This window comes from Streptomyces kanamyceticus (assembly GCF_008704495.1).
Taxonomy (GTDB): Bacteria; Actinomycetota; Actinomycetes; order Streptomycetales; family Streptomycetaceae; genus Streptomyces; species Streptomyces kanamyceticus.
This window is the reverse complement of the sequence record NZ_CP023699.1, coordinates 4,860,388-4,916,391: the sequence shown is the minus strand read 5'-3', so window position 1 is coordinate 4,916,391 and position 56,004 is coordinate 4,860,388. Positions and strand designations below refer to the sequence as shown.

General features: G+C 70.8%; 52 protein-coding genes and 1 pseudogene (2 of these 53 cut by a window edge). 25 read left to right on the top strand and 28 right to left on the bottom strand.

The genetic code is table 11. The features are described from left to right. Window positions 1-942 carry the 3' portion of a serine hydrolase domain-containing protein gene (locus tag CP970_RS20755; protein ID WP_055551181.1) on the top strand. 444 nt of this gene lie to the left of the window's left edge, so 942 of the gene's 1,386 nt are visible here — the last part of the coding sequence; its start codon lies beyond the left edge, outside the window; its stop codon occupies window positions 940-942. 63 nt (window positions 943-1,005) lie between these two features. Here CP970_RS20755 and CP970_RS20750 read toward each other — a convergent pair whose 3' ends face one another. Next, the gene (locus tag CP970_RS20750) at window positions 1,006-1,881 is read right to left on the bottom strand and encodes an NAD(P)-dependent oxidoreductase (RefSeq protein ID WP_055551183.1); all 876 of its coding nucleotides are present in this window, start codon (window positions 1,879-1,881) and stop codon (window positions 1,006-1,008) included. A gap of 107 nt (window positions 1,882-1,988) precedes the next feature. Here CP970_RS20750 and CP970_RS20745 point away from each other — a divergent pair, with 107 nt between their 5' ends. Next, window positions 1,989-2,573 carry a TetR/AcrR family transcriptional regulator gene (locus CP970_RS20745; protein WP_055551186.1) on the top strand — a complete coding sequence of 195 codons (585 nt, stop codon included), beginning with the start codon at window positions 1,989-1,991 and terminating at the stop codon, window positions 2,571-2,573. 132 nt (window positions 2,574-2,705) lie between these two features. On the opposite strand, the gene CP970_RS20740 is transcribed toward CP970_RS20745, so the two are convergent. From CP970_RS20740 to CP970_RS20730, 3 genes and pseudogenes are all read right to left on the bottom strand, one after another. Then, complete coding sequence (locus tag CP970_RS20740; protein WP_055551188.1) at window positions 2,706-3,146, bottom strand: ester cyclase; 441 nt, start codon at window positions 3,144-3,146, stop codon at window positions 2,706-2,708. Window positions 3,147-3,222: 76 nt separating this feature from the next. Continuing rightward, window positions 3,223-3,411, bottom strand: a complete 189-nt coding sequence (locus tag CP970_RS20735; protein ID WP_055551190.1) for a DUF397 domain-containing protein — start codon at window positions 3,409-3,411, stop codon at window positions 3,223-3,225. Between the two features lie 10 nt (window positions 3,412-3,421). Continuing rightward, a pseudogene (locus CP970_RS20730) lies at window positions 3,422-3,619 on the bottom strand (transcriptional regulator); the annotation flags it as partial. On the opposite strand from CP970_RS20730, the gene CP970_RS20725 reads away from it, so the two are divergent. Beyond that, window positions 3,589-3,936 carry an ATP-binding protein gene (locus tag CP970_RS20725; protein WP_055551192.1) on the top strand — a complete coding sequence of 116 codons (348 nt, stop codon included), beginning with the start codon at window positions 3,589-3,591 and terminating at the stop codon, window positions 3,934-3,936. The pseudogene CP970_RS20730 and the gene CP970_RS20725 overlap by 31 nt on opposite strands. A 33-nt stretch (window positions 3,937-3,969) precedes the next feature. Continuing rightward, the gene (locus CP970_RS20720) at window positions 3,970-4,860 is read left to right on the top strand and encodes a hypothetical protein (protein ID WP_055551194.1); all 891 of its coding nucleotides are present in this window, start codon (window positions 3,970-3,972) and stop codon (window positions 4,858-4,860) included. A 93-nt stretch (window positions 4,861-4,953) separates the two neighbouring features. On the opposite strand, the gene metG is transcribed toward CP970_RS20720, so the two are convergent. Together metG and CP970_RS20710 are read right to left on the bottom strand one after the other, a co-directional pair. Beyond that, on the bottom strand, window positions 4,954-6,573 hold the full coding sequence (gene metG / locus CP970_RS20715) for a methionine--tRNA ligase (protein WP_055551196.1): 1,620 nt from the start codon (window positions 6,571-6,573) through the stop codon (window positions 4,954-4,956). A gap of 95 nt (window positions 6,574-6,668) precedes the next feature. Beyond that, window positions 6,669-8,072, bottom strand: a complete 1,404-nt coding sequence (locus CP970_RS20710; protein ID WP_317987162.1) for a VWA domain-containing protein — start codon at window positions 8,070-8,072, stop codon at window positions 6,669-6,671. Window positions 8,073-8,560: 488 nt separating this feature from the next. Here CP970_RS20710 and CP970_RS20705 point away from each other — a divergent pair, with 488 nt between their 5' ends. Continuing rightward, entirely contained in the window at window positions 8,561-10,651 is a 2,091-nt protein-coding gene (locus CP970_RS20705) for a PhoX family protein (protein ID WP_055544328.1), read from the top strand. Between the two features lie 76 nt (window positions 10,652-10,727). Here the strand turns inward: CP970_RS20705 and CP970_RS20700 are convergent, their stop codons facing one another. After that, on the bottom strand, window positions 10,728-11,642 hold the full coding sequence (locus CP970_RS20700) for a hypothetical protein (RefSeq protein WP_055544327.1): 915 nt from the start codon (window positions 11,640-11,642) through the stop codon (window positions 10,728-10,730). 180 nt (window positions 11,643-11,822) lie between these two features. After that, window positions 11,823-12,818, bottom strand: coding sequence for a LysR family transcriptional regulator (locus CP970_RS20695; RefSeq protein WP_079043209.1), 996 nt, complete (start codon window positions 12,816-12,818; stop codon window positions 11,823-11,825). Between the two features lie 222 nt (window positions 12,819-13,040). Between CP970_RS20695 and snpA the strand changes: the two genes are divergently transcribed. Then, a complete protein-coding gene (gene snpA / locus CP970_RS20690; protein ID WP_055544326.1) occupies window positions 13,041-13,709 on the top strand; it encodes a snapalysin in 669 nt (222 codons plus the stop codon). A gap of 84 nt (window positions 13,710-13,793) precedes the next feature. Here the strand turns inward: snpA and CP970_RS20685 are convergent, their stop codons facing one another. The 3 genes from CP970_RS20685 to CP970_RS20675 are packed head-to-tail and all read right to left on the bottom strand — an operon-like array spanning window position 13,794 to window position 17,938. Continuing rightward, entirely contained in the window at window positions 13,794-15,794 is a 2,001-nt protein-coding gene (locus CP970_RS20685) for an FUSC family protein (protein ID WP_150493677.1), read from the bottom strand. Window positions 15,795-15,838: 44 nt separating this feature from the next. Beyond that, the gene (locus tag CP970_RS20680) at window positions 15,839-16,927 is read right to left on the bottom strand and encodes an endonuclease/exonuclease/phosphatase family protein (RefSeq protein ID WP_063806117.1); all 1,089 of its coding nucleotides are present in this window, start codon (window positions 16,925-16,927) and stop codon (window positions 15,839-15,841) included. A gap of 45 nt (window positions 16,928-16,972) precedes the next feature. Further along, window positions 16,973-17,938, bottom strand: a complete 966-nt coding sequence (locus CP970_RS20675) for a Trp biosynthesis-associated membrane protein (RefSeq protein ID WP_107098961.1) — start codon at window positions 17,936-17,938, stop codon at window positions 16,973-16,975. A 128-nt stretch (window positions 17,939-18,066) separates the two neighbouring features. On the opposite strand from CP970_RS20675, the gene CP970_RS20670 reads away from it, so the two are divergent. Beyond that, on the top strand, window positions 18,067-18,498 hold the full coding sequence (locus CP970_RS20670; RefSeq protein ID WP_055548847.1) for an SH3 domain-containing protein: 432 nt from the start codon (window positions 18,067-18,069) through the stop codon (window positions 18,496-18,498). Between the two features lie 14 nt (window positions 18,499-18,512). Beyond that, window positions 18,513-18,908: a hypothetical protein gene (locus CP970_RS20665; RefSeq protein WP_055548845.1), complete on the top strand. Its 396-nt coding sequence runs from the start codon at window positions 18,513-18,515 to the stop codon at window positions 18,906-18,908. A gap of 227 nt (window positions 18,909-19,135) precedes the next feature. Here CP970_RS20665 and CP970_RS20660 read toward each other — a convergent pair whose 3' ends face one another. Beyond that, window positions 19,136-20,590 (bottom strand): MFS transporter, encoded by a 1,455-nt coding sequence (locus CP970_RS20660; protein ID WP_055548843.1) that lies wholly within the window; start codon window positions 20,588-20,590, stop codon window positions 19,136-19,138. Then, window positions 20,590-21,888: an SGNH/GDSL hydrolase family protein gene (locus CP970_RS20655; protein WP_055548841.1), complete on the bottom strand. Its 1,299-nt coding sequence runs from the start codon at window positions 21,886-21,888 to the stop codon at window positions 20,590-20,592. The genes CP970_RS20660 and CP970_RS20655 overlap by 1 nt, the downstream gene beginning before the upstream one ends. 155 nt (window positions 21,889-22,043) lie before the next feature. On the opposite strand from CP970_RS20655, the gene CP970_RS20650 reads away from it, so the two are divergent. Together CP970_RS20650 and CP970_RS20645 are read left to right on the top strand one after the other, a co-directional pair. Next, entirely contained in the window at window positions 22,044-22,952 is a 909-nt protein-coding gene (locus CP970_RS20650; RefSeq protein ID WP_169801238.1) for a LysR family transcriptional regulator, read from the top strand. Window positions 22,953-23,156: 204 nt separating this feature from the next. Continuing rightward, entirely contained in the window at window positions 23,157-23,786 is a 630-nt protein-coding gene (locus CP970_RS20645) for a MarC family protein (RefSeq protein WP_055548839.1), read from the top strand. Here the strand turns inward: CP970_RS20645 and CP970_RS20640 are convergent. Next, a complete protein-coding gene (locus CP970_RS20640; protein ID WP_055548837.1) occupies window positions 23,780-24,214 on the bottom strand; it encodes a DUF7144 family membrane protein in 435 nt (144 codons plus the stop codon). The genes CP970_RS20645 and CP970_RS20640 overlap by 7 nt on opposite strands. Before the next feature lie 144 nt (window positions 24,215-24,358). On the opposite strand from CP970_RS20640, the gene CP970_RS20635 reads away from it, so the two are divergent. Continuing rightward, window positions 24,359-25,207 carry a helix-turn-helix domain-containing protein gene (locus tag CP970_RS20635; RefSeq protein WP_055548835.1) on the top strand — a complete coding sequence of 283 codons (849 nt, stop codon included), beginning with the start codon at window positions 24,359-24,361 and terminating at the stop codon, window positions 25,205-25,207. Beyond that, window positions 25,167-25,469 carry a DUF397 domain-containing protein gene (locus tag CP970_RS20630; RefSeq protein WP_079043608.1) on the top strand — a complete coding sequence of 101 codons (303 nt, stop codon included), beginning with the start codon at window positions 25,167-25,169 and terminating at the stop codon, window positions 25,467-25,469. Before CP970_RS20635 ends, CP970_RS20630 begins: the two co-directional genes overlap by 41 nt. On the opposite strand, the gene CP970_RS20625 is transcribed toward CP970_RS20630, so the two are convergent. The 5 genes from CP970_RS20625 to CP970_RS20605 all read right to left on the bottom strand — a co-directional run bounded on the left by CP970_RS20625 (window position 25,438) and on the right by CP970_RS20605 (window position 32,396). Continuing rightward, complete coding sequence (locus CP970_RS20625; protein WP_055548831.1) at window positions 25,438-26,385, bottom strand: SGNH/GDSL hydrolase family protein; 948 nt, start codon at window positions 26,383-26,385, stop codon at window positions 25,438-25,440. The genes CP970_RS20630 and CP970_RS20625 overlap by 32 nt on opposite strands. Window positions 26,386-26,493: 108 nt before the next feature. After that, complete coding sequence (locus CP970_RS20620; RefSeq protein WP_055548829.1) at window positions 26,494-27,681, bottom strand: hypothetical protein; 1,188 nt, start codon at window positions 27,679-27,681, stop codon at window positions 26,494-26,496. A 154-nt stretch (window positions 27,682-27,835) separates the two neighbouring features. After that, window positions 27,836-28,309 carry an FxLYD domain-containing protein gene (locus CP970_RS20615; protein ID WP_191094936.1) on the bottom strand — a complete coding sequence of 158 codons (474 nt, stop codon included), beginning with the start codon at window positions 28,307-28,309 and terminating at the stop codon, window positions 27,836-27,838. A 302-nt stretch (window positions 28,310-28,611) separates the two neighbouring features. Then, window positions 28,612-28,977 carry a PH domain-containing protein gene (locus CP970_RS20610; protein WP_150493675.1) on the bottom strand — a complete coding sequence of 122 codons (366 nt, stop codon included), beginning with the start codon at window positions 28,975-28,977 and terminating at the stop codon, window positions 28,612-28,614. Window positions 28,978-29,123: 146 nt separating this feature from the next. Next, window positions 29,124-32,396: a BTAD domain-containing putative transcriptional regulator gene (locus CP970_RS20605; RefSeq protein WP_191094935.1), complete on the bottom strand. Its 3,273-nt coding sequence runs from the start codon at window positions 32,394-32,396 to the stop codon at window positions 29,124-29,126. Window positions 32,397-32,557: 161 nt separating this feature from the next. Here CP970_RS20605 and CP970_RS20600 point away from each other — a divergent pair, with 161 nt between their 5' ends. From CP970_RS20600 to CP970_RS20590, 3 genes are all read left to right on the top strand, one after another. Then, entirely contained in the window at window positions 32,558-33,049 is a 492-nt protein-coding gene (locus CP970_RS20600; protein ID WP_055555445.1) for an SDR family NAD(P)-dependent oxidoreductase, read from the top strand. Window positions 33,050-33,054: 5 nt separating this feature from the next. After that, the gene (locus CP970_RS20595; RefSeq protein ID WP_150493673.1) at window positions 33,055-34,290 is read left to right on the top strand and encodes an MFS transporter; all 1,236 of its coding nucleotides are present in this window, start codon (window positions 33,055-33,057) and stop codon (window positions 34,288-34,290) included. Window positions 34,291-34,359: 69 nt separating this feature from the next. Then, window positions 34,360-34,581 (top strand): hypothetical protein, encoded by a 222-nt coding sequence (locus tag CP970_RS20590; RefSeq protein ID WP_055555116.1) that lies wholly within the window; start codon window positions 34,360-34,362, stop codon window positions 34,579-34,581. Between the two features lie 27 nt (window positions 34,582-34,608). On the opposite strand, the gene CP970_RS20585 is transcribed toward CP970_RS20590, so the two are convergent. Continuing rightward, on the bottom strand, window positions 34,609-35,391 hold the full coding sequence (locus CP970_RS20585) for an NAD(P)H-dependent oxidoreductase (RefSeq protein WP_055555114.1): 783 nt from the start codon (window positions 35,389-35,391) through the stop codon (window positions 34,609-34,611). A 97-nt stretch (window positions 35,392-35,488) separates the two neighbouring features. Between CP970_RS20585 and CP970_RS20580 the strand changes: the two genes are divergently transcribed. The 3 genes from CP970_RS20580 (at window position 35,489) to CP970_RS20570 (ending at window position 38,291) form a co-directional block, all read left to right on the top strand. Beyond that, window positions 35,489-36,373 carry a helix-turn-helix domain-containing protein gene (locus tag CP970_RS20580; RefSeq protein ID WP_079043976.1) on the top strand — a complete coding sequence of 295 codons (885 nt, stop codon included), beginning with the start codon at window positions 35,489-35,491 and terminating at the stop codon, window positions 36,371-36,373. 110 nt (window positions 36,374-36,483) lie between these two features. After that, on the top strand, window positions 36,484-37,716 hold the full coding sequence (locus tag CP970_RS20575; protein WP_224058567.1) for a hypothetical protein: 1,233 nt from the start codon (window positions 36,484-36,486) through the stop codon (window positions 37,714-37,716). Continuing rightward, window positions 37,713-38,291, top strand: a complete 579-nt coding sequence (locus CP970_RS20570) for a hypothetical protein (RefSeq protein WP_150493671.1) — start codon at window positions 37,713-37,715, stop codon at window positions 38,289-38,291. Before CP970_RS20575 ends, CP970_RS20570 begins: the two co-directional genes overlap by 4 nt. Here CP970_RS20570 and CP970_RS20565 read toward each other — a convergent pair. Continuing rightward, complete coding sequence (locus CP970_RS20565) at window positions 38,242-39,336, bottom strand: tetratricopeptide repeat protein (RefSeq protein WP_191094934.1); 1,095 nt, start codon at window positions 39,334-39,336, stop codon at window positions 38,242-38,244. The genes CP970_RS20570 and CP970_RS20565 overlap by 50 nt on opposite strands. A 679-nt stretch (window positions 39,337-40,015) precedes the next feature. Next, complete coding sequence (locus CP970_RS20560; RefSeq protein ID WP_150493669.1) at window positions 40,016-41,497, bottom strand: ATP-binding protein; 1,482 nt, start codon at window positions 41,495-41,497, stop codon at window positions 40,016-40,018. A gap of 256 nt (window positions 41,498-41,753) precedes the next feature. On the opposite strand from CP970_RS20560, the gene CP970_RS45030 reads away from it, so the two are divergent. The 3 genes from CP970_RS45030 to CP970_RS44260 all read left to right on the top strand — a co-directional run bounded on the left by CP970_RS45030 (window position 41,754) and on the right by CP970_RS44260 (window position 45,266). Further along, window positions 41,754-42,680: an AfsR/SARP family transcriptional regulator gene (locus CP970_RS45030; RefSeq protein WP_224058565.1), complete on the top strand. Its 927-nt coding sequence runs from the start codon at window positions 41,754-41,756 to the stop codon at window positions 42,678-42,680. Next, entirely contained in the window at window positions 42,599-44,932 is a 2,334-nt protein-coding gene (locus CP970_RS20555; protein ID WP_317987194.1) for an ATP-binding protein, read from the top strand. Before CP970_RS45030 ends, CP970_RS20555 begins: the two co-directional genes overlap by 82 nt. A gap of 160 nt (window positions 44,933-45,092) precedes the next feature. Continuing rightward, the gene (locus CP970_RS44260) at window positions 45,093-45,266 is read left to right on the top strand and encodes a hypothetical protein (RefSeq protein ID WP_157877807.1); all 174 of its coding nucleotides are present in this window, start codon (window positions 45,093-45,095) and stop codon (window positions 45,264-45,266) included. Between the two features lie 71 nt (window positions 45,267-45,337). Here CP970_RS44260 and CP970_RS20550 read toward each other — a convergent pair whose 3' ends face one another. The 6 genes from CP970_RS20550 to CP970_RS20525 all read right to left on the bottom strand — a co-directional run bounded on the left by CP970_RS20550 (window position 45,338) and on the right by CP970_RS20525 (window position 51,873). Next, window positions 45,338-46,075 (bottom strand): GAF and ANTAR domain-containing protein, encoded by a 738-nt coding sequence (locus CP970_RS20550; protein ID WP_055557127.1) that lies wholly within the window; start codon window positions 46,073-46,075, stop codon window positions 45,338-45,340. Between the two features lie 13 nt (window positions 46,076-46,088). Further along, complete coding sequence (locus CP970_RS20545) at window positions 46,089-46,952, bottom strand: GAF and ANTAR domain-containing protein (protein ID WP_055557125.1); 864 nt, start codon at window positions 46,950-46,952, stop codon at window positions 46,089-46,091. A 22-nt stretch (window positions 46,953-46,974) separates the two neighbouring features. Then, window positions 46,975-48,840 carry a CheR family methyltransferase gene (locus CP970_RS20540; RefSeq protein ID WP_055557123.1) on the bottom strand — a complete coding sequence of 622 codons (1,866 nt, stop codon included), beginning with the start codon at window positions 48,838-48,840 and terminating at the stop codon, window positions 46,975-46,977. Then, window positions 48,841-49,440, bottom strand: coding sequence for a chemotaxis protein CheB (locus CP970_RS20535; protein ID WP_055557121.1), 600 nt, complete (start codon window positions 49,438-49,440; stop codon window positions 48,841-48,843). 148 nt (window positions 49,441-49,588) lie between these two features. Further along, window positions 49,589-50,992, bottom strand: a complete 1,404-nt coding sequence (phoA, locus tag CP970_RS20530; RefSeq protein ID WP_150493667.1) for an alkaline phosphatase — start codon at window positions 50,990-50,992, stop codon at window positions 49,589-49,591. 167 nt (window positions 50,993-51,159) lie between these two features. Beyond that, window positions 51,160-51,873, bottom strand: coding sequence for a TetR/AcrR family transcriptional regulator (locus CP970_RS20525; RefSeq protein WP_224058563.1), 714 nt, complete (start codon window positions 51,871-51,873; stop codon window positions 51,160-51,162). Window positions 51,874-52,012: 139 nt separating this feature from the next. Here CP970_RS20525 and CP970_RS20520 point away from each other — a divergent pair, with 139 nt between their 5' ends. The 4 genes from CP970_RS20520 to CP970_RS20505 all read left to right on the top strand — a co-directional run. Then, window positions 52,013-52,624 (top strand): NAD(P)-dependent oxidoreductase, encoded by a 612-nt coding sequence (locus CP970_RS20520; protein WP_055546067.1) that lies wholly within the window; start codon window positions 52,013-52,015, stop codon window positions 52,622-52,624. A gap of 63 nt (window positions 52,625-52,687) precedes the next feature. Then, window positions 52,688-53,440: an SDR family NAD(P)-dependent oxidoreductase gene (locus tag CP970_RS20515; RefSeq protein WP_055546065.1), complete on the top strand. Its 753-nt coding sequence runs from the start codon at window positions 52,688-52,690 to the stop codon at window positions 53,438-53,440. Window positions 53,441-53,663: 223 nt separating this feature from the next. Further along, a complete protein-coding gene (locus CP970_RS20510; RefSeq protein ID WP_055546063.1) occupies window positions 53,664-54,347 on the top strand; it encodes a DUF4232 domain-containing protein in 684 nt (227 codons plus the stop codon). A 1,246-nt stretch (window positions 54,348-55,593) separates the two neighbouring features. Beyond that, a protein-coding gene (locus CP970_RS20505) for a Fic family protein (protein WP_055546061.1) crosses the window boundary here: on the top strand, window positions 55,594-56,004 show its 5' end (the start). It continues 690 nt past the right edge of the window; the window shows 411 of its 1,101 coding nt (coding positions 1-411); it begins with the start codon at window positions 55,594-55,596; its stop codon lies off the right edge, out of view.

The window sequence follows — 56,004 nt, the reverse complement described above, 5'->3', positions numbered from 1 at the left end:
CCCGGCACCGCGATCTCCTACAGCAGCCTCGGCTACAACGTCCTCGGCCGGATCATCGAGGTGCTGACGGGGACGACCTGGGACCAGGCCCTGAAGGAGCGCCTCTTCGAGCCGCTCGGCCTGGAGCGCTCCATGACGCTGCCCGAGGAGGCCCTCTCGTACCGCGTCGCGATGAGCCACCTCGGCGATCCTGGCCAGTACCCGGAACCGGCCCCCGCCTGGGACCTGATGCCGCGCTCCGCGGGCCCTTACGGCCGGGTCATCGTCTCCGCCGGTGACGTGGCGCGGCTGGCCAGGATGCACCTCGACGGCGGTACGGCGGCCGACGGCACCCGGATCCTGTCGGCGGACGCCGTCGAGGAGATGCGGCGCCGCGTGGTCGACGTGCCCGACAAGTGGACGGTCAGCTCGGACGGTTGGGGCCTCGGCTGGACCCTCTACGACTGGGACGGCGTCACGGGCTACGGCCACGACGGCGCGGCGATCGGTCAGTACGGCTATCTGCGCGTGGTCCCCCACGCGGGCGTGGCCGTCGTACTGCTCACCAACGGTGGTGGGGCGCGCGAGCTGTACGGAGCGCTCTTCCGCGAGCTGCTCGGCACGTTCGCCGACGTGCGGATGCCGGACGCCTTCGAGCCGCCCGCGCAGCCGCCCGTCGTGGACTTCTCGCGCCACGTCGGCCGTTACGAGCGCGCGGGCGTCGTCATCACCGTCTCCGAGCCGGACGGCGCGCCCCACCTCGTCTACGAGTTCGTGGACGGCATGAAGGACTTCTCGCCCGCGCTCGACGTGGACCTCCACCCCGTGACCGAGTCCGTGTACGCGGGGACCGGCGCGGGTCCATCCTTCAGCGAGGGTTACATGCCGGTGGTCTTCGCGACCCTGAGCGACGGCACGGAGTGCTGCTACGTCGGGATGCGGGTCGCGCCGAAGGTGGCGTGAGCGCTCCGGTGAGCGCTCCGGTGGTCGGCGCGGGCGGCTCTATCTGCTCTATCTACCTGGCTCTCAGCCCTTCTTGAGCAGTTCCACCGCCCAGGAGAAGCTGTCCGCGCCGTGTCCCGCCTCGACCACGCGCCGGAAGACGTCGTGCACCGCCGCGGGGAACGCGGTGTCCACGCCCGCGTCCGACGCCGTGTGGACGACGTGCTCCATGCTGGCCAGGCCCATCGAGGCGCGGTCGACGTCGCCCGCGTGGTTGTCCGCGTCGATCCGGGCCGCGTAGAAGTCGATGAAGTGGCCCATGCCGGTGAAGTTCTCGGTGACGTACGGAGCGATCTCCCCGGCCGAGATGCCGTGTGCGCCCGCCACGGCGACGGCCTGCCAGTAGGCGACCATCGCGGGCCAGAAGATGAACATGTTGAGCTGGTACATCAGCGCCGCGAGGCCCTGGTCGGGGCCACGGTAGTCGGACTTGCCGGTGATGACCTCAAGGGTGGCGCGGTACGTGTCGTACGTCTCGCGCGGCCCGCTGTAGAACGTCGACGTGTCCGGCGTGCCGATCAGCGGCGGCGGGCACAGGACCCCGCCGGTGAGGTGGGTGCCGCCGAGTTCGGTCACCCAGCGGGCGCCCGCCCGCGCCTTCTCCGGGGTGTCCGAGCTGAGGTTGACCAGGGTGCGGCCCGCGACGGCGTCCTTGGCGGGTTCGAGGATCGCGTACATCGCGTCGAAGTCGGTCAGGCTCAGGATCACCAACTCATTGGCGGACAGGGCCTGTTCGACGGTGGGGGCGAGGGTGGCGCCGCGCGCCACGAGGGCGTCGGCGCGGGACGGGGTGCGGTTCCAGAGGGTGACGTCGTAGCCCCGGTCGAGGTAGGCGGCGGCCATGGCCTGGCCCATGGGGCCGAGGCCGATGAGGGTGAGGGACTGCGAGGTACGAGGCATGAGTAGCTCCAAGTGGCTTCTAGAACGATCGCTCTATCTAGTGCGTGGTGAGAACGTAGCACGTCGCTAGAACGAACGCTCTAACTAATTCCGGGTAGGCTGGCCCCATGGCCGAGAAGAGCGCTCCCAGCACCCGCGACCGGATCGTCGCCGTCTCCGCACGCCTCATCCAGCGGCAGGGGTACGTGGGCACGGGCATCAAGCAGATCGCCAAGGAGGCGCAGGCCACGCTCGGCTCCGTCTACCACTTCTTCCCCGGCGGGAAGGAGGCCGTCGCGGTCGCCGCGATCACGTACAGCGCGGAGGAGTTCGCGGTGATGCTGCGCGAGGGGCTCGCCGGGGAGGGGGATCCCGCTGCCGCCATCGAGCGCTGCGCGGGTGAACTCGCCGTCGGGCTGCGGGAGTCGGGCTGGACGGACGGCTGCCCCGTCACGGCCGCCGCCCTGGAGACGCTGGGGACGGATTCGGAGATCCAGCGGGTCTGCGCGGAGGCGCTGCGCGGCTGGGAGGGGATCGTCGAGGAGCGTCTCCTCGGTTCCGGTTTCGCACCCGAGGACGCGCGGGAGGTGGCGACGACTGTCATCAGCGCGCTGGAGGGCGCGGAGGTGACGGCTCAGGTCGCGAGGAGCGAGGAGCCGTTGCGGGCGGCGGGGCGGCAGATGGCGCGGTTGGTGCGGTCGTACGAGGGGTGAGCCTGGGCCTGACCTTCAGCGGGCGGTCAGGCCCGGCTGCGTGCTTGCGTCGTCGTACGCGTTACGTCCCGGCCAGGACTGCTGGGACCGGTGTCTCCCGCATGACCTTGCGACCGGGGCTGCGCCCGTGCGTCATGGCGAAGGGAAGGCGCCGAGCTGGCGTAGTTGGGTGAGGACGTCGACGATGCCGCGGACCTCGGCGACCCGTCCTTCGTCGGTGAAGCGCATGATGAACATCTCGCTGTACGTCACGGTCTTTCCGGTGGGCTGAAGGCCCTGGTACTCGCCCAGGTGGGTCCCGGTCACCGTGTTCCTGGAGACGACCCTGTCGCCTTCCGCGATGGTCTCCTCGATGGTGACGTTGATGTCGGGATACGCGCGCAGCAGCGTCCGCCACACCTGCTTCATGGCCTCCGGTCCCGTCAGACCGTTCGGCACCGGCGCGTGGAAGAGCACGTCCGGGGTGAAGAACTCGTCGATGGCCTTCGAGATGGCGTCCAGGTCACGGCTGTTCGCTGCGGAGTGGAAGTGGTGGAGCAGCGCGGTGTTGCGTGATGCGTCCGTTGCCGACATGGGGCTCTCCTCGGGTGTCTGTGCCGGATGCCGTCGTAGCAGTACGACGGCACAGGGCCCGAGGACGTGACATGGCTCAGCGCCCGCGTGCTTTGAGGGTGCGGAGGAGGCTGGCCAAGGTCGCGGGGCTGGTGAGCAGTTCGGTGGTGGGGGTGTCGCTCTCGCGTATGTGGATCTGCGGGCCGGTGGCGGCCAGTTCCACGCAGGTGTTGCCGTCACCGCCGTCGGAAAAGGTGGACTTCTGCCAGTGCAGAGCCGGGGTCATGGGGTGCGCCTCACAGTTCCTTCGACAAACGATGGATGAAGTCCCGCGACGCCGTGGGATCGAGCGACGCCTTCTCCACCTTACGGAACAATGTTCGAAGCTGATTCAGCTGCGGTTCGGCATCGATGAACGCGGTGCCAGTGGGGGCATCCCGTAGTCCGGTGTCCAGTTGGGGTACTGGACCGCCGGTGTACATCATCGAGGCTCCGCCTCATGCTCACCCTCCACTGCCTGCCCCAACTCTCCGACGTCGCCGAGCTTTTGGCGACAGAGCTGGTGACCAACGCCGTACGCCACACCAAGGGCCCCGCCGCCCTCCGCGTCCGCTACGCCGACGGAGTCCTCCGCATCGGGGCATGGGACGCCGACCCCACGCCACCGGCCCCGCCTCCACGCGTCGCCGCCGTCGGCGCCGAGCAGGGCCGGGGCCTCGACCTCGTACGGGCCTGCGCGGACGGCTGGGGCTGGTATCCCGTGGCCACCGACTCCGGGAAGTACGTCTGGTGCGAACTCGGCGCCGCGTAGCTCGTTGATCACGCCGAACAGAAAGGAGAACTGATGGTCAGCTCGTCACATGAGGCGATGCACCGGATCTTCCAGAAGGACACGGCTCTGCTGATCCGCTCCCTCCAACGTCTGCTCCACGTTCCGTTTCCGGAGCCCAGAGACATCATGGCTCTCGACGTGGACCTCACGGAGATCGAACCGATCGAGCGCCGCTGCGACACCCTGTTACGGGTGGACACCGATGAAGGCAACTATCTCTTCGTCATCGAGTCCCAGGGCAAGAAGGACGAGGCGAAGCGCGGCAGTTGGGCCTACTACCTCTCGTATCTCCACGAGAAGTACCGCTGCGAGCCGGTGCTGATCGTCGTGACGCAGAGCGCGGCGACGGCCCGCTGGGCCGCGAAGCCCATCCAGTTCGGCTTGCCGGGCTGGCCTTCGCTCACCGTGCGCCCGCTGGTTCTGGGGCCCGACAACGTGCCGGTGATCGTGGACCGGCACGAGGCCGAGAGGGATGTCCCCCTTGCGGTGTTCTCGGCGATTACGCATGGAAGGGGACCTGGTTCCGCCGCCATACTGGGGGCACTGGCCACGGCCCTGGAGACGATCGACACCAACAGCGCGGCGGTGTTCGCGCAGCTCACCCGGTCCGGTCTGGTGGACCTCCGGGCAAGGGAGATCTGGGAGGAACTGATGATGTCGACCAAGTACTTCTTCGACCACCCGTTCGCGGTGAAGGAGCGGGAAGAGGGCCGGGAAGAGGGGCGGGCTGCGGATCGGGTCGAGGCGATCCTGGAGATCCTTGAGGCGCGGGAGCTTTCCGTGCCGCCGTTGGTTCGCGAGCGGGTGAGTGCCTGCACCGATATGGAGCAGCTCAAGGCGTGGACCCTGCGGGCCGTGCGCGTGACCGACGCGGCCGATCTGTTCGACGGTGACGAGGCCTGACGTACGCCCGTCTGCTGATGCGCGAAAGTCCCGGTGCCACCCCCGTGATTCAGGGGGCAGCACCGGGACTTTCCAGCAATCCGTCTCGTACCGCTACGCGGCCGGCTTCTCCTCCAGGCGGGGGAACAGCACCGCGCCCTTCGTCACCGTCGCACCCACGGGGAGCTGGCCCCACGTCGCGGCGTTCTGGACCGGCTGGGCGGACAGGGCGCCGAGGGATGCCTCCGCGCCGAGGGAGTCCCAGAGCTTCTGGGACGTTTCCGGCATGACGGGGTTGAGGAGCACCGCCACCGCGCGGAGCGACTCCGCCGCCGTGTAGAGGATCGTCGCCAGGCGGGCCTTGCCCTCCGGTGAGTCGTCCTTGGCCACCTTCCACGGCTCCTGCTCCGTGATGTAGCCGTTGACCTGCTTCACGAAGGAGAAGATCGACAGGATGCCGGACTGGAAGTCCAGGTCCTCGCCGATCGCTCGGTCGGCGTCCGTGACGGCCTTCGTCAGGCCGTCGTGGATCGCCTTCTCCGCGTCGCCAGACGCCGTAGCCTCGGGCAGGGCGCCGTTGAAGTACTTGCCCACCATCGCCGCTACGCGCGACGCGAGGTTGCCGTAGTCGTTGGCCAGCTCGCTCGTGTAGCGGGCGGAGAAGTCCTCCCACGAGAACGAGCCGTCGCTGCCGAACGCGATCGCGCGCAGGAAGTACCAGCGGTACGCGTCCACGCCGAAGTGGTAAGTGAGGTCCTGCGGCTTGATGCCCGTCAGGTTCGACTTCGACATCTTCTCGCCGCCGACCATCAGCCAGCCGTTCGCGGCGACGCGACCCGGCACCGGCAGGCCCTGCGCGAGCAGCATCGCGGGCCAGATCACCGCGTGGAAGCGGAGGATGTCCTTGCCGACGAGGTGGACGTTCGCGGGGAAGGTCGAGGCGAACTTCTCCTCGTTCGCGCCGTAGCCGACGGCCGTCGCGTAGTTCAGGAGGGCGTCGACCCAGACGTAGATGACGTGCTTGTCGTCCCAGGGGACCGGGACGCCCCAGTCGAAGGTCGAGCGGGAGATCGAGAGGTCCTGGAGGCCCTGCTTGACGAAGTTCACGACCTCGTTGCGCGCCGACTCGGGCTGGATGAAGCCCGGGTTCGCCTCGTACAGGGCGAGGAGCTTGTCGCCGTACTCACTGAGCTTGAAGAAGTAGTTCTCCTCCTTGAGGAGCTCCACCGGCTTCTTGTGGATCGGGCACAGCTTCGTGCCGTCCTCGGCCTCGATGAGGTCGCCGGGGAGCTTGTACTCCTCGCAGCCCACGCAGTACGGGCCCTCGTAGCCGCCCTTGTAGATCTCGCCCTTGTCGTAGAGATCCTGGACGAACTCCTGCACGCGGTCGGTGTGACGCTTCTCCGTCGTACGGATGAAGTCGTCGTTCGCGATGTTCAGGTGCTCCCAGAGGGGCTTCCAGGCCTCGGTGACGAGCTTGTCGCACCACTCCTGGGGGGTGACGTCGTTCGCCTCGGCCGTGCGCATGATCTTCTGACCGTGCTCGTCCGTGCCGGTGAGGTACCACACCTTCTCGCCGCGCTGACGGTGCCAGCGCGTGAGCACGTCCCCTGCAACGGTCGTGTAGGCGTGGCCCAGGTGAGGAGCGTCGTTTACGTAGTAGATGGGGGTCGAGACGTAGAACGCCTTCGCGTTCTCGCCCGCTCCCTGCTTCTCGGATCCAGTGGCCGCCATGGTCGAAATCCTAACGGCCCGATCGAGATCGACTCACATTGATATCAGGGGGCGGACCCGGGGGTTCCGGGGCCCGGGTCCGCCGGTCCCGAGCGCTACGGGCGCCAGGATGCCAGGACGCCCTCGTACAGCTCCTTGTCCGTGAGCTCGCGCGGGGCCGGGCCCGCGTGGAAGAACGCGGCGTTGTCCGCCTTCAGCTTGCGGAGGTAGTCGAAGCCCTTCGCGTCGTGCTCGCCGAACGCGACGAACTGGAAGAAGAGGGGGTGGGCGGCCGCGTCCTTCAGGGCCTGGGTCGCCACGCCCTTCGCGTCCGGGGGGCCGTCCGTCTGGAACACGACGAGGGCGGGGGTGCCGTTCTCCTTGTGGTCCGACTTCTCGTAGTGCGCCACGACCTCTTCGATCGCCCGGTGGTAGCTGGTGCGGCCCATGCGGCCCGCCGCGGCGTGCAGCTCGTCGACGCGGCCCTCGTACTCGGGGAGCGTGAGGGTGCCCGTGCCGTCGATCTCCGTCGAGAAGAAGACGACGTGGACGGTGGCGTCGGGGTCGGTGTGGGCGGCGAGGGCGAGGACCTGCTCGGCGAGGCTCTGCGCGGAGCCGTCCTTGTAGAACGGGCGCATGGATCCGGAGCGGTCCAGGACGAGGTAGACGGGGGCGCGGGTGCCGGTGAGGTTCCTCTTCTTGAGGGCGGCTGCGGCTGCCTTGTAGGCGGTTGCTAGCCCCGGGGCTTTGGACTTGACGGTGGCGAGAGTGCTGGCGGGGGCGCCTGCACCGGGCTCCTCGGCGGGGTCAGCCTCAGGCTGGGGGGCGTCAGCCTGCGGCTCGGGCTCGGGCTCGGTGGCCACGGGCTGCGCCTGCGGCGCGGGCTCAGTGGCCTCGGGGTCCGCCTGCGGCGCGGGTGCGGTGTCCTGGTCGGACGACTGGGTGCCCTCGTTCTCGGAGCTCGGCGACGTGGGCTGTGCCCACCCGTCCCGCCCAGCGGGACGATTGCCCACAGCGGCAGCGGCGTTGTCCGCAGCGTCCGGCTCCTGGGCGGTGAGTGGCTGGGTGTCCTCGGCCTTGGGGTGCGGCGGCGTGGCCACAGCGGCAGCGGCGTTGTCCGCAGCGTCCGGCTCCTGGGCCGTGGGGGGCTCGGCGTCCGCGGTCTCGGTGCTCGGCGGCGTGGCCTCAGTGGTGGCCTCCGCAGCGACAGCCTCCGTGGCGTCCGGCTTCTCGGCCGTGGGGGGCTCGGCGTCCGCGGTCTCGGGGCTCGGCGACGTGGCCTCAGTGGTGGTCTCCGCAGCGACAGCCTCCGTGGCGTCCGGCTTCTCGGTCGTGGGCGGCTCGGCCAGCGCGTCCTCGCTGCTCGGCGACGTCGCCTCAGCCGTCTCCTGCGCCGCAGGCGCCTCCGCCTCCGTCTCCGTCGCGTCCCGCTTGGCCGGGGACGGGATGGCAGCGGTCGGTTCCGGCGTCGGCTCGGCCGAGGGGGCCGGGACCGTGATGTTGTCGAAGGCCGCTGCCACCAAGTCGTCCACCTCCGAAGGTGACGGCTCGGGGGACGGGGAAGGGACCGATGCCCTGGGGGTCGGCTCCGGCGTCGGCTCGGACGACGGGGCCGGGACGCTCACCGACACCGACTGCTCAGGCGCCGCCGCAACCTCGGGCGACGCCGCAACCTCGGGCTCCCGTGCCTCCGGAACGCTCTCCTTGCGTGACCGTCCGAACGCGTTCCGCAGGCGGTTCAGAATGCCCATGTGCGCAACCCTTCGCGTGAGTTGATTCCCGAAAATCCCTGGCCAGGGCGGACACGTAAGGTTAGCCGCCGCCCGGGGCGATCTTGGGCAGGGTCGCCCACCGTCACCCGGCCGAACCACCCCGCCCCCGCAGCCTCGCGCCAACTCCCTCCCGTGCGCCACGGATTCACCCTCCGTTCACCCTCCGGCCGTCGCCTTGCCGAATACCGCCCATACCGTCACGGCGAAAACCGGCCACGCCACACGACGGAGGACCCGTGCGCACACTGCTGCCGATCATCACCTCGCATCAGGGGAGCGGCGGCCGTTCCGCCCTGACTTGTCGGTTCCGTTGCGGTGACGCTTGTTTCCAGGAAGTCCCGAACACCAGCGAGAACGAGTACGTCGGCGACGTCATCGCCGGTGCGCTGAGCCGTCGTTCGATGATGCGTGCCGCCGCTGTGGTGACGGTCGCCGCCGCCGCGGGCGGCACGGTCATAGCGGGGCCGGGGGTCGGCGAGGCAGCCGCCGCCGGACATAAGGAGGGCAAGCACGGCAAGGGCAAGGCGGCCCGCGGGCTGCGCTTCTCGCCCGTCGCGCCCAACACCGACGACGTCGTCACCGTTCCCGACGGATACGAGCAGAACGTCGTCATCCGCTGGGGCGAGCCCATCCTGCGCGGCGCCCCCGCCTTCGACGCCGACCGGCAGAGCGCCAAGGCGCAGGCCGGACAGTTCGGGTACAACAACGACTTCCTGAGCCTGCTGCCGCTGCGCCGTGAGCACGGGCGGCAGGTCCTCGTCGCCAATCACGAGTACACGGACGAGATCCTGATGTTCAAGGGGTACGACCCCGAGAATCCGACCCGTGAGCAGGTCGAGGTGGCGTGGGCCGCGCACGGCCTCTCCGTCGTCGTGGTCGAGGGGGAGCGCAGGAGCGGGAAGCTGCGCGCCGTCTCGCGGCACCAGCTCAATCGGCGGCTCACCGCCACCAGCCCCTTCACGCTCTCCGGGCCCGTACGCGGCAGCGAGCTCGTCCGCACCAAGGCCGATCCGCGCGGCACCACCGTCCTCGGCACCCTCAACAACTGTTCGGGCGGCACCACCCCTTGGGGCACCACGCTGCACGGCGAGGAGAACTTCAACCAGTACTTCGCCAACGCCGAGAAGGTGACGGACCCGGTCGCGGCCGCCCGGCTCAAGCGGTACGGCGTCGTCGGCGCCGCGTCCGAGCGGAAGTGGGAGCGGTTCGACCGTCGTTTCGACCTCGCGCAGGAGCCCAACGAGGCCAACCGGTTCGGCTGGGTCGTCGAACTCGACCCGTACGACCCGGAGTCAACCCCGCGCAAGCGCACCGCGCTCGGCCGCTTCAAGCACGAGGCCGCGCAGCCGCGCCTGACGCACGACGGCCGCCCGGTGGTCTACATGGGTGACGACGAGAAGTTCGACTACTTCTACAAGTTCGTCAGCAGCAAGCGCGTCGCCAAGGGGACGTCGCGGGCCGCGCACGAGCACAATCTGACGCTGCTCGACGAAGGCACGCTCTACGTCGCCAAGCTCACCGGTGACTCCCCCGCCGCCGACATCGACGGCTCGGGCAAGCTGCCCGCCGACGGGGAGTTCGACGGGAGCGGGAGCTGGATTCCGCTGGCCACCGCCGGGCCCGGCGGCAAGGCCGTCTCGCACGTCGAGGGCATGACCGCCGAAGAGGTGTACGTCTTCACGCGCTTCGCCGGTGACAAGGTCGGGGCGACCAAGATGGACCGGCCCGAGGACATCGAGCCCTCGCCGCACACCGGCAAGGTGTACGTCGCGCTCACCAACAACTCCGACCGGGGCAAGGCGGGCAAGGCCGGTGCGGACGAGGCCAATCCGCGCAACCTCAACAAGCACGGGCAGGTGCTCGAACTGACCGAGCGCCGGGGCCGCGCCGAGGCGACCACGTTCGCCTGGTCGTTGTTCCTCGTCGCCGGTGACCCGGAGGACCCCTCGACGTACTTCGCGGGCTTCCCCAAGGACCGCGTGTCCCCGATCTCCTGCCCCGACAACGTCGCCTTCGACCCGCACGGCAACCTGTGGCTCTCCACGGACGGCAACCAACTCGGCTCGCACGACGGCCTGTTCGGGGTTGCCACACGCGGTGAGCGGCGCGGCGAGCTCAAGCAGTTCCTGACCATGCCGACCGGCGCCGAGACCTGTGGGCCGCTCGTCCAGGACCGGCGGGTGCTCGTCGCCGTGCAGCACCCGGGCGAGGTCGACGGCGCCTCGGTGGAGAAGCCCGCGAGCGCGTGGCCGGACGGGCCCGGCAAGATCGTCCGGCCGTCCGTCGTCTCGGTGTGGCGCGCGGACGGGTGCGACATCGGCGTCTGAGCGTAGGTACGTACGCGTGACGAAGGGGCGCTCCGCGACTCGCGGAGTGCCCCTTCGTGCGTGCGTCGGTCGGCGATCAGCCGTTCTGCTTGCGGCGGTACACCGCGAAGCCGAGACCGGCCGCGCCGAGCGCCGCCATGCCGCTGCCCGCGGCGATCAGCGGGGCGTCGTCGGAGGCGCCCGTCGTGACGCCTTCGGCGCCCGCCTTCACGCCGCCCTTCGGGACGACCTGGTGAGAGTCCTTCTTGGGGACCGGCTTGGGGGTCGGCTTGGTGCCGTCGTGGTGGGTCTTGCCCTCCACCCAGGACTTGATGGTGCCGTCGGGGTTCAGGGTGACGTGCAGGCCGTTGTTCTGGCCGGAGGCGGACCTGCCGTTGGCGTCGAGGGTGTCGAGCTTGGCGCCGTGTGCGTAGATGTCGGCCTGGTAGTGGTTGGGGCCGATCTTGTAGATCTTGGCGAGGGAGCCGTCTGCGAGCTTGGCGTCGCGGACGAAGACGCGCTTGTCGACCGGCTTCGGCTTCGGCGGGGTGGGCTTGGCCTTCATGGTGATGGTGCCCTCGGGCGAGAGCGTGAAGGTGTTGCCGCCGATCGTGCTGGTCGTGGACTTGGCGTACGCGGTGAGCGTGCCCTTGGTCGTGCCGTTCTGGGAGATCGCCGCCTTGGCGCTGCGGGCGGAGACGTTGACGTCGACCTTCGCGGACCAGCCGTTGCCGAGGTTCGTGGTGCCCTTGGACTCCCAGCTGCCCGGCTTCGGCGTCTCGTTGTCCTTGTCCTTGCCCTTGTCGTTCCCGGTCTGGTCCTTGTCCGTCTTGTCCTGACCAGTCTGGTCCTTGCCGGTCTGGTCCTTGCCGGTCTCGTCACCGGCTGCGACGTGGCCCTGCGGGGTGACAGGGGCGTCCGAGGCGAACGCCGCCGTCGTCGGGACGGCGAGCGCGGCGATGGCTCCGGTGGCGATGGCTGCGGTGCGGAAGGTACGGCGGGTGGCGCGCATGGCGGTGACTTCCCTCGTTGATGGCGTGTCCGTGTTTGTGCCCCTTTGCGGTGGCGACAGATACGAAGTTACGGGCGCCATGTGTGCGTCATCCGTAGGGAAGGTAACAAGTGGCCGCAGTACGTGACCCAGTACCGTAAAACGGCTAAATGTGCAGGTCAGGGCGGGTGGCGCCGAAGGTCACCGGGTGGCTGGGACCAAGGTCCCGTCGGGCGTTCCCCGGGTCTCGCCGGGTGTCCCCCGCGTCTCTCCGGCCTGGAGGAGCCACTCCGTATAGGCGGGGGACTGCCCGGCCGCCTCCCAGTACGCGGCGTCCAGCTCGCCGTACACCGCGTTCAGCTCGTCCTCGGTGCGCGCGGCCACCAGGAGGCGGACGCCCAGGGGGTCGCCGTGCAGGGGGCGTACGGCCATGTCGGCGCGGGCCCGCGAGGTCGGCTGGCAGAGCGCGACCACCTCACCGGTCGCCACGAGGGACGCCGCCGTGTGGTAATCGCCGTGCAGGACACGGGGGTTGAGTCCGGCCGCGATCAGGACGCGGCGCAGTCCGTCCCATTCGCCGTCCACCGTCGGGTCGACCATCCAGCGGTCCTCGGCGAGTTCCGAGAGTCGTACGACGGGTCTGTCCGCCGCAGGGTGGTCCGCGGCCAGCGAGATGAACTGGGGCTCGCGGTCCAGGAGCACGCGTCTTCGCAGGGTCTCGGGCAGCCGCAGCGGACAGCCCTCCACCTCGTGCACGAACGCGACGTCGAGCTGTCCCGCCGCCACCATGCGCAGCAGGGCGTTGGCGGACACGTCCATCTGGAGCGAGATCTCGGTGCCGGGCAGGCGGCCGCGCAGCTTGCGCAGCCAGCCCGGTATGGCCCGGCTCGCCGTGGAGCCGATGCGCAGCTGCGGTCCCTCGACGGCGCGGGCCGCGGCCGCCTTGGTCTCGCTGACCAGGGCGCGCATCTCGGTGACGAGGGGGCGGGCGCGGCTGAGGACGACGCGGCCGAGCGGGGTCGGCCGGCACCCGGTGCGCTCCCGGGTGAAGAGCTGGCCGCCGAGCGCGTGCTCGATGCGCCGCAGCTGGGTGGTGAGGGACGGCTGGCTCATGCCGAGTTGGCGCGCCGCCTTGTGCAGGCTGCCGGTGTCGGCGATGGCGCACAGTACGCGGAGGTGCCTGACCTCGAGCTCCATGGTCGATGAGAGTAGAGGCGTCGCGCCCGCCGCACCAGACGCCCAAACCCCCTGAGAACCAGCCGTTCTGGGCAGGCCGGGACCGGGTGATAGCCCCGAGCTATCGCCAGTTGCCATCATCCCCAGGGGCCTCATGCTCCCCGACACTCACAGGCACCGAACCGTTCACCTTTCATCGACCGCCCCAACCGGTCGTCGAACGAATTAGGGAGCCCCCCACACATGAGCAAGCGATACCTGTCTGTCGCGGCCGTCCTCGGCCTCACCGTCGCCGGTCTCGGCGCGACCTCGGCCACCGCCGCGACGACGACCTCCACGGCGTCGGGCCAGGCCTCGGTCTCGGCCTCGTACGCCAACTACGCGGGGTCGCCCGCGGAGGCCAAGGCGAACAAGGCGTTCTTCGAGGCCGTGGTGAAGGCCGTCGCCGAGAAGCGCGCGGCCAACCCCGGCGCGAAGTCCGTGACCGTCACCTACGACGCGTCCGGAGCCCCCACCTTCGCGCAGCAGATAGCCAACTCGACGTCCATCTGGAACGCGGCCGTCTCCAACGTCAAGCTCCAGGAAGGCAGTTCGGGCGCGAGCTTCGAGTACCGCGAGGGTGATGACCCGCGCGGCTCGTACGCGAGCACGGACGGGCACGGGAGCGGGTACATCTTCCTGGACTACGCGCAGAACCAGCAGTACGACTCGACTCGGGTGACCACGCACGAGACCGGGCACGTGCTGGGTCTTCCTGACACGTATGACGGGCCGTGCAGTCAGCTGATGTCGGGTGGCGGGCCCGGGCCCTCCTGCACCAACCCGCAGCCTGACGCGAATGAGCGGGCGCAGGTCAATCAGTTGTGGGCCAATGGGCTTGCGAAGGCTCTGCACAAGGTCAACAAGGGCTGAGTCCCGGTCGGCTTGGGTGGGGTGGGGAGCTGCGGGTCGGCTTCGGCTGGTCGCGCAGTTCCCCGCGCCCCTTAACGGGGCCCCTTATGGAGCCGTCGCGATTGCTCTCGCTGCTGCTACCTCCTGGCGTAGTGGTTCCAGGACGCTGTTCTTGGGGCCCAGGGTGAAGTCCGTGCGGACCTCCTCCAGGGTGTCGGATGTGCGTAGGCCTTGCGCCAACTCCTTGAGTTCGCGGGCTACTTCGGCCACCTCGTCCGGCTTGGGGGGCTCCGCGCCGTGCCGGATGCGGACCCTTGCCGCGGTCGTGGTGTCCAGGATCCGTTCGACCGCGACGACCAGCGGCCACCAGGCGGCGGCCCGTGTTCCGGTGGGTGGTGGCTCGGTCAGGGCGCGTTGGAACTCGGAGCGGATGACGGACAGGTCGCGGTAGAGGCCGCGTCGCATGCGGGCGCGGGCCGCCGGGTCCTGTGCGGTGCCGAACGCGCAGTCCACGTACGTCGCGGTGTCGGCCACCGCGTCGGCGAGCCGGTCGCCGATCCGCGTGCCCCAGCTCTCCGGCCACAGCAGATAGCCCGCGACGAGCGCGATGGCGCAGCCCATCAGGCTGTCGACCAGGCGGGGCAGGACGAGGCCCAGGCCCTGGTGGTTGAGGATGTCCGACAGGAGCAGGATCACCGGGGTGATCGCTGCCGTCTGGTAGCCGTAGCCGCGGGTCGTGAGGGCCGGGATGAGCGGCGCCAGCAGCATCATCACGGGCACGTCCCACCAGCCGTGCGGCACTTCCGCGAGGACCGCCGCGGCGACGACGAGACCTGCCGCGGTGCCGAGCGCGCGGAGCACGGCGCGGGAGAAGACCGAGCCGAAGTCGGGCTTGAGGACGAACGTGATGGTGAGCGCCACCCAGTACGACCTCGGTACGTCGATCAGCGACACCAGGGACTGGGCGATGCCGATGCAGAGCGCGAGCCGCAGGCCGTAGCGCCAGGACGCCCCGGACAGGATGACGTTGCGGGCGGCGCGGCGCGCCCGGACGCGGAGTGCGGCGGGGCGGCCCAGGCGGTCGTCGGTCTCGATGGCGCCGAGCGGATCGGGGTCGTTGAGGGTCTCCGCCGCGTGCCGTACGGCGTGGTCGAGGGCGCGGCCCGCGTGGTCGTGCGGTTCGGAGAGCCGGTGCGCCGTCCGCGTGGCGGGGTCGTCGCCCGGGGTGTGCGTGGCCGCGCCCCGCTCCACCGTGGCGGCCAGGGCGCGGACCGCCGCGGGCACCTCGGGCGGCAGGTGCGCGCAGGCGTGCCGGGCGGCCTGGTGGGCGGCGGGGGCCGCCTCCACGATGGGGGTGAGGGCGTTCAACTGTGCTACCAGGCGGACCAGTTCGGGGTTGCGGCCGTGGTCGCGGGCCCGGCGGGCGAGGACCAGGTCGTAGCTCTGGTTGAGCGATGCCGTCACGGCGGTGCGCGCGTCGTCGTACGCGTCCGTGCCCGCGGCGTCGAGGAGCGCGGCCACGCTGCGGTACGAGGCGGCGACCGCGGCCCGCTCCGGGACCCCGGACCGCAGCGGCCAGGCGAGCAGGGCGAGGGCCAGGACGAGGAGGCCGCCGCTGGTCATCAGGAGCGGGGCGAGCCACCACTGTCCCGGCATCGGGAGTCCGGCGCCGACCACGCAGTTGAGCAGCAGGAGGAGACCGGAGACGGAGGCGACCGCGCCGATCGTCGACATCATCCCGGAGACGAGCGCGACGAAGGTGACCGCGCCGACCGCGAGCCAGCCCTGCCCGAAGACGAGCGAGCCGAGGGTGACGCCGAGGGCGCCGAAGAGCTGCGGCACCGCGATGTTGAAGATCCGCATGCGGTAGGCGTCGGCGGTGTCGCCGATGACTCCGGACAGGGCGCCCATCGAGGCGAGCGCGCCGTACGTCGGTTGGCCCGCGAGGATGCCGACGGCGAGCGGCAGCGCCATCGCGACGGAGGCGCGGGCGACGGCGGCCCAGGGGATGGGGGCGGACTGCGGCTTGAGGGACCTGACCAGCCAGTCCGGGGGGGCGAGGGGCCTCAGGGAGACCGGACGGGCGGGACGGGGCGCACGGGGCATGTGCCCATTATCGGTGCTTTATGTAACTTGCTCTGGCCGGGGGATCAACGCTCTGTTGCGGGCTTGTTCGTTTTGTGGTCGGGCTTCTTCTTCTCGTGGTCCGGCTCGTTCGTCCGGTGGTCGGGCTCGTTCTCCTTGTGGAGGGTGAGCGTGACGACCAGGGCGCGGTGGTCCGTGTCGCCGATCTCCAGGAAGCGGGCGTCGCGGGCGGCGAAGTCCGGGGTGGCCAGGACGTGGTCGATCTGCGCGCCGAGCGGGGCGGGCGCCGCAGCGGGCCAGCTGGGCGCGCGCGAGGAGCCCGCGAGTCGGGCGGCGTCGCGCAGGCCCGCGTCCAGGACGTCGCGGAAGGCGGCGTGGTCCTGGGTGGCGTTGAAGTCCCCGGCGACGATGGTGGACGCGCCGTCGCCCGCCGCGGCGTAGTCCTGGATCTTCCGGAGCTCGGAGCGCCACAGGCCGACCTCGCGGGGCACCGGCGGCATGGGGTGCGCGAGCTGGATCCGCACCGGGTGCCCCCGCACGTCGGCGACGGCGCCGGGCATGCCGAGGGTGGCGTCGATGCCCTTGGCGCTCTTCAGCGGGACGTTGGCGAGGATGACGGAACCCTCGGCGCCGTTCGCGTCGACGGCCGCGCGGTAGGGGTAGTCGGCGTGCGGCAGTTCCTTGCGGAGCAGCGCGGCGCAGGCATGGTCGCACTCCTCGACGAAGAGCAGATCGGGCCGTTCCTCGCGCACGGCGCGGATCAACCCGGGGGTGCCCTGGCCGAATTCCACGTTCGACGTCAGCACGCGCAGCTCGGCGACGGCGGCGCCCTTCGCGTCGTTGGCCTGCCCGTACGGCTCCATGTACCAGGCGACGAGCCCGAGCGCGGCGACGCCCCACAGCATGCCGACGCGCCACCGCGCGAGCACGGCCAGCAGGAGTCCGGCCCCCGCGGGGACGAGGAGCCAGGGCAGGAAGGCGAGGATCTGGGGGACGGGGGTGAAGCCGTCGGAGTCGGCGACGCGGAAGCCGATGACGGCGGTGACGCCGCCGAGGAGCAGGGCTGCGGCCCAGGCGGCTGTCTTGCCCACGCGGCGCGGAGCCTCCCCGTCGGCCTCGTCCTCGGTGTCGCGGATGGCCGTCGTGGTGTCCAAGGCGTCGGCCTCTCGTCGTCGGGTTCTTGCTGCCCGAATACTCCCTCAGAGACGAGGCTCGACCGAGGGCGGTTGCCCGGTCGTGCGGGTGCGGGTCCGTTGTGGCTTGTCGCGCAGTTCCCCGCGCCCCTTGTCGGGACCGTGCCTCAGTCGTCCGAGTAGCCAGAGGCCCGCCGCCACCAGCAGGCCCGCCCCCGCGACGATCCATGAGGTCGTACGGAGGGTCTGCGTCAGGGTGTCGTACACCGCCTCCGCCGCGTCGTGGGAGAGGTCGGGGGGCAGGTCGTCCAGGGTGAGCGCGCGGCTGATGGCCACGGCGATCAGGAGCGCGGCGGCGGCGAGGGCCGCACCGAGCGCGAGGATGACGAGGGCGCGGCGGCGCCGGGTGGCGAGCAGGACACCGGCCACGGCGAGGACGGCGGCGGCGACCGGCACCCACACACCCGCCACCTGAAGCGTGTGGAAGACCGTCCGCAGGCGGCCGAGGTCCTGGGACCGCATGATCGTGACCTCGGTGTGCTGTACCGGGATGCGGCCCGCGAACGGTACGCCGTCGTCCTCCAGTTGCTTCTTGACCTGCTCGGTGATGGGCGCGAGGTCGATGGTGACCTCGCTCTCCGAGTCGTCGTTCAGGGCCCGCATCACGGCGTCGTGGGCGGCACGGTTGGCGGCGTTCCACGCGGTCTGGAAGGCGGCGGTGCCGGTGAACGAGCGCACGGCGTCGCGTACGAAGGACTCGACGGTGCCCCGCAGCGGCCCGATGTCGACCTCCTTCATCACCGAGTCGGTGACGCCGTCCGTGACCGCGTCCGTGACGGCGTCGCGCACGGCGGGGTCGGAGGCGAGCGGCGCCATCGTGGCGACGTAGTTGTCCGTGTCCCCGATCTCGTACTTCGCCCAGGTGGACAGCGTGCCGAGCGGGACGAGGAGGCAGGCGACGACGAGCAGGACGGTGGACAGGGCGGACGCGGCGGACCGGGGGCTTCGGACGCTTCGGGCGCTTTTCGGCACGCATCCCAGGCAAGGCCCCGGTCACGCGGGGCGCGACCGGGGTGACTGCATATGGGGCAACGGACGGCTTCCGGTGGAGCGCTCGGCCGAACGGGTGTTTCCTGGATGAGGGGGCGAGGAGGCGGATCATGCGCATCGCTCTGAGTCTGTCGGCGGCGGCCGCCGCAGCCCTGCTGACCTTGGGAAACGCGGCCGGGGCCGGCGCCGCGGCCCCCGCGCACAACGGTGGCGACGTCATCTGGGGCACCGTCGTGTCGGGCCCCGATCTGAACGTCAGGGACCAGCCGAACACCTCGGCGTCGATCGTCGCCACGCTTCCGTACGGCAGCCAGGACCGCGTCGAGTGCGCCACCTGGGGCACCCACGTCAACGGCAACCCGTACTGGTACTGGCTGGGCGGCGTCCGCGGCTGGGTGAGCGCGGCGTACGTGGACACCGGCGGCCGCCACGTACCGAGCTGCTCCTCCGACGACCCGTGCCCGCAGTGGCGCGACTGCCACGACTCGCACGACTCGCACGACTCGCACGACTCGCACGACTCGTGCGCTGACCGGAACTGACGAGAGGAACCGTCATGGCATACGCCCCACACGCCTCACCCACCCAGCCCGCCGCGACCGGCCATAGGGCCGCGTCCGCCCACTGGGCGGGCCCCGCGCTCCTGGGCATCGTCTACGGCATCTGGGCGGCGGGCATTCGCCGCGACGCGGGCCCGATCACCACCGGCAACGTCCTGTTCGGCGTGGTCGCCGGAGTGATCGTCGCCGCCGTGTACTTCGCGCTGCGCCGCACGGCACACACGCTTCCCCGCGAGCTGCGCGCCCTGTCCTGGACGGCGTTCGCGGGGATCGCGTTCGGGTTCCTGTACAGCCTGACCGACGCGAGCGTCCTGCGCTCGGTGATCATGTCGCTTCTGGTGGCCGGTGGGGTGTTCGTCGTGACGTTTTACCGCTACTACACGACGGAGTAGTACGGAGTGCCCCGTAGGGGCGCGGGGAACTGCGCGGCCAGCCCCCACGGACGCGCGGTCGCGTCTGCCAGGCCAGGCTCCTTGGCGGGTGCGGCTTTCACCGGGTTGCTCGCGCCGTTCCCCGCGCCCCTTCCGGGGCCCCGTAGGGGCGCGGGGAACTGCGCGGCCAGCCCCCACCGGACCCGCGGTCGCGTCTGCCACGTCAGGTCTCTTGGCGGGTGCGGCTCTCATTGGGTTGCTCGCGCAGTTCCCCGCGCCCCTGACGGGGCCAGTGCCCTTGCGGCAAGCAGCGAACCAGCAAGCACCAGCCCGGAGTTGACCAGAACCGCGCCGGTGATACCGGAAAGGACCGCGTCGGGTGTGGTGCCCGTCCCGGCCCGCGCCGCAGCGACCGCGCTCATGACCGGGATCCCGAGCGTGATGCCGACCTGCTGGGTCATCGTGGCGAGACCGGTCGCCAGGCCCTGTTCCGAGTCCGGCAGGCCCGACGTGGCGGTGACCATGAAGCCGACGATGAGCAGCATGTTGCCGACGCCGCCGACGAACGTGGCCGCGAGGAGGAGGTACAGCCAGCCGCCCGACGTGCCGAGCGCGACCAGGGAGAGCGTCGCGGCGGCCTGCACCGCGCCGCCGGTGAGGATCGTGGCCCTGCTGCCGTACCGGCTGACCGCGCGTCCGCCCAGTGTGCCGCCCGCGACCGTACCGAGGCCAAGGACGCCGAAGGCGAGCCCGGTGGCGAGCGGGGAGTAGCCGAGCACCTCCTGGAGGTAGAGCGTCAGGAGGAAGACCAGCGAGGTCTCGGTGGCGAAGGCGATCAGGCCCGCCGCGTTGCCCCAGATCACCGTGCGGCGCCGCATGATGCGGACGGGCACGAGCGGCGCGGCCGAGCGCTGTTCCACGAACCAGAAGGCGACGAGCAGGGCGGCGCCCGCGAGGAGCGCGGCGAGCGCGAGGGGGTCGCTCAGACCGCTCTCGCCCGCCCTGGTCAGGCCGTAGACGAGGGCGAGCAGGCCGCCGGTGACGGTGATCGCGCCGGGTACGTCGATGCGGTGCTTGCACACGATCCGCGAGTCGGTGAGGAGCGCGGGGGCGAGGGCGACCACCGCCGCCGCGACCGGCACGTTGACGAAGAACGCCCACCGCCAGGAGAGCAGGTCGGTGAGGAGCCCGCCGAGGATGGCGCCGGTGGTGAAACCGGCAGACATGAGCGCTCCGTTGAGGCCGAGTGCCCGGTCGCGCAGCGGCCCTTCGCGGAACGCCGTGGTGAGCAGGGCGAGCCCCGCCGGGGTGACGGCGGCAGTGGCGAGGCCCTGCAACACCCGTGCGGTGAGCAGGACTTCGGGCGTCGTGGCGAGTCCGCCGAGGGCCGAGGAGAGGCCGAGGAGGACCATCCCGCCGATGAAGAGCCGCTTGCGCCCGAACAGATCGGCGAGGCGTCCGAAGAGGAGCGTGAACCCGGCCGCGGCGAGCGCGAAGGCGGTGGCTATCCACTGGAGGCTGGCGAGGGAGAAGCCGAGCCCCTCGCCGACGACGGGGAGCGCGACGTTCAGGATGGAGAAGTCCACGGCGATCATGAACTGGGAGCCGAGGAGGAGGGTCAGGACGAGCTTCTGGCGTGGTGTCATGCGCAGCTTGGCCCCGCCGGGGCGCGCGGCGGTCTCGACAGTGGTGGTGCTGGTCATCACAGCGTCTCCAGGTCCACCGCGCGGGCCATGGCCCGGTATCCGGCGTCGTTCGGGTGCAGGTGGTCGCCGCTGTCGTACGCGGGGGCGATCCGCTCCGGGTCCGCCGGGTCGGCGAGGGCCTTGTCGAAGTCGACGTACGCGTCGTACGCGCCGGACGTCCGCACCCACTCGTTGAACTCGTCGCTCACGGCCGCCGAGTGCGTGCCGTAGTGGTCGGAGCCGCCGAGCGGGAGGAGCGTGGCGCCGACGACCCTGACGCCCTTGGCGCGTGCCTCGCGGATCAACTTCTTGTGGCCGTTGATGAGTTCGCGGGCGGAGACGACGGGGGCGGGCTTGTAGGTGGGCTTGTCGGTCTCGCTGTAGCCGATGTCGTTGAGTCCTTCGAGGACGACGACGGTGCCCGTGCCCGGCAGGTCGAGGGCGTCGCGCGAGAACCGGTTGGCGCTCTTCTCGCCGTACCAGGCCGAGTCGTTGAGGACCATGTTGCCGCCGATGCCCGCGTTCAGGACGGGCCGTTGCTTGCCCGCCTTGGCGAGGCGTTCGGCGAGCGCGTCGGACCAGCGGCGGTTGAGGTCGGTGGAGGAGGCGAAGCCGTCGGTGATGGAGTCGCCGAAGAGGACGACGCCGTCGCGCCCGCCAGGCTTTACGGAACGGCCGCTGACGTCCACGCCCGAGAGGTAGTACCAGGACTCGGTGGATTCGGCGGACTCGTCGAAGGCGCGGGACCCGGTGTCGGCGGTGTGGTCGCCGTCGGCGCGGTAGCTGGTGGCGAAGGACTGGGAGTGGAAGGTGGCGGGGCCCGTGGTGCCCGCGAGGTGCAGCGTGACGGTGACGGACTCGAAGGGATCGAGCTCCAAGTCGGCCTTGTCGCTGGAGAGTTGCGACCCCGCGGGTATCGTCACCGCCCGCTTCCCGTCGAAGGTGAGCCGCCTGACCGAGCCCTTCTCCACCGACGCCCCCTTCGTCGTACGGGCGACGGTGGCGGACGCGATGCGCAGCGGCGACGTGCCGTACGCGTTGGAGAGCCGGATGCGGGCTCTGTCGCCGCCCTCGGTGACGCGGACGATCTGGCGCAGGGTCTGCTCGTCGAAGCCCGCCTCCGACCAGTTGGCCTTGAAGCCGGTGCTGGGGCGCTGCGGCGAGGCGGCCCAGGCCGCGGTCCAGGCGACCCCCTTGCCGGTCTCGTGGCGGTCGGGGGAGTCGGCCTGGGCGCCGGTCACGGCGAGACCCGCGGTCAGGGCGAGGGCGGTGGCGGTGGCAGTGACGGCGAGGGTCGTGCGGGCACGCGAAATCATGGTGAGCTCCAGGGAGTTGAAGAGAGAGGATGTCCGTCCGGCGGGCCGCCGTCCTGACTCCTCAAAGATCCGCCGAGCGCGCCCGACCATCAATGGCGATCCGTGAAACGATCGACGCGCTTACGCTTATCGATGCAGGTCACAGGGGGTACGTGGTGGAACGGCAGGAGCTGGAAACCTTCCTGACGCTCGCGGAGGAGCTGCATTTCGGGCGCACCGCCGAGCGGCTCGTGCTCTCCCAGGCGCGGGTCAGTCAGACGCTGAAGAAGCTGGAGCGCAAGATCGGCGCCCCGCTCTTCGAGCGCACCAGCCGCGTGGTGCGGATGTCCCCGCTGGGCCGTCAGCTGTACGAGGATCTGGCTCCGCTCCACAAGGAGATGGAGGCGGCACTCGCCCGCGCCAAGGACTCCGCGCGGGGCGTCGGCGGCGAGCTGAACGTCGGCTTCCTCGGCGCGGGCGCGGGCACGCTGACGGGCCCGATCCTGGCGCTGTTCCGGGAGCGCCGCCCCGGTGTCGAGGTGCGGATGCGGGAGACGCAGTTCCAGGATCCGCTGGGCGCGTTGCGCGGCGGCGAGATCGATCTGCTCTTCACGTGTCTCCCCGTCGTGGAGCCGGACCTCACGGTGGGGCCCGTGGTGATCAACGAGCCGCGCCTGCTCGCGATGCCGCTCGGCCACCCACTCGCCGGACGCGTCTCCGTCTCACTGGAGGAACTGGCGGGCGAGACGTTCTTCGGCGTCGTGAACGGCGCGCCCGCGTACTGGTGGGACTTCCACGTCCCGCCGCGCACGCCGAGCGGCCGCGAGATCCGCCGGGGGCAGGCCGTCGCGTCCTTCCAGGAGCTGATGACCCTCGTCGCGGCGGGCCAGGGCATCTCGCCGGTCGTCGCGTCCGTGGAGAAGTACTACGCGCGCCCCGGCGTCACCTTCGTCCCCCTGGACGACGTGCCCTGCGCAGAGGTCGCGCTGATCCATCGCACGGCGGGGACGAACGCGCGCGCGGAGGCGTTCGTCCGGGCGGTCGGGGACGCGGTCGAGGCGAACGGCGGGCCTGCGGCGTTCTGAGCGGCCTTGTGGAAGTCCGATGCGGTTCGGGCCCCGAAGGGGCGCGGGGCCGTGACATGTGCGGCTCCGCCGCGTGGGCGCGACCAGCCACGACGCACCCGCAGACGTGGACCGTATTTCCGGCGGAGCGCATAGTTCTCCAGGACGGACCCGGCACCGGCGGGGTTCTGAGGCCTGTCCGGCAGGGCCGTGCAGGATGCACCCATGACCGCTCTGAGCTATTCCGCCGCATTCATCACGTTCTTCTCCGTGGTCGGCCCGCCCAAGGTGCTGCTGGCCTTCGCCGGGCTCGCGCAGAACCACCCGATGGGAGAGCTGCGGCGGATCGCGCTGATCTCGTCCGCCGCCGCGATCCTCGTCGGCCTGCTCACCGGCATCACGGCACCGTGGCTGCTCGACCTCTTCCACATCTCCACGCCCGCGCTGCAGCTCGCGGGCGGCGTCATCTTCTTCATCTACGCCGTCGGGCTCGTCCTCGGCATCCACCTCGGTACGGAGAGCCCCGGCGAGGACACCCCGGACCTGGTGAGCGGCGTACGGCAGCTCCTCATGCCGTACGTCGTGAGCCCGCTCGCGTTGACCGCCGTCCTCATCGAGGGGGCGGCCCGCGACTCCTGGTCGTGGCGGTCCACGGTCGTCGGCGCGTACGTCACCGTGATCGTGGTGGACCTCCTGTGCGTGGTCGTCCTGGCCCGCGTCCTGCGCCGCACCCACCACGCGACCATCGAACTCCTGGGCCGCCTCCTCGGGTTGCTGCTCGCCGCGGTCGGCGTGGACCTGGTTCTGGACGGCCTCACGTCACTGGGCGTACCGGTGGACCGGCTGGGTCACTGAACGGCGTCGTCGGAGCGGTCGTTGCAGAGCGCCCAGATCACGAAGACGCCGATCGCGATCGAGATGAGCGCCCAGACCGGCGTGTACGGCAGCCACAGGAACTGCGCCACGATCGCCAGCGCCGCGAGTGCGACGCCGGTCGCCTTGGCCCAGCTCGCGCCCTTGAGGATGCCCCAGCCGACGACGGCCACGAGGATGCCGAGGACGAGGTGGATCCAGCCCCACGTGGTGAGGTTGAACTTGTAGACGTAGTCGCCGATGCGCTCGTAGACGTCGTCCTTGGCGATGCCCGCGATGCCCTCCAGGACGCCGAGGATGCCGTTCACCATCATCAGGACACCGGCGAACATCGTGCCGCCGGACGCCCAGGGAGCGGTGTCCTTCTTGTGGTCGCGGTCCGGATTGGGTGGTGCAGTCGCACTGCTCATGGGCGCCGCCCCTTCTCTTCGCTCGGGAAATCACAGCGTCGGACGGCGTCCGGGGCGGGGCGAGCGGGCGTGCGCCGAACGGGTGACGTGACGGGTTGCGTGATTTCCGTCACCTGAGCGCGACCGGCTGATTACGCTGTGCACATGGTCAAAATGCGCGACCTCGACCCCACCGCGTCCCCCCTTGACTACTACGGCGCGGAATTGCGCCGCCTACGGGAGGCGGCGGGCCTCAGCCAGCCGCAGTTGGGCTCCTGCGTCTTCGTCACGGCGTCGCTGATCGGCCAGGTGGAGACGACGAGGAGGGTGCCGACGAGGGATTTCTCTGAGCGGGTGGATGCGGCGCTGGGGACGGATGGGGTGTTCTCGCGGTTGGTGGGGCTGGTGTTGCGGAGCCAGTTGCCGACGTGGTTTCAGGCGTATGCGGAGATGGAGGCGCGGGCGAGCTTCATCTCCACGTATCAGTGCCAGTTGGTGTACGGGCTTTTGCAGACACAGCCCTATGCGCGGGCGCTACTCGGCGTTGATTACCCAGACGGGGCCGATGAGTTGGTGGCCGCGCGACTGGAACGGCAGCGCATTCTTGAACGCCAGCAGCCGCCTGCTCTGTGGGTCGTGCTCGGTGAGGCGGTGCTGCATCAGGAGGTGGGTGGCGCGGACGTGATGCGAGGTCAGCTGCAACACCTGTTGGAGTTCCGAGACCACCCGTGGGTGCAGATCCAGGTGTTGCCCTATTCGGTCGGTCAGCACACGGGAATGATGGGCGCGTTCAACCTCCTCCGCTTCGATGATGACCCAGACCTCTTCTACGCGGAGAGCTATGACACTGGGCACATGACTGCCAATCCGCAAGTGATCAGGGAGCGTTCTGTCGGCTACGCTCGTTTGCAGAGCTGTGCTCTCTCGACGGACAGCTCGGCAGAACTGATCGCTCGTGTGATGGAGGAACGCTATGGACAGCGTGCAGCACCTGACGGGCGCACAGTGGCGTAAGTCGACCTACAGCGGAACGAGCGGCGGCGACTGCATCGAATGCGCCCCGCTCAACGGTGCCACGTGGCTGAAGTCGTCCCACAGCGGTAACACCGGCGGCGAATGCATAGAGTTCGCCCAAGCCCAGCGCAACGGCAACGCCACCGTGGGAGTGCGGGACAGCAAGAACCCCGGCGGCCCCATCCTCACCGTCACCCCAACCGCCTTCACCCACTTCGTCAGCGCAGCGATCAGCGGAGATCTGTCGCGACCCTCTCGGTGACCGCCGAGGTCATCCGCCGGATGCCCGGCGAACGGACCGGGCACGGGCGGGACTTGGCCGTGGTCGGCGCCAGGCAGAAGTGCAGGAAGTCGTCTTCGAGGTGGAGAGCAGTGCGGCCAGAGCCTCGCTCCGTGCAGTACTCGGAATTCTCGCGCTCGTACGCCGTGCAGGGCAGCTTCTCCACCCACGTATAGCGGTCCGACGCCGGGGCCACCGCCTTGCCCGCGTCGGCGACGAGGTCTCCCGAGGCGCGGGCCTGCGCCTCGTAGATCCCGTTCACGCGCCGCACGCGGTCGGGCGTGATCGCGTCGGGGCCCTGGAGGACCCACACGACACGGGTCCGCTCACCGCCCGCGCCTCGGATCTGCGAGGCAAGCCGCCGCGCGTCGGCCGCGTACCGGTCGAAGTACTTCCCGCGCTGCTTGTCGTACGTGATGCCCTTCATGCAGGGCGTATAGCCCCACGCGTTGCCCCAGAACTGGAGGACGACGTAGTCGGGCCGCTGGGCCCGCACCAGGGCGGCGGCCTTGTCCTTGTCGGGGACGAGGGAGTCCTCACCCGTACCGTCGAGGTAGTCGCAGAGGGTCGTCCCCGAGTACGGCGCGCTGCGGTACCGCGCACCGAGGCGGTCCTTCAGCTGCGCGCCGAGGACGTCCTGGTTCTCCATGGCGAGGGAGTCGCCGAGGTAGAGGACCTTGGGGGCGGGCTTGTCCGGGGCGTCCGGGGCGTCCGGGGCGTTCCTGGCGGCACGCTCCCGAGTCGTGTCGGAGGAAGACACGGACGGTTCAGGCGGCGCCGAGCCACCCGCGTCGGGTAGGTCGGCCGGTGTCGCGTCCCCGGACCCGGGGTCCCCGCAGGCGCCCAGTAACAGCAGCCCGGCCAGTACCCCGGCACTCCAAAGGTTCCGCTTCCGCATGCGGCAACTCCCGCCCCAGACAGCCGAAATGGCCCTCAGGCAAACACACGCGGCACGCGGAGGGAAGGCATCCGCGTGCCAAGTGCGGCGGAGCAGGGGGGCGATCGCTCAGCCGCGTCGCGCCGCTCGCTCGAAATGGCGCGACAGCGCGTCGAAGGACTCCTTCGGCTCCCAGTGCCAGGGCGACTCCGGGTCCTCGGGGCGCTCCCTGATCGTCTTGACGAGGCTGTAGCTGGCGGCGTCGATGTCGTAGCGCGGTGCGTCGGCGCGGTGCGGGGACTCGGGGCTGACGAAGTTGTAGACGAGGGCCGCGTACAGGTTCATCGACTCGAAGACGTCGAAGACGTCCAGGAGGTAGGCGGCCTGCGTGCGTTCGCTGCGCTTGATCCCCGGGGCGAGCTCCGGGGGATCCTTGGTGTAGTCGACCGAGTCGTGCCAGCCCATGCCGCCGTCCTGCGGCGCCCCCGCGTACGTGCAGCAGCCGCACTCGGTGATCGCCACCGGCTTGCCCCAACGCAGGTGCGGGCTCAGCTCCTTGACGTACGCGGCCTTGGTCTTGTGGTAGCCGTAGTAGTTGACGCTGACGATGTCGAAGAGCGTCCAGTCGACGTCCTCGTCGTGCGCGGCGCCGTAGGTGAGCGGGCCGTGGAAGACGGAACGGCCAGTCTTCGCCGCCTTCCCGATGAAGGCGCGCAGCTTCTTCGCCATCTTCTCCGGGTCGAAGTTCCCCTTGAGTATGTTCTCCACCCGCTCCACGGCGTTGGCGCCGGGCACGATGCCCGGCACGAACAGCACGAACTCGCAGCCCACGCTGAGATGTACGTCCGCGCCCTGCTCGCGCAGCCGCTCCGCGTGCCGTCCCGTCTCCGCGAGGTGGTCGAGGATGTCCCGCTCGGGTACGTCGCCGAGGCGCGGTTGCAGCCAGACGCGCAGACCGCGTTCGGCCGCCTCGTCGGCGGTGGCCGCGAGGCGCTCCACGCCGTCGCCGAAGACGGAGACGGCGTTCGCGTGCAGGTCCTGGCGGATGGCCCGCATGTCGTGGCGCATGCGGGCGGCGGTCCAGCGCGTGGCGTGCGACTCGCCGTCGCCGACCTCGTAGCAGACGCCGCGTTGGGCGAGCCCCCGCCGCTCCCCCGGGGCGGCGGGGGCCTGCGCCCCGGCAGTGGCCTGCGCGGGGCCGGTCGCGCCCGCCCGGTCCGTGCCGAGCAGGCCGCCGGTCACCGCGACGGCGCCGACCGCGCCCGCTCCCGTCAGGAAACGTGCCCTGCTGATTCCCCCGTGTCGCGCAGTGCGCACGTCGCCTCCCGTGAACCGGCCGCGGCCCGCTGCCGCCGCACGGGTACCAGCGTCGTGGGGGGAGGGTGTGGGCTGCGTCGTTCTTTGGTCTACGCGGGCGCGACGGAGGTCGCAACGGGCGTCTGTGCCGCGCTACTTAGGTCAGTGGCGGACGTCAGTAGCGAAGGGCCGTGGTCACGTTCGCCTTGACTTCGCCCTTGTCGGCGCCGTCCAGCTTGTGCGTGCTGCGGGCCGTGCCGTCCTTCGACCTGCCCGCGGGAACGTCGTCGACCGTGACCACGACCGTGTCCAGGAGCTTGCCGTCCGGATCCTTGAAGGAGACCTGGACGGCGAAGGTCTTCGACTCGTCCGTGGTGTTCCGCGCGGTGACCTTCACGGTGCTGCGGCCGTCTCCGTCGGTGGCGGGCTTGCCGAGCCGTACGTCGGCCCTGGCGTCGATGCCGCCCTTGATCTCGTCGATCTTGTCGCCCGCGCGTGCGGTGGCCGACGCGACGGCGTCGGCGGCCTTGCTGGCGTTGTCGGAGGGGCTGTCCCCGTCGGAGCAGGCTGCGGCTCCGAGGCCGAGGATGCCCACGATCGCTATGGCAGTGAGCCCGTGCGCCTTGCCCCTGCTCCCGTTCCTGGCCATGCCGCCTCCCTTGCTCGCTCCACGTGGTCTCCACCCAGTGAAGTCCAACGAGCCGGTGCTCGCCACATCGGAGGGCGCGGGTCCGCCGCGGCTTGTCGCGCAGTTCCCCGCGCCCCTAAGAGATCCCCCCGCGCGCCGTCCTGAGGGTGCGGGTGCGTCGTGGCTTGTCGCGCAGTTCCCCGCGCCCCCAAAAAGATCCCCGCCCCGCGCCGTCCTGAAGGTGCGGGTCCGCCGTGGCTTGTCGCGCAGTTCCCCGCGCCCCTTACGGGGCCCGCACACGCGCACCGGCCGCCAGCGAAGCGCTACCGCGCGACGAACTGCGTCAGGATCGCCTGTACCTCGTAGATGTCGACGCCCTTGGTGAACGTCTTCTGCATCGGCACCGTGTTGCTGGAGATCCAGATCTTCAGCTCGGCGTCGAGGTCGAAGTGCCCTGCCGTCTCCACCGCGAAGTGCGAGATGCTGCGGTAGGGGATCGAGTGGTACTCGACCTTCTTGCCGGTGAGGCCCTGCTTGTCGATCATGATCAGGCGACGGTCGGTGAACAGCATCGTGTCGCGTATCAGCGTGTACGCGGCGTGCACCTGCTCACCGTGGCCGAGCAGCCGTGCGTACTCGTTCTGCGCCTTCATCGGATCGACGGTGTGCGCGTTCCCGAAAAGTGCCATGTCAGGTCCCCCAGTAGACGTATAGACGAAATCCCCGTGCCCCGTGTCCCGGCTGAGTCACGGGATCCCCCCAGCGTAACCGGGCGACGTGCCCCGTAAGGGGCGCGGGGAACTGCGCGACCAGCCACGACTGACCCGCGGCAGACCTACGCGGCGGGTGTGTCCTGCGTGTCCTGCGCGCCCCGCGCGCCCCGCGCGAACGCCTCCGCGAAGGCCGTCTCGCCGAGCGAGGCCCTCGCCGCCCCCGCGATCCGGTCGACGTCGCCGCGCTCGGCGGGCGGAAGCGGCGCGCGCACCCCTCGCCGCGCCGCGTCGGCCGCGCCGAGCAGCTGGGCCGCGCGCTCGGTCCCCGCCGGGTCCCCGGCCAGCGCCGCCGCGCCCGCGAGGCCCTCCAGGGAGAGCGCGATGGCGCGCGGCTCGGCGAGGCCGCGGGCGATCTCCAGGCCGGTGCGGTGCCGCTCCTCGGCCAGGGCGCGGTCCGACCGCAGCTCGGCGACGAAGCCCAGCTCGGCGTGGAGCAGATGATCACCGGCCGGTGAGGACACGTCGGCGTGCCGGTCCCGGATGCGCAGCAGGTGCGACTCGGCCGCCGCGAGGTCCCCGGCACGACGGGCCCCCAGGGCGAGCCCCATCTCCGCGTGGATCTCCCCGTACCTGTACCCCTGCTCGACGGCCAACGCCCGTGCCTGCTCGTGCAGTTGACGCGCCCTGTCCCACTCGCGGGTGAGCAGGGCGAGCCGCCCGAGACCGGAGAGCCGCGCCGACACCTCGGCGGCGAGCCCCAGTTCACGGGCGATGCGCAGCCCCTCGTCCTGACGCCGCGCGGCCTCCTCGTAGTCCCCCTTGATCTCGGCGAGCACGGCGAGCGGCGCGACGGTCTGCAACTCGCCCCACCGGTCGCCCAGTTCACGGAAGATCCCGGCGCTGCGCAGTCCGTCGCGGCCGATCGTGTCCAGATCGCCGCGGATCAGGGCGTGCATGGCGCGCAGCGCGAGGGCGGCGGCGGTGCTCCACCGGTCGCCGACAGTCTCGGCGAGATCGAGCGCGCGGTCGTTGAGGTCCTCGCTGGCGACGGATTCCCCGGCGCTGAAGAGCCCGTAGGCGCAGAGCCAGAGGATCCTGGCCCCGTCGGGGGTGTGCGGGACCTCGCACTCGGCCACGACGGACCCGCCGTCGGGTCGCTCGCCCGTGAGCAGAGCGAACGCGTCCCGCAGCAACCGGAGTTCGGTGCGGTCGGGGTGGTGGTCGAGCACGGCGGTGAGCTCGCGGAGGGCCTCCGAGAGGCGACCTCGGAGAAGCCACCACCAGGTGAGCGCGGCCCCGAGTCGTACCCCTTCCTCGTCCCCCCGGCCGGACGCCAGCGCCGTACGGAGATTGGCGCCCTCGGCGTCGAGGCGCCGGAGCCAGATCCGCTGTTCCCCGTCGCGGAGCCTCGGTTCGGCGAGCTCGGCGAGGTCCAGGTAGTAGCGGAGGTGCCGCTCCCGTACGCCGCCGAGGTCCTCCATCTCGCGCAGCCGGTCGCGGGCGTACGCGGCGACGGACTCCAGGAGCCGGTAGCGCGGGGCGGTTCCCGCGGGGCCCGCGGCCATCACGACCAGGGAGCGGTCGACCAGGCGGGTCACGAGGTCGAGGACGTCTTCGCGGGCCACGCCGTCCCCGGCGCACACCGCCTCCGCCGCGTCGAGCGTGCAGCCGTCGTGGTGCGCGGCCAGGCGGCGCAGGACGATCCGCTCCGGGGCGCTGAGCAGCTCCCAGCTCCAGTCGATCATCGCCCGGAGGGTCTGCTGACGGGCCGGGGCGCCGCGCTGGCCCGAGCTGAGCAGCCGGAACCGGTCGCCGAGTCGGTCGGCCAACTCGCGTACGCCCAGGGCGCGTACGCGGGTGGCCGCGAGTTCCAGGGCCAGGGGGATGCCGTCCAGCCTTCGGCAGATCTCCGCGATGGCGGTGGCGTCGGCTCCGGCGGTATCGGTGTGCGTGAAGCCGGGGGCGGAGGCTGTGGCGCGGGACGTGAAGAGGGTGATGGCGTCGGTGGGCCGCAGGGGCTCGACCAGGAACACGGACTCGCCGGTGAGGGCGAGGGGTTCCTGGCTGGTGGCGAGGATCCGCAGGTCGGGCGCGGTGCGGAGCAGGGAGTCGACGAGTCCGGCCGCCTCCTCGACGACCTGTTCGCAGTTGTCGAGGACGAGCAACAGGTGCCGCTCGCGGAGGGCGTGGGCCAGGCGGGGGACGGAGCCGGTGCCGGAGCCGGTGGCGGCTCCGGGCCCCGGCGCCCCGGAGGGCATGTCGTCCCGCAGTCCGAGCACCCCGGCGACGACCTGCGCGAGCGTGTCGACCCCGCTCCCGCCGGGCACCCCGGCGAATTCCACGAGCCAGACGCCGTCCGGGGCCTCCTCATCGGCCACCCGGCCCGCCGCCTCCAACGCCAACCGCGTCTTGCCGACGCCACCGGGCCCGGTCAGCGTCACCAGGCGGGTGGTGGAGAGGAGTTGGGCCACTTCACCGGTGGGCCGATCGCGTCCGACGAGGGGAGTGAGGGGGGTGGGGAGGTTGGTGCGGGGGTGCGTGGGCGCCGGGGCAGGGGTGGGCGTAGGCGTGGGCGTAGGCGTAGGCGTAGGCGTAGGCGTGGGCGTAGGCGTGGGCGTAGGTGTGGGCGTAGGTGTGGGCGATGGCGTCGGAACGGTCAGTTCCGGGGACTGCCGCAGGATCGCCTCGTGGAGCGCCGTCAGTTCCGGGGCCGGGTCCAGGCCCAGTTCCTCGGAGAGCTGGCCGCGCAGCGACTCGTACGACGCCAGTGCCTCGCTCTGGCGGCCCGCCAGGTACAGCGCGCGCATCTGTAGTGCGCGCAGGCGTTCGCGCAGGGGGTGTTGAGCCACCAGGGACGTGAGTTCCCCGGTGAGCAGTGTGTGGTCGCCCGCGGCCAGGCGGGCCTCCGCCTGTTCCTCCAGGACGGCCAGGCGCTGCTCCGCGAGGCGGTCCGCCGCCGTGCGGACGAACTCCTCGTCGGCCAGGTCCGCGTACGCGGGACCGCGCCACAGGCCGAGCGCCTCCGTGAGCAGTTCGGCGCGGCGCCGCGGGTCCTCCTCGTCGCGCGCCCGCGCCACCAGGTCGCCGAAGCGGAACACGTCCACCTCGTCCCCCGACGCGGGGTCGACCCGCAGCCGGTAGCCCGGGGCCTGATGCACCACCCGGTCCCTGCCGATCGCCCTGCGCAGCTGGGACACCTTGGACTGGAGCGCGTTGGCCGGGTTGCCGGGAGGTTCGTCGCCCCAGAGGTCGTCGATGAGCCGGTCCGCCGAGACCGGCCGTCCCTCGTGCACCAGAAGATCGGCGAGCAGCGCCCTGACCTTCGCCTCGGGAACCCTCACCGGCTCCCCCTCGCCGTCCCACACCGTCAGTGGACCCAGCACCCCGAACCGCATGGCGATCACGGTACACACCGCGTCCGCGCCCCCGGAGGGCCGACCGTCAGCAGACCGTCAGCGGTCCCGAAGCGCCTGCGCGCAGAGTCGTCCCCGTCAGCAGGAACTCGGCACGAAATCAGCACGAACTCAGCAGGAAACGACCGACGGAGGACCCGCACATGCCCAAGTACGCAGGCAGGAAGGCCGTGGTCGTCGGCGGCGCGGACGGGCTCGGACTCGCCATCGCCAAGCGGCTCGTCGAGGGCGGCGCCGAGGTCGTGGTGACCGGCGGCCCCGCCGCGGACCTCGCGGAGGCCGCCGCCGAGGTCGGTCCCGCCGCCCACGTCATCGGCTGCGAGACCGCCGACCCGGCCGCCGTCGACGCCCTCGGACCCGCCGTCGCCCGCCGGCTCGGCGGCATCGACCACCTCTTCGTACACGCGGAGAACGGCCTGCCCCCGGCCGCGCCGCCCGGCCTGCTCCGGCTCCTGCGCGAGGGCGGCTCGGTGGTGCTCACCACCTCGTCGTCCGTAGAGCCGGGGCTCAACTCCCTCGCCCCGCTGATCCGTTGTCGCGGCTCGGCCGACGAAGTGGCCCGCACCGCGCTCCGCCTGGCGGCGGAGACCTCACGCATTCACCCCGACTCCCGTACGCGCACGGAAAGGACCTGACCCCGATGCGTACCAAGACCCGCCCCGGAACGCCGAACACCACCCTTGACTCCCCCGCCACCCCCGCAACTCCGCCCCAGAAGCTCCCCCTCCTCGCCCTCCTCGCCCTGGCCACCGCCGTCTTCATCACCAGCCTGACCGAGACGCTCCCCGCGGGCCTGCTCCCCGCGATGAGCGCCGACCTCGGCGTCAGCGAGTCCGCGACCGGGCAGACCGTCACGGTCTACGCCATCGGCACCGCGCTCACCGCGATACCGCTGACCGCCTTCACCTCGGCCTGGCGGCGCAAGCGGCTGCTCCTGACCGCGATGGCGGGCTTCGCCGCCGCCAACACCGTCACCGCGCTCTCCGGGGACTACACCCTGACCATGGTCGCCCGTTTCGTCGCCGGAGTCGCCGCGGGCCTCGCCTGGGCGCTGCTCGCCGGGTACGCCCGCCGCATGGCGCCCGCCCACCTCCAGGGCAAGGCGATCGCCATCGCCATGGCGGGGATCCCGGTGGCACTCTCGATCGGCGTGCCCGCCGGGACGTTCCTGGGCAAGGTGCTCAGCTGGCAGGTCGCTTTCCTGGTCATGACGGGCCTCACCATCGGCCTCCTCGCGTGGATCGCCGCACTCGTCCCCGACCACCCGGGCCAGCCGCGCGGCGAGGCGACCCCGATGCTGCGCACCCTGCGCGTGCCCGGTGTGACGCCCGTCCTCTTCGTCACCCTCGTCTTCGTCCTCGCGCACACCGTCCTCTACACGTACATCGCGACGTTCCTCGACGGCCTCGGCATGGGCGGCTCCACCGACCTCGTCCTGCTCGTCTTCGGCGCGGCATCGCTGGCCAGCATCTGGATCGTCGGCGCCCTGATCAACCGCAGGCTGCGCGCGCTCACCCTCGGCGCGGTGCTCCTGGTCGGCGTCGCGGCGGCCCTGCTCGCCGTGTTCTCCGAGAGCCCCGCACTCGTCTACGTCGCCGTGATCCTGTGGGGCCTCGGCTGGGGCGGCGCCCCCACCCTCCTGCAGACCGCGGCGGGCGACGCGGGGGACAAGGGCGGCGCGGCGGACGCCGCCCAGGCCATGCTCGTCACCCTGTGGAACGTGGCCATGGCGGGCGGCGGCGTCTTCGGCGGCGTACTCCTGGGCCTGGTCGGCTCCTCGTCCTTCCCCTGGACGATCCTGCTCCTGCTGGTCCCGGTGCTGCTCGTGGTCCTCGCGGCCCGAGGGCACGGCTTCCCGGCCCGGAACCGGGTCTGAGAAAATCGCCTCTCTCACGTAGTCACGTAGATACGCGACAGAACGTAATTACGCAGAAGGGGGAGGCCGATGATGCAGGTGCTGCTCATGGTGGCGGTACTGGTCGCGGCGGCCGGGGTCGCGGCGGTGCTCTGGGCCCAGCGCGGTGGACCGCGCTGGGTCGGGGGCGTCGCGAAGGTGACGCTCGCCGTGTCGGACCTGGTGGTGTCGGCCTCCAAGCGGCGCCGCCGCGGCATCGGTGTCCGCAGCGGTTCGACCAACGGGGCGGACCTCGGGGACGGCAGCAGCTGATTCCCCCGCGGCCGCCGCGCCGCGTTCCTACGGGCGGCCGTCCGCGCCCGTGGGAACGTCGCGGACATGCAGGCCGAGACCGCTCCTGCCCGGCGTCTCCACGCCCGGCAGGAGCCGCATGTCGTGGTCGTAGTCGCCGCCGTCGAGCGTGCGGAACGGGACGGGCTCGTCCGTGAAGAGTCCGTCCAGGCGTGCCGCGTACGCCCGGCGGGCCTCCTCGAAGCGTTCCTCGGGCAGGGCGTTCGCGCCGTACACCGCGAAGGGTTCCAGCGGCGCCATCCCGGTGAACCAGAACAGGCCGTGCTGGATCGGATGGAGCACGTCCTTGAGCTCCCCGTGGATGCCCCGGTCCGAGAAGGCCGTCTCGCGGGCTCCCAGCGTCACCGACACCAGCGCGCGCCGTCCGGCGAACTGCCGCTCGGTGTAGGGCGGCGGCAGCGTGGGGCCGTAGCCGAACCCGGCCGTGAACACCCGGTCTATCCAGCCCTTCAGGATCGCGGGCGGCGAGAACCACCACATCGGGAACTGCAGCACCACCGCGTCCGACCAGAGCACCTTCTCCTGCTCGGCGGCGACGTCGGGGGTGAGCCCGGCGGCGAGGGTGGCACGCTCGGAGGCGTCCATCACGTGCAACCGGCCGTCGTCCGAGGGGAAGTCCCCGGCGTCGACCGTCGCCTTCCACTTCATCGCGTAGAGGTCGGACTCGCGCACTTCGTGACCGGCCGCGCGCAGGTGGCCGACGGCGAAGCGGGCGAGGGAGGCGTTGAGCGAGCGCGGCTCGGGGTGGGCACTGACGACGAGGATCTTCATGGCCCTACGTTCTCCCCGGCGCGACCGGACAGCCAGCACTCTGCCCGGCGGAGGAACCCCGTTCCTGGTATCGGCAGTCCCACCCATACTTGGCTGTATGAGCCGTATGAACGGGGCGGGGCACACGCAGGGCGGGCAGAGCGCACAGCGCGGCAACGACATCGGTGACTTCCTGCGCGCCCGGCGCGGCCGCGTCGCGCCGGAGAGCGTCGGGCTGCCGGGCGGTCCGCGCCGCAGGGTACGCGGCCTGCGCCGCGAGGAACTGGCCCAGCTCGCCGGGATCAGCGTCGACTACTACGTACGCCTGGAACAGGGCCGCGCCACCCAGCCGTCCCCCGACGTGCTCGACGCCCTGGCCCGCGCCCTCGGCCTGGACACGGCGGAACGCCGCCACCTCGCCACCCTGACCTCGGCGGAGCAGGGCCCCGTGCCGACGGCTCGGGTCAGCCCCCTGCTGCGGCGGATCCTGGACGGCGTCGCCGAAGGCTTCCCGGCCTTCGCCACGGACCACCGCCTCGACGTGGTCGCCTGGAACGGCCTCGGCGCCGAACTCCTCGGCGGCCTCGCGGAACCGGCACGCCGCGACCGCAACAACGCCCGTTTCCTCTTCCTCGACCCCGCGGCCAAGGACGTCCACCCCGACTGGCGGGACCGCGCGGCGGAAGCGGTGGGCCAGCTGCGCGTCGCCGCGGGCCGCTACCCCGGCGACACCCCGCTCATGGAGCTCATCGCCGAACTCACCGCGCTGAGTGCCGAGTTCCGTACGATCTGGGACAGCGGCGAGGTGGTGATGTGCGCGGCGGGCCGCAAGCGCCTGTGGCACGCGGCGGCCGGGATCCTCACGCTGGACTTCGAAACCCTGCACGTACCGGCGGCGCCGGGCGAGACGGGGCTCGTCGTGCACGTGTTCGGGGCGGAGGAGGGGTCGGAGGCGGCGCGGGGCCTGGCGAGGATCGCGGGAATGGTCCGGGCCGCGCCCTGAAGTCCTGTTCTGACAAGGAAGCTGCAAGGCACCTGCAAGGAAAGTGCCGTTCGGGGCGGGAACCACTCTGCCGACTGCCGCACGCAGCCGACAGAGGATGGGGGAACGCCGTGTCTGTCATCACCACGAGAACAGCGCTGATCGAGCAGGGCAGGTGGCTGACCGTACAGGACTGCAAGCGGGTCCTGGTGGTCGTGCACACCGTCACGTTCGCCCAGCGCCTGCGCGAGGTCTTCGGCCTCCTGGCCGCCGACCTCCGCGTCCAGGTCGTCTTCACCACCGCACCGCACGTCTTCGGGACCGGGGTCGCGCAGTACCTCCAGGATCTCGGCATCGCTGCCCTGGCCTGGGAGGACGCGCTGCGCACCGAGTTCGACCTGGTGCTCGCCGCCGGATCCCGGGGCGTGTACGAACTGCGCGCACCCGTCGTGCGCGTCTCGCACGGCGCGGGCCACATCAAGCTGCTCAGCGACACCAGCCTGCTGGCACCCGGCGAGGCCAGGTCGCCCGGGATGCTGAGCCCTCAACACCTGCTGCACGAAGGCCGGGTGGGCCCCGCCGCGATCACCTACGCGCACGAACGCGACGTGGCGGAACTCGCCCGCTCCTGCCCCGAGGCGCTGCCCGTGGCCCATGTGGTGGGCGACCCCTGCGTCGACCGGATCACGGCGGGGATGTCCCGGCGCGAGCAGTACCGCGGGGCGCTGGGCGTCGCGCCGGGGGAGCGCCTGGTGACCGTCGCCTCCACCTGGGGGCCGACCTCCACGTTCGGCAGGATCGACGCCCTGCTGCCGCACCTGCTGCACCAACTCCCGGGCGCCGCCGACCGGGTGGCGCTCCTCGTCCACCCGAACGTCTTCGCCGGGCACGGTGCCTGGCAGGTGCGCGGCTGGCTCGCGGGCTGCCGGGACCACGGCATCGCGCTCGTCCCGCCGGAGGCCGACTGGCAGGCGGTCCTCATCGCCTCCGACGTGCTCATCGGCGACCACGGCTCGCTCACGGCGTACGGCACCCTCACCGATGCCGCGCTGCTGCTCACCCCGGGACCGCGCAGGGAGATCTCGGCGTACTCCCCGGCGGCACGCCTCGCCGCCACGGCCCCCGCGCTCGTGCCCGCGCACCCGCTGGCCGAGCAACTGGACTACGCGGTACGGCAGTTCAGGCCAGGCCAGTACGACGAGGTGGCGGCTCTGCTCTCCTCGGCCCCGGGCGATTTCCACCGGCGGATGCGGTCCGTCCTCTACCGGCTCCTCGGCCTCGGCGAACCGGCGAGCCCACCCGTCGTACCGCCGTTGCCGCTGCCCGGGCCGCTGGAGCGGTGGGAGACGGGGGCGTTGCGGTGAACGGGGGGCGCGGGGCCGCGCCGGATGCGGCGTGGGGCACGGTGCGGTTCGGGGCGCCGCCGCCCGGCCGCGCGGGTGGGGCTGCCCTCCTCGCCTCGGTGAGCTGGTGCTCGGCGGCCGGGGACGGGTTGCTGGTCGTACGCCTGGCTGCGCGACCGCCCGGTTTCGACGGTCACCCGCCGAAGGGCGCCCGTGACGACGTCCACCTGTGGGCGGACCCGGACACCCGGGACGGGGCGCGCGTCGCGGCGTACGCCGATGTCCTGGTGACACGGGAACGGCTACGGCGTACGGCGGCGCGGCGCGGGGCGGCCCGGTTGCTGGCGTGCCACCCGGGCTGTCTCGTCGCGGTGGTCCCCGTCGGTGGGGTCGACGGCGGTACGGGCTACGCGGTTGCCGCACGGGACGGCACGCTCGCCCTGCTGTCCGCACCCGCGCCCGCACCGACGACCCTGCCGCCCCACGCGGTCGCCTCGCTCGCGCACGCGTGGCTGGTCTGGGGAGGGGCGCCGGGGGCGCTGCGGCTCACAGGTGGCGCAGCCGTTCGTCGAGCCGTTCCGCGTCGCTCGGGTTGAGGCGGCTGAAGAAGTCCCGCGCGGACTCGTAGCGGCGGCGGGCCCCGGCCGTGTCGCCCTGGGCCTCCGCCGCCTGGCCGAGCCACTCCAGGCAGCGGCCCTCCCAGTGCTCCGAGCGCGCGCCGCCCGCGCGGAAGCTGGACAGGGCCTCGCCGAGCCGCCGGGTGCCGCCCTCGTGATCGCCCTCCTCGGCCAGCACGTGGCCGAGGAGGGCGAGCGCGCGGGCGGCCTCGTATCCCTCGCCGAGCGCGGTCAACTCCTCGTGCGCGCGGCGCAGATGAGCGGCCGCCGAGGCCAGGAGCCCGCCCGCGAGGGCGGTTTCGCCGAGCCGGGTACGGGTGAGTGCGGCGCCGCGCGCATAGCCGATGGACTCCCTTAACCGCAGGGCGTGTTCGAAGTGGGCGCGGGCCTCGTCGAGGCGTCGGGTGAGCAGACTGAGGTGGCCGAGCCCGTTGATGGCCTGGGCCTGCTGGCGTACGTCGCCGTCCGCCGTGGCGTTCTCCAGTGCCTGCCGGTACCAGTGGGCCGCCTCTTCGTACTGCCCGGCGTAGCGCAGCCCGATCGCGCCGGAGGTCAGCATGCGCCCCTCGCCCTGCCGGGAGCCGCTCGCGCGTGCCGATTCGAGGCCGATGCGGTGCGCCTCGATCCACATGTCGGTGGGTCTGAGCCGCAGGAAGAGCGGCCAGGCGAGATCCACCAGACGCCAACAGGAGGTGTGCAGCCCCGCACGGGAGCAGTGGCGCACGGCGCCCATCAGCCCTTCGCGGTGGGCGTCGAGCCAGGCGAGCGCCTCGTCGGGCCCGTCGAGCGGGGTCGGCGCGACGCCCGTGCCGGTCGGCTCGTGCCCCGGCAACGGGTGACTCGGCGTGAGGATGCGCTCGGCCGCGGCGGCGGTGACCAGACACCAGTCGACGTACCGCCGCAGCGTGTACGCGCGCTGCGCGCCGCTCTCCTCAGCCTCACCGACGCGCCGGGCGTGCGGCCGCACGAGATCGTGAAAGCGGTAGGCCCCGGGGCCGGTCTCTTCGAGGAGGTGGGCCTCCATGAGGATGCTGATGGGGAGGTCTACTGAGGCGGGGGCGGGCGGGGTCGCGCCCTCCGCACTGGCGTTGGGCGGTGTCGTGTCTGGTGTATCGGCGGGTGGGGTCCCGTCGGCCGCACCGGCGTCACCGGTCGAGTCTGCCGCACCCGCACCCGCCCTCGGCCCCGGCCTGTTCCCGCCCGCCGCGCAGGCGTCGGCGGTCCCGTCTGCCGCCACGGCATCGCGTGGGGTCCCGTCGGCCGCACCGGCTTCGGGCGCGGTCGTCCCTGTCCCACCGGCGTGGGGCGCAGCCCTGTCCGTACCCGCACCGGGCCTGTTCCCGCCCGCCGCGCAGGCGTCGGCGGTCCCGTCTGCCGCCACGGCATCGCGTGGGGTCCCGTCGGCCGCACCGGCTTCGGGCGCGGTCGTCCCTGTCCCACCGGCGTGGGGCGCAGCCCCGTCCGTACCCGCACCGGGCCTGTTCCCGCCCGCCGCGCAGGCGTCGGCGGTTCCGTCTGCCGCCATGGCATCGCGTGGGGTCCTGTCTGCCGCACCGGCTTCAGGTGCGGCCGCCCCTGTCCCACCGGCGTGGGGCGCAGCCCCGTCCGCGCCCGCACCGGGCCCGCTCCCGCCCGCCGCGCAGGCGTCGGCGGTCCCGTCTGCCGCCATGGCATCACGTGGGGTCCCGTCGGCCGCACCGGCTTCAGGTGCGGCCGCCCCTGTCCCACCGGCGCGGGGCGCAGCCCCGTCCCCACCCGCCCCCGCCCGCCGCGCTGGCGTCGGCGGTCCCGTCTGCCGCCACGGCATCACGTGGGGTCCCGTCGGTCGTACCGGCTTCGGGCGCGGTCGCCTCTGTCCCACCGGCGCCGGGCGCAGCCCCGTCCGCACCCGCACCGGGCCCGCTCCCGCCCGCCGCGCAGGCGACCGCCGCCAGTAAGTACGTGTCGTAGCGGTCTGTGGGCAGCAGCCCCATCCGCCTGTAGAGCGCCGCCGCCTCCGGCGGCAGCAGGCCGTAGGACATGTCGAGCGCCGTACGCATCACGGCCTCCCCGTCGACGCGCAGCGTGTCCAGGGACCCCTGCCCCTGGGCCAGGCTTTCCGCGAGTGCGGACACGGAACGGTGCGGGCGGGCGGCGAGTTGGGCGGATGCCAGGCACACCGCCAGGGGCAACCTGCCGCACAGCGTGACCACTTCACGGGCGGCGGCCGGATCCCGCGCGACGCGCCCACCGCCTGCGCCGATCGCGAGCAGCTCGACCGCCGATTCGGCGGGCAGCGCGCCGAGCCGGTGCACGGAAGCCCCGTCGACCCGCAGCCCCGTGAGGTCGCTCCTGCTGGTCACCACGGTGAGTCCGGTCGGCGTGCCGAGCCGCAGCGGACGTACTTGCGCGGCCGTGAACGCGTTGTCCAGGAGCACCGCGAGGCGCAGGCCCGACGTCAGCGTGCGCCACAGGGAGACGCGCCCCGCGACGCTCGAAGGGACCGACGGCGCCCCGAGCGCGAACAGGAACCCCTCCAGGACGGTGGCGGGAGCGAGCGGACCGCTCTCCTCCGCACCCGAGGAATCCGCACCCGAGGAACCGCCGAGGTCGGCGTAGAGGTGCCCGTCCGGGTAACTGCTCGCGTTCCGGTGCAGCCAGCGCGAGACGAGGCTGGTCTTCCCGACTCCGGCGAACCCGCTGACGACGAGGAGCGGAGCCGCGTGCGCGGGCCGCCGATCGCGCATGCCGTCCAGGACGCGGATGTCACCCTCCCGGTCCACGAACTGTTCCCGTACGGGCGGGAGTTGGCGCGGCACGGGTAGTGGGTGCTGCACCGGTGGCGCGGCCTGCTGGTGGATGTGGACGCCGCCGTGGATGAGGTGGGCCTGCACGTTGGGACCGTGGAGTACGGCGGATCCCCCGATGACGTTGGAACTAACGGAGGCGGACGGGGGCGAGTGGGAGGGCGCGTCGTGCCGAAGCCAGTCCGCGAGCGCGTCACGAATGCGGGGCTCGCGCTCCGCCAACTCATCGAGAAGTACGGCGAGTTCCCGTAACTCCGCAAGCCCCGAGCCCGCCCCGGCCCCCTGCGGCGGCCACAACTCCCCGGCCCCCGCCTCCCGTACCACTTGGGCCAACGCGCGCCAGGCGAGGGATTCCCGATCGGATCCGCACGCGACCATGGCCGACAACAGCGCTTCCACTCTGCCGGATTGTGGGACTGGCACGAATGTGGCCCCCTTCTCGACTATCCGATCATGTCGGCAGCATATGCACGAGGAATGCCGCTTCTTCAGTGCGCTGGGGAGTCACTCCCCACTCCTTCCGGGAAATGAACAGAATGATTGGAGCGCCGTTCAGTTTCAGACTTAAGCGATACGCATATGGTCTGCACGGCAGGTTCATGTCACTCTCGGACCCCCGGCCAGGAGAGGGCCGGACCCCGGCGGGAGGACGCTGGTGGAATTCGAGATCCGACTTTCGGGCCCGGTCGAGGTGGCGGCCGCGGGCCGGTGCGGTGACATCGGTTCCACCAAGACCCGCCTCGCCTTCGCCGCACTCGCCTGGGACGCGAGCCGCACCGTCGGCATGGAGACCCTGATCCACCGGATCTGGGACGAGGACCCCCCGTTCAAGGCCCGCGAGGCCCTGCACGCCCACGTCTCCCGCATCCGCAAGGCCCTACGGGTCGCGGGCGGTTCGGCGCCCGCCGTCGTGAGCAGCACCAACGCGTACGTGATGCGGGTCGACCCGGACCGCGTCGACCTGCGCCGCTACACGAGCTGCGTCGACCAGGCCCGCTCCCTGAAGGACAGCAGGGACGACGCCGCTGCCCTGCGCCTGCTCGACCACGCGGCGGGCCTCTGGCGCGGCGAACCCCTGGCCGGGATCACCGGATCCTGGGCCGCCCGGCTGCGCGCCACCGTCGCCGAGAGCGGCCTCGCCGCCGCCATGCTGCGCGCCGACATCCTCATGCGGGCGGGCAGGTTCGCCGACGCCGTACCCGTGCTGCTGCCGCTCGCCGACGAGCACCCCGTCGACGAGGCGCTCACCGAGCAGCTGGCCATCGCGCTGTACGGCAGCAGCCGTACGGCCGAGGCGACGCGACTGCTGCAGCGTACCCGCCAGCGCGTCGTCCGCGACATCGGTCTGGACGCGGGCCGCCGACTGCGCGGGGTCCAGCAGGGAATCCTCTCCGGGGCACCGGCGGCGGCACTCCTGGAAGGCACGGGATCAGGGACCGGCACAGGCACCGGCATCAGCACGGGTACCAGCACCAACACCCGCACCGATCCGCGCGCCGGATCCACCCCCGCCCCCCAGCCCCCACCACCACCTCACCCCACCGCATCCCCGACAACGTCCCCCGCGACATCCCCTGGGTAGGCCGTCACGACGAACTCCGCCGCCTTACCGCCGCCCTCTGCGAGGGAAACGGCACGTCGGCCGCGGTCGTCACCGTCGAGGCCATCGACGGCATGGGCGGCGTGGGCAAGACGGCCATGGCGGTCCACCTGGCCCACCGGCTCAGGGACCGCTTCCCGGACGGCCGTCTCTTCCTGCACCTGGGCGGCCACGCCTCCGACCGGGACCCGCTCCCCGCGACCCGCGCCCTCGCCGAACTCCTGCGGCTGCTCGGCTTACCGCCCAAGGAACTGCCACAGGATCTGGACGAGTTGGTCTCCCTCTGGCGCACCACGGTGCGCGACCGCCGCATGATGGTGATCCTGGACGACGCCGCAGACACCGGCCAGGTCAGGCCGCTGCTGCCAGGTGACTCGCCGACGGCGGTCGTGGTGACCAGCCGTCGCCGTCTGCCCGGACTGCCGGGCGTACGGCCCGTCTCCCTCGACGTGCTGCCGCGCGACGACGCGGTGCTGCTCTTCGAACGGCGTGTGGACGGGCGGTGCGTCACCCGGCGAGCCGAGGTCGAGGAGATCATCCTGAGATGCGGGCATCTGCCCCTCGCCATCGAGATCGCCGCGAGCCGCCTGCTCTCCCGCCCCTCGTGGAGCACGTCGGACCTGCTCGACCAGCTGACCGCGGGCAGCGCGCACCTGCCCGAACTGCGCGACGGAGAGCGGACGTTACGCCACGTCTTCGACCTCTCCTGCCGCGCCCTCACACCACCCCAGCGGCTGGTCTTCCGCCGCATGGGCCTGCACTTCGGGGTGGAGTTCGGGCCGCACGCGGTGGCGGCCCTCGCCGGGCTCCCCGTCGAAGAGACGGACCGAATTCTGGAAGAACTCCTCTCCCAGCACCTGATTTCCGAGCCGTCCCCGCATCGATTCAGCATGCATGATCTTTTGCGGGAGTACGCGCGTTCGCTGTACGACGATGACGCCCTCGAACCGGAAGGCGAAGTCCGCAAGGCCGTACGGCAATTGATGGATCACTACGTCCAAGTCGCCGACCGCGCCGACAGGATGGCCTATCCCTTCCGCTCGCGCATTCCGCTCGACGCCGAGGGAACGCCCGCGGCGACCGGCCGCCGCACGGGCCCGGAGATCACCGACGCGCACGCCGCGGAGCGCTGGCTGATGACGGAGGGCGCCAATCTCCTGGATACGCTCGACTGGATTCGACAGAACGGCCCGGAAAGTCAACTGGCACAAGCTGTCCATGTCTTGGCCGGATTCCTCGACATGGAGGGCCACCTCGTCGCGGCCGAGCCGCTGCTGCGCCGGGCCGTCGCGCACTGGCGGTCCGTCGGCGACGGCGCGGCGCGGGCGCGGGCCCTCCTGGACCTGTCCGCCGTCCATACGCACAGCGGAGCGTACGAGGAAGGGATCGCGGCGGCGCGTGAGGCCCAGGACATCGCGCGGACCCTCCAGGACGGCGAGCTGGAGAGTGAGGCCATCCACCAGCTGTCGATCCCGCTGTGGCAGACGGGCCGCTACGCGTTGGTGCGCTCGCTCCAGCAGCACTCCCTGAGTTACCTAGTGCAAACGGAAAAGACCCTCCAAACGGCCAGGGTTCGAAATCTCCTCGGAATAGCCCATCTCCACCTGGGTGAGAAGGTGGAAGCGGTCGAATGTTTCGTTGCCGCCCTCGCCGGATTCACCGCCGAAGGTGACGATAGAGGGAGATATCGAACGCTGAATAACATGGCGGAGTTATTCCGCAAGAACGGTGATCCAGAGGCCGCCGAGAAGTCGTACCGAGAAGCCATCGAATTGTCGGCGGGCATGGGCAGCAGAGGCGATCACGCCACCCTCCAGATAAACCTGGCGAATGTCCTCACCACTCTCGGCAGGCCGGACGAGGCCCTCGCGCTCTTCGGCAGGGCCTTACCCGTGCTGCGTGCGGTCGGTGACCGACAGGGGGAAGGCATCGCCCTGAACGGCATCGGCAGAGCTCATCGGATCGCGGGCCGCGGCGAACAGGCCCTCCCTCAACACGTCGCCGCTCTCGCGGTGCTCAGGGACATCCACGCCGAGGGAGAGGTGGTGGACGTCCTCTACGACCTGGCGCGCGTCGAACTCGACACGGGGCGCATGGCGCAGGCCGTCGCGCACATGGAGCAGAGCTTGTCGATCAGCCGGCGGATCGGGGCGCGGGTCGAGGAGGAGAGGGCCTCGCGGGGGCTGGAGGCGGTCGCGGCGGCGCGGTTAAGTGGCACGCCTAATTGGCACTGAGTGCCGCTCTCCCCGAATTCATGGCCAAAGTTCGTTGTCCGGCTATCTGTCTGGCTAGCATTGTGGCCTGTGGGGGGCGATCGCTACGATGCCGTATCTTGGCGTCGATGGGTCATGCCCACATCCCTGAAAGTGCCATTCATGCAAGGAGCCTTCTTCGGTGCAGCGCAAGAAAGACGACGGCCGGGCTGACAAGAAGTCAAACAATGGCCGCTCGACCTCCCGGGGGCGACGTGGAATCGCGATAGCAACCCTCATGGTGGCCCTGGTCTGCATGGCCTACGGCGGGTCCATGCGCGACAACCCGATGTCGAACGACAAAACCCCCGTCTAACACAGCCCCACCCCACCCGGCCCGGCCCCACCCCTCCCCCGGCCCGGCACCACGTCTCGACCGGCCCGGTCTCACCCCTCGATCGGCCCGGTCAGCTCGGGATCCGCCTGCCCTTCGACCACCTCGCGCGACACCTCGCTCAACTGCCGCCGACGCGAACGCGCGTACTTGCGCAGTACGTCGAAGGCCTCGTCCATGGTCACCCGCCGGTGGGCGGCGAGCACGCCCTTGGCCTGTTCGATGATCACCCGGCTGATCAGGGCCCGTTCCAACTGCACGGTGAGGGTCCGGCTCTGTTCGGCCTCGCGTACGCGCTCCAGGGTGACGGCCGTGAAGTCCGCCATCGACTGGCCGAGTTCCAGCATGTCCGGGTCGACCGGGCCCGCGGCTTCGGACGACAGCAGGAGCAGCGCGCCGGTGACCCCGCCGCGGCCCCGTAAGGGATGGACGGCCACGCGGTTGTAGCCCAGCGCCACGGCCTGCGGGGCGTAGTGCGGCCAGCGCCACCGCGCAGCAGGGTCGGCGAGGCCCACCAGACGCGGGCACCGTCCTTGGCGCAGGCAGTCGTGGGCGGGCCCCTCGCCCCGCTCGACGGCGTCCCGCTCCAGAAGAGTGACCTCGGGGTCGGAGCCCACCACCTGGGGCGCCTCGCGCCCGCCGGGCACGTACACCACGGAGGCCGCGCGGGCATCCAGCAGCCGTGGGCTGTGGTGCGCGAGGACCGACAGGGTCCCCGGAACGTCCGGTGACTCCTCCGTCCCGCGGGCCAGTGCGACGAAGACGTCCGCCAGCTGCTGCTCGGGCCTCATTGCCGGTTCTCCCTCAGCCGAGTTCGAGTTCTCCGTGCAGGATCCGCCGGGCTACCACCTCGGTGGACATCTCTCCGGTGAACGCCCGCGCCTTGATGAGCGCCAGCGCGTCGGAGGCCGAACAGCCGGACTGGACGGTGAGCATGCCGACGGCCTGCTGCACGGTGTCCCGGTGGTCCGTTCCCCCGTAGAGCTCCGGGTCGGCGTCGGGGCCGAGCACCACGATGCGGGTGAGCGCCTCGGCTACGTCGGCGAGGCCGACGAACACCGCCCGGCCGGGAGGACCCAGATCGAACACCGCGAGCGAACCGATGCAGCTGTCCTGTGCCTTCAGGGGCACGGCGGCCACCGCCGTGATGCCCAGGGACACCAGGGCGGGCCCGTACCCCGGCCAGCGCTTCTCGATCACGGGCCCCGACACGTGGAGCGGACGGCGTGCGGCCGTCACGTCTCTGGCCGGGCCCTCCCCGAGTACGTACTCCAAGTCCTGTGCCGCGCGGGCGGGTTCGTTGGACGTGGCCACCGCGAGCTGGTTCTGTTCGCTGTCGACCAGGGTGAGCGCCGCGCTGGTCGTGCCGCACGCCTCGGCGACACCGGTCATGAAGCGGGGCTGTGCGCTCAGGCCTTCCGCCCATTGCGTCGCCCGCCGGGCGAACGCCTCCTGGAGGCGGGCCGAGGAGCGGTGACAGGCCGCGGAACGGCGATGCCTCGCCGCGACCTGGGTGTGTATCTCCCACCCCGGCCGCTGCCGTGCGCTCAGGAGTTCGTGCCGCTCGGCAGCCCTCTCCGCCCGCATCGCGCGCTCGTTCGCACGGCGGGCGCGGTCCTGCGCCTGCATCGCGAGAGCGAGTCGTTCCGCATAGTTCTGCGGGTCCATACCCAAAGCGTACGGGGCGATTTCAGTCCTGGGGGTCGGTTCGGCTCTCTTCCATCATGAGGACGACACCGCCGTGGTGTCCGTCGAACGGGGAGCAGAAGACGTCGCAGGTGATGGGCCTGCCGATGCGGCTCATGGATTCGACGCCGATCGGCCCCGAGCGCTGACGGGAGCTCAGGCACTCGGACACCACGGGCAGCAGGACCTCGGTGGGCAGCCCGAAGTCGAGCCCGAAGAACGACTGGTCGATGACTTCGTCCGCGCGCAGCCCCCACATGTCCACGGCGCCGCGGTTCCAGCTCCTGACCTTCAGGTCGCTGTCCAGGACCACCACGCCCGCCGCGATGCTGGTGAGCACGGCCTCCAGGAACGCCGTGGCCTCGTCGAGCTCCTCGGAGCGGATGCGCATCTCGTCGTTCATGGTCTCCAGTTCCTCGTTGCCGGACTGGAGTTCCTCGTTGGTCGTCTCCAACTCCTCGTTCGTCGACTGGAGTTCTTCGTTGGTGGTCTCCAGCTCCTCGATGCTGGACTGGAGTTCCTCGTTGGTGGTTTCCAACTCCTCGTTCGTGGACTGGAGTTCCTCGTACGCCGTCTCCAGGTCCTCCCTGACTCGCTTGACCTCGGCCTTCAGCCGCGTGACGACCGTGACGTCGGAGAACGAGATCGTGGTCGCCACATGCACGCCATTGAGTCCGGCGAGCGGCTGGATGAGGATGTCGACGTACTGGACCTCCTCGCCCACGCGCCGCTCGACCCTGTTGACCCGGAGCGTCCTGCGCTCGGCGATGGCCTGGTCGATGAGGGAGCGGAGTTCGAGGGGACGGTAGGAGATCTCCAGGTCCTGGAAGGGACGGCCCAGGTCGGCGGTGGCGAGGCCGAACTGGATCCTCGCCTGGTTGTTCACCATCACGAGACTTCCTTCGGCGTCGACGGTGATGGAGGGGGTCGGACCCGTGTCCAGGGCCAGATCGCGCAGTAGGCGGCTGCGGGCGACCGAGCTCCCCTCGGGGCCCGTGCTCGCCCTGATCTTGAGGGGGGCCGCCTGGTAGGGCGTCCCGGCCTGGCCCGCGCTGCGTCGGAAGATCCGCTGGCGCATGTCGGTCACTTCGAACCGCTCGGCGTCGTTGAGCAGCATCTCGGCCTTGCCGAGGAAGAGGAGGGCTTCCTTGCGCAGCGCGAAGTGGAAGCGGTCCAGGATCTGCGTCTGGGCCTCGACGTTGAAGTACATCAGGGTGTTGCGGCAGACCAGCAGGTCGAGCCGGGAGATCGGGGCGTCCCGGGTGACGTCGTGCCGCCCGAAGATCACCCGGCGCCGCAGTTCGGTGTGGAAGCTGAACTGGGCGCCGTTCTGCTCGAAGTACTTCTGCCGCAGCTCCAGGCTGATCGGCTCCAGCGCCTTCACCGGGTAAAGACCCGAGCGGGCCTCGCGCAGCGCCTCCTCGTCGACGTCCGTGGCGTAGATCTTGACGCGCCTCAGGCACTCGTCGAGGCCCAGCGCCTCGGCGAACATGATGGCCAGCGAGTACGGCTCCTCGCCGCTGGAGCAGCCCGCGCTCCACACCCTGATCTCCTGCTCGGGCGCGATGTCCGCGATCAGCTCGGGGATGATCTCGCGCTGCAGCAGGGTCCAGGCGTCCGGGTCGCGGAAGAAGGACGTGACGTTGATCAGGATCGTGTTGAACAGAGCACCGAATTCCTCGGCGCTGGTCTCCAGGAGATCCTGGTAGTCCGCGTACGAGCTGATGCCGACGTCGGTCATGCGCTTGTTGATGCGACGGCTCAGGGTGGAGCGCTTGTAGCCCGTGAAGTCGAAGCCGCGGGCCTCCCTGATGAAGACGAGGAGTGCCTCCAGCGCCTCATCGGTGTCGGCATGCTGCGATGCGCCCATTTACTGCCTCTTGGCCTCGACGAGTCCGCGGATGAACGCCGCGATCTCTTCAAGAGGTAGCACGAAATCCGCGGCTCCCGTATCGATCGCCGCCTGCGGCATCCCCGGGTGTTCCGCGTCTTCCGGATCCTGGACGATCACGGTCCCGCCATGCGAGCCGACGGCCTGGGCGCCCTTCGCGCCGTCCACCCCGGTCCCGGTGAGCACACAGACGATCGACCGGGGCCCGTAGGCGCTCGCGACCGATTCGAAGAGGAGGTCGGCGGAGGGGCGTACGAAGTGCACGAGCTCGGTGTCGGTCAGCGTGAGGAGACCGTCGGAGCGCACGAGCAGGTGCCGGGCGGGAGGGGCGATGTGGACGGTGCCGGGCCGCGCGTACTCCCCGTCCACCGCGAGCTTGACCGGAAGTTCGGTCCGGCGGGCGAGCACGTCGGCGATCACCGTCCGGTGCCGCGGGTCGAGGTGCTGCACCGCGAGGACCGGCACGGGAAGGTCTGGGCCAAGCTCCGCGAGCAGCGCTATCAGGGCCTGGATGCCGCCCGCGGACGATGCGACGGCGACGATGGCGTAGGGGCCCGGAGGCTGGTGGGCTGCCGTCACACGGCGAGCCTATCGGACCTGCCGCCGCGTGCAGGTGACTCGTCCCGGACAAGAGAGATTGGGAGCAGGAGGGAAGGGCACCGACACCGACCAGTGGCCGACACCCTCCCCTCCTGTACGAGCCCGTTCAACTCCTGGGCGAGCCCGTTCAGCGAAGGCGGAGCGCCTCACGCACGGTGGTGAAGAGGTCGGTCTGGTTGGTGACGCCGAGAACGCGGTACGCCTGCGGGCCCTGCGCCGCGATCCGCACCTGCGTGCCGGTGTGCTCCTGGGACTGACCGGGCGTGTTGGTCGAGTAGTTGACCTTCAGCTGCTGGCCCTCGTCGGTGACGAGCGTGGAGGAGAGGCCGGGCGGCTGCGCCTCAAGGGGCACGATCTGGCTGGTGTGGGCGTGGTCGGCGGTGGTGACGACCAGGGTGTCCGGGTGCTTGGCGGCGTAGTCGCGCGCGACCTTCACGGCGCGGTCGAACGCGGCGGTCTCACCGATCTGGCCGCAGGGGTCGGCGGCGTGGTCCTGCTTGTCGATGGAGGCACCTTCGACCTGCAGGAAGAACCCTTGCCCGCCCTTCCCGTGCTTCCCACCCTTCCCGCTCTTCTGCTTGGCCTCGAGGAGCTTGATGGCCTTGGTGGCCTGGTCGTCGAGGGCGGGGGTGCCCGCGGGACGACCGGGGTTGGAGGTGGTGCAGCGCTGCGGGTCGGTCCCGCCCTTGGCGGCGGCCTTGCCGGTCCACTCGACGGGCACGTTGCCGGGCGCGAAGAGCCCGAGCACGGGCTTACCGCCCTTGACGGACTTGACCTTTTTCAACTCACGGTCATTGGTGACGATTTGATACCCGAGCTTCTTCGCCTGCTCGGTCACCGTGAGGCCCTTGTACTTGCCGTCGGTGACCTTCTGGTCGAAGCGCTGCTTGCCGCCGCCGAGGAGGACGTCGACCTTGTGGTTGACGCTCTGCTCCGCGATGGAGCCGGGGCCGCCCTTGGCGATGGTGTCCGCGGGGCACTTGGCCATGTCGGCCGGACCCTGGCAGCTGCGGTCGGTGGCGTGCGACGCGAGGACGGCCGGGGTGGCGTCGGTGAGCTCGGCGGTGGTGACGGACCCGGTCGCGTACCCCTTCTTCTGCGCGAGCTCCAGGATCGTGGGCACGGCCTTGTCGGTGTCGGGCGTCTTGGATATCCGCCCGTTCACGGTCTTCACCCCGGTGGCCCAGCCGGAACCACTGGCGGCGGAGTCGGTGACGTAGTCGGGGGAGCCGTCCTTGTGCACGGCGTACGTCGTGTAGGCGCCGGTCAGCGGGAACTTGTCCATGTTGAGGCGCCCGTTGGCACCCACCGTGTAGTCCCGGGCGAGGGTGATCTCGGAGTCACCCATGCCGTCACCGATGAGCAGGATGACGTTCTTGGCCTTGCCACCCTGGATCGCCCGACGGGCCTGGTCCTTGGTGTCGGACGCCCCCGCACTGGCGGTGACGGTGACGGCCACGGCGGTGGCGGCGACCACGGACGAGGCAACGATCAGTCGACGACGCGAACGGGACAGACGCGGTCTGGCCATGCGGAACTCCTCAAAACGTCTCGGTACGATGCGGCCACCTCACCAGCGGGACATGAACCGCGTGGGACGTGGCGGTGCCTTCGCGATGTCGCGGGGGCGACGCGGCATCTCCACGAGTGTCATCCGCACGTTCGACGATGCCGTAGGTGACTTCGCGCCCTGTTCGGCTAACTGGCGCCCGATGCCAAAAGGGCCGCGATGTCGGCCGCGGGGCGGCCGGTGTGCAGACCGATCAGGTCGGCGAGCAGGGCGTCCAGGGGAGGCCAGGGCATGTCCCCGTGCTCGTTGTAGAGGCTGACGAGGCCGTGCAGGGCGGTCCAGAGCAGGAGCCCGGCCTGCCACTGCTGTTCGGGCGTCGTCTGCGTCTGCTTCGGCGTCCGGTCCGGGTCGGTGACGGCGGCGAGGGAGGCGACCAGGGCTCCGAGGAGTTCTTCACCGGCTCCGTGGGCCGACCCGGTGACGGGATCGGTGGGCGTGCTGGGTGTGCTCGGCGTGCTGGGTGCGCTGGGTGTGCGTCCGCCGAAGAGGGTCCGGTAGTGGCCGGGCTGGTCGACTCCCCAGCGTACGTAGGCGGCGCAGCGGCCGACGACGTCGGCCAGCGGATCCGGGGCGGGCCGCGCGGCCTGGTCCATCAGCCGGGCCAGTTCCTCGTAGCGCATCCGCAGTACGTGCTGGACCAGCGCGCCGAGGTCGGGGAAGTGGCTGTAGATGCTGGCCGGGGCGACACCGACCTCGCGCGCGACCTGTCGGAGCGTCAGTGTCTCTGGCCGGTCGAGGGTGGCGAGGAGCCTGGCCGCGGCGTCGATGAGCTGAGCCCTGAGTACTTGACCCTGCCCTCGTGGATTGCGACGGCGAGGGGCGGGCTGCTCCTGAGACGACACCACCAGCCCCCTTCCGACCAGTGAGAACGATCCAGCAACCGTACATGCCGCCTTCCGCCTCCCTCCTTGACGCCGCTAACCAACGGTTGTTTACTCACATAACCAACACTTGTTCAGTCAAGGGAGTGGGTGGATCAGCATGCGCATCGCGATACTCGGCGCGTCGGGCAGGACCGGCGGCACGCTGGTGGAACAGGCGGTCGAGCGCGGACACGAGGTGGTGGCGCTCGTCCGCACCCCGGGGAAGGTGGCCGTGGCCGCGCCCCGGCAGGTCGAGACGCGGAGGGCGGATGTCTCCTCCCCGGGGACCTTCCCCGACCTGGACGATGTCGACGTGGTGATCTCGGCCATCGGCATCGGCAAGGGCGAAGGACCCGGCGCCCTGGTCGCCGGGGCGAGGCTGCTCGCGGAGTCGAAGGTCCGCACGGTGTGGCTGGGCGCCCTGGGATCCGGTGTGTCGAGCCGTTCGGGCGGGCTGATCTACGCGCTCGTGATGAGGATGTTCGTCGGCTCGGAACTCGCGGAGAAGGCCGAGGCGGACCAGATCGCCCTGAACGCCGGCGCCACGGTGTTCCACGCCCCGGACATCACGGACGGCCCCCTCAGCCCCACCCGCCACGTGGTACCCCTCGCGGGCCTGCGCCGCCCGCTGCTGCCGCCCAGGATCTCCCGTACGACGGTGGCGGCGCTGTTGCTGGACGAGGCGGAAACGGGCGGACACGCCACCGAAATCGTCGTCCCCCTCAGCTGAACTCCGCTCCGGAAGAACCGAGTTACCTGACACACACGACGTCTCATCCTCAGGGAGAGCACGATGAGCAACCTCGCGGGAAAAATCGGCCTGGTGACGGGCGCGGGCAGCGGAATCGGCCGCGCGACGGCGATCGAACTGGCCCGGCAGGGCGCGGCGGTGACCGTCACTGACATAGACGAGAGCACGGCGGTCGAGACGACGAAGCTGATCAGGGCCGACGGCGGCGAGGCGCTGCCTGTCCCCGTCGACATCACCGATGAAGACGCCGTACGAACGGCCATCGAGCGCACGGTCGCGACATACGGCGGCCTCGACTTAGCCGTGAACAACGCGGGCCTGGACTCGCACAACCGACAGCTCGACGAGATGCCCCTGGACGAGTTCGAGCACGTGGTCCACGTGAACCTGAGCGGGACCTTCCTGTGCATGAAGTACGAGCTGCCCGCACTGCGGAGCCGCGGCGGAGGCGCGATCGTCAACATCGCCTCCGCAGGCGGCCTGCACGCCATCCCGGCGGCCCCCGCCTACGTGGCCGCCAAGCACGGCATCGTAGGTCTCACCAAGACCGCCGCAGTCGACTACGCCCCCCACCAGATCCGCGTCAACGCGGTCTGCCCCGGCCCGACCCACACACCCGCCCTCGAAAGGATCGCGGCGGGCACCGACCTGATCGCCATCCAGGAGGCAACCATCCCGCTGGGCCGCACGGCCACATCGGAGGAGGCCGCGGCGGCGGCGGTGTGGCTGTGCTCGAACAAGGCGTCTTACGTAACGGGGGTCGCGCTGCCGGTGGATGGAGGGCGGCGGGCGTAGAGGTCAACGGGGTGCAGGCGGGGGCAACTTGGCGGGTACCGACGGTGCCTGTGTTGGCTTCTGACGCCGAGCCTGAAGCTGTGCCGGATGTTGATTCTGACTCTGATGTGCCTGTGACAGAACGAAGACTTCGCGGTGGACCGCCTGTAACTCGCTGCGGGCTACAAATACTCCAGACCGCAAACACCGAGCTACTCCACCGAGCCACTCCTGGGGGAACACCGTGAAGTACACCCGCCTTTCCGCCTTTGCCGCTCTCGGCGTCGCCGCCGCGCTCTCGCTGACGGCTTGTGGCGGCGGTGACGACTCCGGGACGGGTTCCTCCTCCAAGGGCTCCTCGTCGTCCTCCAACAGCGGCTCGAAGTCGGAGGCTGGTTCGGGCTCCGGTGACGCGAAGGCGGACGGAGCGAAGGCGGGTTCGGGTTCGGGTTCTGGTTCGGGTGAGGACACGAAGGCGGAGGCGGCCGGGGGCGGCGCGGCGAAGTCTGGTGGTGGCGGCAAGGTCACGTTCTGCAAGACGGCGGACCTGGCGATAGACGCGCAGGACGCCGCGGCCGGCGGGGGCGAGGGCCGGATCGACATCACGATGATCAACCGGGGTTCGACGACCTGCTCGGCGACGGGCTTCGCGGGCGTCGACATCAAGGACGAGGACAACACGTCCAACCCGATCGAGCGCGGCCAGGCCCAGCCCCGCGTCACCACCCTGAAGCCGGGCGACGCCGCGGTCTTCAACCTGGCCTACGACATCGACACCTCCGGCGACAGCCTGGCCTCCCCGACCAACATCATCGTCACGCCCCCGAACGAGACCCACAACGTAACCCTGGACTGGCCGACGGCCGCCGGAGCCATCAAGGGCGCCTACACCGACGTACAGGTCTACCCCACCCACACCACCAACTAAGAGCGCCGCCCGCGCACAAACAAGAAGGCCCAGGTCACCTGACCTGGGCCTCAACTGTGCAGCGGGCGACGAGAACTGATCTCGCACTCACAGCTTGGGAAGCTGCGATAAGTCCGGGCCAATTCAGGCTCTGACCTAACTGAACGGCTAGCCTGCGGCTTCTTCGGGCTCGGCTACTTTCACCACAGTTTCCCGTTGTTCCCCGCTCGGCCTGGTGCCGTTGTGGTGCGGACCGACGTGCATCGTGGCAGTGACTACGGTCGCTTTATGCAGTGGATCACCCTCATCAGCACCATAGTTGGCGCGGCGATCGCCACAGGATCTGCCATGCTTCTGGACCGCCAACCGTGGAGGCGAGAACGTTCAGACCGCGAGACGCAAGCGCGTCGAAGCCTGTACGCGGACTACCTGGCCGGCCTGTCCGAGGCCCGTCACGCCTGCGGCAATATGGCCCGGGATCCGGACATGGGGCCGTCGACGCGACGCGCCACGGCCCGCGAAGCATTCGGGCCATGCATCGGACTGAGGTACCAGATGACCGTCAGCGCGCCCGGCCGCGTCGTAGAGGCGTCGGAGGATGCATTCCGCCGTCTCTGTGACCTCCGAGATCGGGTGATTGAGGGAGTCTTGGTCGCTGATCCCGCGTACTTGGAGGGTCGTCGAACTTATGACGATGCCCTTGCTGTGCTTCGGGCTCGCATGCGAGAAGACCGGCGCGTCAGCGAAGGCGAAACTGCGCCCTGAGCTTGGGTTTCGTAGTGGCAATTTCTGCGCTGATCTGCGGCGGAGCGGAGTTGGAGAGGTGGCCGTACCCGGGGCAGTTCCCGCGGTTCCTCGCAGGGTCTGGCACGCGAATGGCAACCAGTGCCTCGAAAGCCCCTTGGCGGAGCCGGACCCGGGGGTATCTGAGCCCCAGGCGACGAAAGCCAGCCGACGAGGCCGGGACAGCCGATCGCGTAGGCACGGGCGCCTCGCTGTCCCCCCGCTGGCCTGAGCCACGCGGCCGGTCGCAGATCGGCCAAAAAGAGCCGTTTAGGTACACCTTCCCCTCGGGGTGAACGTGCCTCCGTTGGCGGCCGCAGACCCAGACACTAGAATGGACAAAAACAGGGTCGTAAATCGTGAACATGCAGCTCGGTGCGTATGTTCTGTCGCTGTCTGGGGAGCGAAGATGCGGACATATGAGCGGACACACCCGTGGATTACATTTCAGTTGGACACTCGCCGTCTTGATCATGAGTGCTGGATGTTGCTTGGTGAAGCCATCTCCAAGCTGGAACACATCGCTGGCGTGCCACTGCAGCCCGATGTGGCGGCAGAACTCAACACGGTGTACCTGACCAAGGGTGCCCATGCCACTACACAGATCGAGGGCAACACACTCACCGAGCAGGATGTCCGTAAGCGCGTGGACCAAGAACTTCCCCTACCTCCATCGCAGGAGTACCTGGGGCAGGAGATCGACAACGTCATCCGTGGGTACAACCAGATCGTCCACGAAGTGGCAGACGGCACGCCACTGACACTCACACGTGCGCGCATCTGCGAGTTCAACAAGATCGTCCTGGATCAGCTCCCCATGGATGGAGACTCGAAGCCAGGCGACATCCGCACCACCAGCGTCCTCGTGGGGTCTCACTACCGCGGCGCTCCCGCT

Excerpts from the sequence above, each read along its gene's own strand:
- CP970_RS20595 (WP_150493673.1), top strand. The coding sequence starts at position 33,055 with ATGCGTACCAAGACCCGCCCCGGAACGCCGAACACCACCCTTGACTCC.
- CP970_RS20585 (WP_055555114.1), bottom strand. The coding sequence starts at position 35,391 with ATGAAGATCCTCGTCGTCAGTGCCCACCCCGAGCCGCGCTCGCTCAAC.
- CP970_RS20545 (WP_055557125.1), bottom strand. The coding sequence starts at position 46,952 with ATGGACCCGCAGAACTATGCGGAACGACTCGCTCTCGCGATGCAGGCG.
- CP970_RS20640 (WP_055548837.1), bottom strand. The coding sequence starts at position 24,214 with ATGAGCAGTGCGACTGCACCACCCAATCCGGACCGCGACCACAAGAAG.
- CP970_RS20540 (WP_055557123.1), bottom strand. The coding sequence starts at position 48,840 with ATGGGCGCATCGCAGCATGCCGACACCGATGAGGCGCTGGAGGCACTC.
- CP970_RS20740 (WP_055551188.1), bottom strand. The coding sequence starts at position 3,146 with ATGTCGGCAACGGACGCATCACGCAACACCGCGCTGCTCCACCACTTC.
- CP970_RS20665 (WP_055548845.1), top strand. The coding sequence starts at position 18,513 with ATGGCATACGCCCCACACGCCTCACCCACCCAGCCCGCCGCGACCGGC.
- CP970_RS20605 (WP_191094935.1), bottom strand. The coding sequence starts at position 32,396 with ATGCGGTTCGGGGTGCTGGGTCCACTGACGGTGTGGGACGGCGAGGGG.
- snpA (WP_055544326.1), top strand. The coding sequence starts at position 13,041 with ATGAGCAAGCGATACCTGTCTGTCGCGGCCGTCCTCGGCCTCACCGTC.
- CP970_RS20615 (WP_191094936.1), bottom strand. The coding sequence starts at position 28,309 with ATGGCCAGGAACGGGAGCAGGGGCAAGGCGCACGGGCTCACTGCCATA.
- CP970_RS20550 (WP_055557127.1), bottom strand. The coding sequence starts at position 46,075 with ATGAGGCCCGAGCAGCAGCTGGCGGACGTCTTCGTCGCACTGGCCCGC.
- CP970_RS20735 (WP_055551190.1), bottom strand. The coding sequence starts at position 3,411 with ATGACCCCGGCTCTGCACTGGCAGAAGTCCACCTTTTCCGACGGCGGT.
- CP970_RS20590 (WP_055555116.1), top strand. The coding sequence starts at position 34,360 with ATGATGCAGGTGCTGCTCATGGTGGCGGTACTGGTCGCGGCGGCCGGG.
- CP970_RS20565 (WP_191094934.1), bottom strand. The coding sequence starts at position 39,336 with ATGGAGGCCCACCTCCTCGAAGAGACCGGCCCCGGGGCCTACCGCTTT.
- CP970_RS20750 (WP_055551183.1), bottom strand. The coding sequence starts at position 1,881 with ATGCCTCGTACCTCGCAGTCCCTCACCCTCATCGGCCTCGGCCCCATG.
- CP970_RS20670 (WP_055548847.1), top strand. The coding sequence starts at position 18,067 with ATGCGCATCGCTCTGAGTCTGTCGGCGGCGGCCGCCGCAGCCCTGCTG.
- CP970_RS20635 (WP_055548835.1), top strand. The coding sequence starts at position 24,359 with ATGGTCAAAATGCGCGACCTCGACCCCACCGCGTCCCCCCTTGACTAC.
- CP970_RS20655 (WP_055548841.1), bottom strand. The coding sequence starts at position 21,888 with ATGATTTCGCGTGCCCGCACGACCCTCGCCGTCACTGCCACCGCCACC.
- CP970_RS20745 (WP_055551186.1), top strand. The coding sequence starts at position 1,989 with ATGGCCGAGAAGAGCGCTCCCAGCACCCGCGACCGGATCGTCGCCGTC.
- CP970_RS20630 (WP_079043608.1), top strand. The coding sequence starts at position 25,167 with ATGGACAGCGTGCAGCACCTGACGGGCGCACAGTGGCGTAAGTCGACC.
- CP970_RS20695 (WP_079043209.1), bottom strand. The coding sequence starts at position 12,818 with ATGGAGCTCGAGGTCAGGCACCTCCGCGTACTGTGCGCCATCGCCGAC.
- CP970_RS20515 (WP_055546065.1), top strand. The coding sequence starts at position 52,688 with ATGAGCAACCTCGCGGGAAAAATCGGCCTGGTGACGGGCGCGGGCAGC.
- CP970_RS20625 (WP_055548831.1), bottom strand. The coding sequence starts at position 26,385 with ATGCGGAAGCGGAACCTTTGGAGTGCCGGGGTACTGGCCGGGCTGCTG.
- CP970_RS20580 (WP_079043976.1), top strand. The coding sequence starts at position 35,489 with ATGAGCCGTATGAACGGGGCGGGGCACACGCAGGGCGGGCAGAGCGCA.
- metG (WP_055551196.1), bottom strand. The coding sequence starts at position 6,573 with ATGGCGGCCACTGGATCCGAGAAGCAGGGAGCGGGCGAGAACGCGAAG.
- CP970_RS20520 (WP_055546067.1), top strand. The coding sequence starts at position 52,013 with ATGCGCATCGCGATACTCGGCGCGTCGGGCAGGACCGGCGGCACGCTG.
- CP970_RS20645 (WP_055548839.1), top strand. The coding sequence starts at position 23,157 with ATGACCGCTCTGAGCTATTCCGCCGCATTCATCACGTTCTTCTCCGTG.
- phoA (WP_150493667.1), bottom strand. The coding sequence starts at position 50,992 with ATGGCCAGACCGCGTCTGTCCCGTTCGCGTCGTCGACTGATCGTTGCC.
- CP970_RS20610 (WP_150493675.1), bottom strand. The coding sequence starts at position 28,977 with ATGGCACTTTTCGGGAACGCGCACACCGTCGATCCGATGAAGGCGCAG.
- CP970_RS20600 (WP_055555445.1), top strand. The coding sequence starts at position 32,558 with ATGCCCAAGTACGCAGGCAGGAAGGCCGTGGTCGTCGGCGGCGCGGAC.
- CP970_RS20685 (WP_150493677.1), bottom strand. The coding sequence starts at position 15,794 with ATGCCCCGTGCGCCCCGTCCCGCCCGTCCGGTCTCCCTGAGGCCCCTC.
- CP970_RS20700 (WP_055544327.1), bottom strand. The coding sequence starts at position 11,642 with ATGCGCGCCACCCGCCGTACCTTCCGCACCGCAGCCATCGCCACCGGA.
- CP970_RS20720 (WP_055551194.1), top strand. The coding sequence starts at position 3,970 with ATGGTCAGCTCGTCACATGAGGCGATGCACCGGATCTTCCAGAAGGAC.
- CP970_RS20660 (WP_055548843.1), bottom strand. The coding sequence starts at position 20,590 with ATGACCAGCACCACCACTGTCGAGACCGCCGCGCGCCCCGGCGGGGCC.